The 57,671-nt window shown below is 40.0% G+C and carries 54 protein-coding genes and 3 pseudogenes; 28 read left to right on the top strand and 29 right to left on the bottom strand.

All coding sequences use genetic code 11. The annotated features are described in order from the left end of the window. Positions 1-9: 9 nt before the first annotated feature. Both QMA00_RS08445 and QMA00_RS08440 read left to right on the top strand, forming a co-directional pair. Positions 10-603 carry a tRNA-uridine aminocarboxypropyltransferase gene (locus QMA00_RS08445; protein ID WP_076922248.1) on the top strand — a complete coding sequence of 198 codons (594 nt, stop codon included), beginning with the start codon at positions 10-12 and terminating at the stop codon, positions 601-603. Between the two features lie 25 nt (positions 604-628). After that, on the top strand, positions 629-1,414 hold the full coding sequence (locus tag QMA00_RS08440; protein WP_076922249.1) for a CLCA_X family protein: 786 nt from the start codon (positions 629-631) through the stop codon (positions 1,412-1,414). A 17-nt stretch (positions 1,415-1,431) separates the two neighbouring features. On the opposite strand, the gene dcd is transcribed toward QMA00_RS08440, so the two are convergent. Beyond that, a complete protein-coding gene (gene dcd / locus QMA00_RS08435) occupies positions 1,432-2,016 on the bottom strand; it encodes a dCTP deaminase (protein ID WP_013465052.1) in 585 nt (194 codons plus the stop codon). 2 nt (positions 2,017-2,018) lie between these two features. Then, positions 2,019-3,095, bottom strand: a complete 1,077-nt coding sequence (gene apbC / locus QMA00_RS08430; protein WP_076922250.1) for an iron-sulfur cluster carrier protein ApbC — start codon at positions 3,093-3,095, stop codon at positions 2,019-2,021. 177 nt (positions 3,096-3,272) lie between these two features. Here apbC and metG point away from each other — a divergent pair, with 177 nt between their 5' ends. Then, positions 3,273-5,297: a methionine--tRNA ligase gene (gene metG, locus QMA00_RS08425; RefSeq protein WP_076922303.1), complete on the top strand. Its 2,025-nt coding sequence runs from the start codon at positions 3,273-3,275 to the stop codon at positions 5,295-5,297. A gap of 111 nt (positions 5,298-5,408) precedes the next feature. Here metG and QMA00_RS08420 read toward each other — a convergent pair whose 3' ends face one another. Together QMA00_RS08420 and QMA00_RS08415 are read right to left on the bottom strand one after the other, a co-directional pair. Beyond that, a complete protein-coding gene (locus tag QMA00_RS08420) occupies positions 5,409-6,050 on the bottom strand; it encodes a hypothetical protein (RefSeq protein WP_249928671.1) in 642 nt (213 codons plus the stop codon). Positions 6,051-6,274: 224 nt separating this feature from the next. Beyond that, on the bottom strand, positions 6,275-6,448 hold the full coding sequence (locus QMA00_RS08415) for a hypothetical protein (RefSeq protein ID WP_171036814.1): 174 nt from the start codon (positions 6,446-6,448) through the stop codon (positions 6,275-6,277). Positions 6,449-6,583: 135 nt separating this feature from the next. Between QMA00_RS08415 and QMA00_RS08410 the strand changes: the two genes are divergently transcribed. Then, entirely contained in the window at positions 6,584-7,126 is a 543-nt protein-coding gene (locus QMA00_RS08410; protein ID WP_076922251.1) for a DUF3365 domain-containing protein, read from the top strand. 14 nt (positions 7,127-7,140) lie between these two features. Here QMA00_RS08410 and QMA00_RS08405 read toward each other — a convergent pair whose 3' ends face one another. The 3 genes from QMA00_RS08405 to QMA00_RS08395 form a co-directional block, all read right to left on the bottom strand. Continuing rightward, on the bottom strand, positions 7,141-7,662 hold the full coding sequence (locus QMA00_RS08405; protein ID WP_076922252.1) for a DUF2937 family protein: 522 nt from the start codon (positions 7,660-7,662) through the stop codon (positions 7,141-7,143). Positions 7,663-7,753: 91 nt separating this feature from the next. After that, positions 7,754-8,230, bottom strand: a complete 477-nt coding sequence (locus QMA00_RS08400; RefSeq protein WP_076922253.1) for a nucleoside deaminase — start codon at positions 8,228-8,230, stop codon at positions 7,754-7,756. Positions 8,231-8,340: 110 nt separating this feature from the next. Further along, positions 8,341-8,796: a heme-binding protein gene (locus QMA00_RS08395; protein ID WP_254843666.1), complete on the bottom strand. Its 456-nt coding sequence runs from the start codon at positions 8,794-8,796 to the stop codon at positions 8,341-8,343. 241 nt (positions 8,797-9,037) lie between these two features. Here QMA00_RS08395 and QMA00_RS08390 point away from each other — a divergent pair, with 241 nt between their 5' ends. Both QMA00_RS08390 and QMA00_RS08385 read left to right on the top strand, forming a co-directional pair. Further along, entirely contained in the window at positions 9,038-9,538 is a 501-nt protein-coding gene (locus tag QMA00_RS08390) for a fasciclin domain-containing protein (RefSeq protein ID WP_076922254.1), read from the top strand. 155 nt (positions 9,539-9,693) lie between these two features. Next, positions 9,694-10,407: a flagellar brake protein gene (locus QMA00_RS08385; protein WP_076922255.1), complete on the top strand. Its 714-nt coding sequence runs from the start codon at positions 9,694-9,696 to the stop codon at positions 10,405-10,407. 74 nt (positions 10,408-10,481) lie between these two features. Here the strand turns inward: QMA00_RS08385 and lepB are convergent. From lepB to aceK, 4 genes and pseudogenes are all read right to left on the bottom strand, one after another. After that, a pseudogene (lepB, locus tag QMA00_RS08380) lies at positions 10,482-11,090 on the bottom strand (signal peptidase I). A 430-nt stretch (positions 11,091-11,520) separates the two neighbouring features. Continuing rightward, entirely contained in the window at positions 11,521-11,775 is a 255-nt protein-coding gene (locus QMA00_RS08375; protein WP_008113615.1) for a DUF2999 family protein, read from the bottom strand. Between the two features lie 86 nt (positions 11,776-11,861). Then, positions 11,862-12,824: a zinc-binding dehydrogenase gene (locus tag QMA00_RS08370; protein ID WP_028835153.1), complete on the bottom strand. Its 963-nt coding sequence runs from the start codon at positions 12,822-12,824 to the stop codon at positions 11,862-11,864. Positions 12,825-13,219: 395 nt separating this feature from the next. Continuing rightward, on the bottom strand, positions 13,220-15,001 hold the full coding sequence (gene aceK, locus QMA00_RS08365) for a bifunctional isocitrate dehydrogenase kinase/phosphatase (RefSeq protein WP_290156794.1): 1,782 nt from the start codon (positions 14,999-15,001) through the stop codon (positions 13,220-13,222). Between the two features lie 117 nt (positions 15,002-15,118). On the opposite strand from aceK, the gene QMA00_RS08360 reads away from it, so the two are divergent. Next, positions 15,119-16,066 (top strand): LysR family transcriptional regulator, encoded by a 948-nt coding sequence (locus tag QMA00_RS08360; RefSeq protein WP_290156792.1) that lies wholly within the window; start codon positions 15,119-15,121, stop codon positions 16,064-16,066. Between the two features lie 109 nt (positions 16,067-16,175). Beyond that, positions 16,176-16,622, top strand: a complete 447-nt coding sequence (locus QMA00_RS08355; RefSeq protein WP_013465068.1) for a hypothetical protein — start codon at positions 16,176-16,178, stop codon at positions 16,620-16,622. Positions 16,623-16,633: 11 nt separating this feature from the next. On the opposite strand, the gene icd is transcribed toward QMA00_RS08355, so the two are convergent. From icd to QMA00_RS08330, 5 genes and pseudogenes are all read right to left on the bottom strand, one after another. Next, positions 16,634-17,884, bottom strand: a complete 1,251-nt coding sequence (icd, locus tag QMA00_RS08350) for an NADP-dependent isocitrate dehydrogenase (RefSeq protein WP_076922258.1) — start codon at positions 17,882-17,884, stop codon at positions 16,634-16,636. 278 nt (positions 17,885-18,162) lie between these two features. Then, entirely contained in the window at positions 18,163-18,903 is a 741-nt protein-coding gene (locus QMA00_RS08345; protein WP_076922259.1) for a glycosyltransferase family 2 protein, read from the bottom strand. 97 nt (positions 18,904-19,000) lie between these two features. Continuing rightward, positions 19,001-21,684: pseudogene (locus QMA00_RS08340) on the bottom strand (7TM diverse intracellular signaling domain-containing protein). A gap of 15 nt (positions 21,685-21,699) precedes the next feature. Next, a pseudogene (locus QMA00_RS08335) lies at positions 21,700-23,541 on the bottom strand (TonB-dependent receptor). Further along, positions 23,462-24,436 carry an acetoacetate decarboxylase gene (locus QMA00_RS08330; RefSeq protein WP_076922260.1) on the bottom strand — a complete coding sequence of 325 codons (975 nt, stop codon included), beginning with the start codon at positions 24,434-24,436 and terminating at the stop codon, positions 23,462-23,464. Before QMA00_RS08330 ends, QMA00_RS08335 begins: the two are co-directional and overlap by 80 nt. A gap of 472 nt (positions 24,437-24,908) precedes the next feature. Between QMA00_RS08330 and QMA00_RS08325 the strand changes: the two genes are divergently transcribed. Further along, the gene (locus QMA00_RS08325) at positions 24,909-25,076 is read left to right on the top strand and encodes a hypothetical protein (protein ID WP_175610048.1); all 168 of its coding nucleotides are present in this window, start codon (positions 24,909-24,911) and stop codon (positions 25,074-25,076) included. A 122-nt stretch (positions 25,077-25,198) separates the two neighbouring features. Continuing rightward, positions 25,199-26,032, top strand: coding sequence for a transporter substrate-binding domain-containing protein (locus QMA00_RS08320; RefSeq protein ID WP_076922261.1), 834 nt, complete (start codon positions 25,199-25,201; stop codon positions 26,030-26,032). A gap of 52 nt (positions 26,033-26,084) precedes the next feature. Here QMA00_RS08320 and QMA00_RS08315 read toward each other — a convergent pair whose 3' ends face one another. From QMA00_RS08315 to QMA00_RS08295, 5 genes are all read right to left on the bottom strand, one after another. Continuing rightward, complete coding sequence (locus tag QMA00_RS08315; protein ID WP_013465075.1) at positions 26,085-26,666, bottom strand: YceI family protein; 582 nt, start codon at positions 26,664-26,666, stop codon at positions 26,085-26,087. A 1-nt stretch (position 26,667) separates the two neighbouring features. Beyond that, complete coding sequence (locus tag QMA00_RS08310) at positions 26,668-27,219, bottom strand: cytochrome b (RefSeq protein WP_076922262.1); 552 nt, start codon at positions 27,217-27,219, stop codon at positions 26,668-26,670. A gap of 147 nt (positions 27,220-27,366) precedes the next feature. Then, entirely contained in the window at positions 27,367-28,203 is an 837-nt protein-coding gene (locus tag QMA00_RS08305) for a ScpA family protein (RefSeq protein ID WP_076922263.1), read from the bottom strand. A gap of 2 nt (positions 28,204-28,205) precedes the next feature. Then, positions 28,206-28,826 (bottom strand): L-threonylcarbamoyladenylate synthase, encoded by a 621-nt coding sequence (locus tag QMA00_RS08300; protein ID WP_013465078.1) that lies wholly within the window; start codon positions 28,824-28,826, stop codon positions 28,206-28,208. Then, complete coding sequence (locus tag QMA00_RS08295) at positions 28,823-29,677, bottom strand: PHP domain-containing protein (RefSeq protein ID WP_290156782.1); 855 nt, start codon at positions 29,675-29,677, stop codon at positions 28,823-28,825. The genes QMA00_RS08300 and QMA00_RS08295 overlap by 4 nt, the downstream gene beginning before the upstream one ends. Positions 29,678-30,122: 445 nt before the next feature. On the opposite strand from QMA00_RS08295, the gene QMA00_RS08290 reads away from it, so the two are divergent. The 6 genes from QMA00_RS08290 to trpA are packed head-to-tail and all read left to right on the top strand — an operon-like array spanning position 30,123 to position 36,710. After that, positions 30,123-31,691, top strand: a complete 1,569-nt coding sequence (locus QMA00_RS08290; protein WP_290156780.1) for an anthranilate synthase component 1 — start codon at positions 30,123-30,125, stop codon at positions 31,689-31,691. Position 31,692: 1 nt separating this feature from the next. Next, entirely contained in the window at positions 31,693-32,295 is a 603-nt protein-coding gene (locus QMA00_RS08285; RefSeq protein WP_013465081.1) for an aminodeoxychorismate/anthranilate synthase component II, read from the top strand. A 10-nt stretch (positions 32,296-32,305) separates the two neighbouring features. Beyond that, the gene (gene trpD, locus QMA00_RS08280; protein WP_290156777.1) at positions 32,306-33,343 is read left to right on the top strand and encodes an anthranilate phosphoribosyltransferase; all 1,038 of its coding nucleotides are present in this window, start codon (positions 32,306-32,308) and stop codon (positions 33,341-33,343) included. Continuing rightward, complete coding sequence (trpCF, locus tag QMA00_RS08275) at positions 33,336-34,700, top strand: bifunctional indole-3-glycerol-phosphate synthase TrpC/phosphoribosylanthranilate isomerase TrpF (protein ID WP_290156776.1); 1,365 nt, start codon at positions 33,336-33,338, stop codon at positions 34,698-34,700. Before trpD ends, trpCF begins: the two co-directional genes overlap by 8 nt. A gap of 7 nt (positions 34,701-34,707) precedes the next feature. Next, a complete protein-coding gene (trpB, locus tag QMA00_RS08270) occupies positions 34,708-35,892 on the top strand; it encodes a tryptophan synthase subunit beta (protein WP_290156808.1) in 1,185 nt (394 codons plus the stop codon). Continuing rightward, a complete protein-coding gene (gene trpA, locus QMA00_RS08265; protein WP_290156773.1) occupies positions 35,889-36,710 on the top strand; it encodes a tryptophan synthase subunit alpha in 822 nt (273 codons plus the stop codon). Before trpB ends, trpA begins: the two co-directional genes overlap by 4 nt. Before the next feature lie 73 nt (positions 36,711-36,783). On the opposite strand, the gene QMA00_RS08260 is transcribed toward trpA, so the two are convergent. Both QMA00_RS08260 and QMA00_RS08255 read right to left on the bottom strand, forming a co-directional pair. After that, the gene (locus tag QMA00_RS08260) at positions 36,784-37,362 is read right to left on the bottom strand and encodes a type 1 glutamine amidotransferase domain-containing protein (RefSeq protein WP_290156771.1); all 579 of its coding nucleotides are present in this window, start codon (positions 37,360-37,362) and stop codon (positions 36,784-36,786) included. Between the two features lie 222 nt (positions 37,363-37,584). Beyond that, a complete protein-coding gene (locus QMA00_RS08255; RefSeq protein WP_262975865.1) occupies positions 37,585-37,854 on the bottom strand; it encodes an HU family DNA-binding protein in 270 nt (89 codons plus the stop codon). Positions 37,855-38,085: 231 nt separating this feature from the next. Between QMA00_RS08255 and QMA00_RS08250 the strand changes: the two genes are divergently transcribed. Then, positions 38,086-38,727 (top strand): CPBP family intramembrane glutamic endopeptidase, encoded by a 642-nt coding sequence (locus tag QMA00_RS08250; protein WP_262975864.1) that lies wholly within the window; start codon positions 38,086-38,088, stop codon positions 38,725-38,727. A 54-nt stretch (positions 38,728-38,781) separates the two neighbouring features. Here the strand turns inward: QMA00_RS08250 and QMA00_RS08245 are convergent, their stop codons facing one another. Beyond that, a complete protein-coding gene (locus QMA00_RS08245) occupies positions 38,782-40,206 on the bottom strand; it encodes a sodium-dependent transporter (protein WP_290156769.1) in 1,425 nt (474 codons plus the stop codon). Positions 40,207-40,394: 188 nt separating this feature from the next. Between QMA00_RS08245 and QMA00_RS08240 the strand changes: the two genes are divergently transcribed. The 5 genes from QMA00_RS08240 (at position 40,395) to QMA00_RS08220 (ending at position 43,530) form a co-directional block, all read left to right on the top strand. After that, positions 40,395-40,697: a YciI family protein gene (locus QMA00_RS08240; protein WP_016900387.1), complete on the top strand. Its 303-nt coding sequence runs from the start codon at positions 40,395-40,397 to the stop codon at positions 40,695-40,697. A 163-nt stretch (positions 40,698-40,860) separates the two neighbouring features. After that, on the top strand, positions 40,861-41,121 hold the full coding sequence (locus QMA00_RS08235) for a PepSY domain-containing protein (RefSeq protein WP_016900388.1): 261 nt from the start codon (positions 40,861-40,863) through the stop codon (positions 41,119-41,121). A 3-nt stretch (positions 41,122-41,124) separates the two neighbouring features. After that, positions 41,125-41,799: a response regulator transcription factor gene (locus QMA00_RS08230; protein WP_008109187.1), complete on the top strand. Its 675-nt coding sequence runs from the start codon at positions 41,125-41,127 to the stop codon at positions 41,797-41,799. Further along, the gene (locus QMA00_RS08225) at positions 41,793-43,130 is read left to right on the top strand and encodes an ATP-binding protein (protein WP_290156767.1); all 1,338 of its coding nucleotides are present in this window, start codon (positions 41,793-41,795) and stop codon (positions 43,128-43,130) included. The genes QMA00_RS08230 and QMA00_RS08225 overlap by 7 nt, the downstream gene beginning before the upstream one ends. Further along, positions 43,117-43,530, top strand: coding sequence for a hypothetical protein (locus tag QMA00_RS08220; protein ID WP_262975860.1), 414 nt, complete (start codon positions 43,117-43,119; stop codon positions 43,528-43,530). The genes QMA00_RS08225 and QMA00_RS08220 overlap by 14 nt, the downstream gene beginning before the upstream one ends. 119 nt (positions 43,531-43,649) lie before the next feature. Here the strand turns inward: QMA00_RS08220 and QMA00_RS08215 are convergent, their stop codons facing one another. Further along, positions 43,650-44,000 carry a VOC family protein gene (locus QMA00_RS08215; RefSeq protein ID WP_262975859.1) on the bottom strand — a complete coding sequence of 117 codons (351 nt, stop codon included), beginning with the start codon at positions 43,998-44,000 and terminating at the stop codon, positions 43,650-43,652. 310 nt (positions 44,001-44,310) lie between these two features. Between QMA00_RS08215 and QMA00_RS08210 the strand changes: the two genes are divergently transcribed. After that, the gene (locus tag QMA00_RS08210; protein ID WP_262975858.1) at positions 44,311-45,393 is read left to right on the top strand and encodes an FAD-dependent oxidoreductase; all 1,083 of its coding nucleotides are present in this window, start codon (positions 44,311-44,313) and stop codon (positions 45,391-45,393) included. Positions 45,394-45,432: 39 nt separating this feature from the next. On the opposite strand, the gene QMA00_RS08205 is transcribed toward QMA00_RS08210, so the two are convergent. After that, positions 45,433-46,476, bottom strand: a complete 1,044-nt coding sequence (locus QMA00_RS08205) for an AI-2E family transporter (protein WP_262975857.1) — start codon at positions 46,474-46,476, stop codon at positions 45,433-45,435. 433 nt (positions 46,477-46,909) lie between these two features. Here QMA00_RS08205 and QMA00_RS08200 point away from each other — a divergent pair, with 433 nt between their 5' ends. Together QMA00_RS08200 and QMA00_RS08195 are read left to right on the top strand one after the other, a co-directional pair. Further along, entirely contained in the window at positions 46,910-47,800 is an 891-nt protein-coding gene (locus QMA00_RS08200; RefSeq protein WP_290156763.1) for a TIGR01777 family oxidoreductase, read from the top strand. A 135-nt stretch (positions 47,801-47,935) separates the two neighbouring features. Continuing rightward, on the top strand, positions 47,936-49,114 hold the full coding sequence (locus QMA00_RS08195) for a GGDEF domain-containing protein (protein ID WP_262975855.1): 1,179 nt from the start codon (positions 47,936-47,938) through the stop codon (positions 49,112-49,114). Positions 49,115-49,176: 62 nt separating this feature from the next. Here the strand turns inward: QMA00_RS08195 and QMA00_RS08190 are convergent, their stop codons facing one another. Both QMA00_RS08190 and QMA00_RS08185 read right to left on the bottom strand, forming a co-directional pair. Then, positions 49,177-49,836: a DUF2987 domain-containing protein gene (locus QMA00_RS08190; RefSeq protein ID WP_262975854.1), complete on the bottom strand. Its 660-nt coding sequence runs from the start codon at positions 49,834-49,836 to the stop codon at positions 49,177-49,179. Next, on the bottom strand, positions 49,829-50,638 hold the full coding sequence (locus QMA00_RS08185) for a glucosaminidase domain-containing protein (protein ID WP_290156760.1): 810 nt from the start codon (positions 50,636-50,638) through the stop codon (positions 49,829-49,831). The genes QMA00_RS08190 and QMA00_RS08185 overlap by 8 nt, the downstream gene beginning before the upstream one ends. 181 nt (positions 50,639-50,819) lie before the next feature. On the opposite strand from QMA00_RS08185, the gene QMA00_RS08180 reads away from it, so the two are divergent. Continuing rightward, positions 50,820-52,112: an anti-phage deoxyguanosine triphosphatase gene (locus QMA00_RS08180; RefSeq protein WP_138561180.1), complete on the top strand. Its 1,293-nt coding sequence runs from the start codon at positions 50,820-50,822 to the stop codon at positions 52,110-52,112. A 67-nt stretch (positions 52,113-52,179) separates the two neighbouring features. Here QMA00_RS08180 and QMA00_RS08175 read toward each other — a convergent pair whose 3' ends face one another. Continuing rightward, positions 52,180-54,336, bottom strand: coding sequence for a prolyl oligopeptidase family serine peptidase (locus QMA00_RS08175; protein ID WP_076922278.1), 2,157 nt, complete (start codon positions 54,334-54,336; stop codon positions 52,180-52,182). 157 nt (positions 54,337-54,493) lie between these two features. Here QMA00_RS08175 and QMA00_RS08170 point away from each other — a divergent pair, with 157 nt between their 5' ends. Both QMA00_RS08170 and QMA00_RS08165 read left to right on the top strand, forming a co-directional pair. Continuing rightward, positions 54,494-54,805, top strand: coding sequence for a DUF962 domain-containing protein (locus QMA00_RS08170; RefSeq protein WP_076922279.1), 312 nt, complete (start codon positions 54,494-54,496; stop codon positions 54,803-54,805). A 177-nt stretch (positions 54,806-54,982) separates the two neighbouring features. Continuing rightward, on the top strand, positions 54,983-57,538 hold the full coding sequence (locus QMA00_RS08165) for a TonB-dependent receptor (protein ID WP_076922280.1): 2,556 nt from the start codon (positions 54,983-54,985) through the stop codon (positions 57,536-57,538). Positions 57,539-57,671 lie beyond the last annotated feature (133 nt).

Raw genomic sequence — 57,671 nt, 5'->3', positions numbered from 1 at the left:
GTGTATTCAATGGCACGTCCTCATTGTAAACAGTGTAACTTTTCGCTAAGCACTTGTATTTGCAGCGCAATTACCCGTGTTACTAACCAAACTCAGGTTATTATTTTGCAGCACCCCAATGAAGCAAAAGTTAGCAAAAATACGGCGCAGCTATTAGCTTTGGGTTTAACCCACTGTAAAATTATTAGAGGCGAAAATAATCAAGACTTCGCCTGTTTACAGAACCTGCCTATTGAATCGAGCGTATTACTCTACCCAAGCGAGAGCGCCGTAAAATTAGACCGACCGAATAGTAAAGAAAACCTTCAAGAGATTACGCATTTAATTGTGATTGATGGTACATGGAATAAAGCCTTTAAAATTTTGCAATTAACCCCGTTATTACAACAGTTTAAAACGGTAAGCTTTAGCAATATTCCCACCAACCGTTATGCTATTCGTAAAGCCCCTAGAGCAGATAGTTTATCGACACTAGAAGCAGTAGCACATAGTTTATGGCTCATAGAAGCACTAAACCCTGCGCCCTTGTATGGTTTATTAGAGGAATTAATAAAAAAACAAACCCAACACATGCCCGCTCACGTAAAAGCACGTTACTTGTAATGTATGAGCTGAAATAAAATAACCGATGCGTAATACCACATCTCGATTAAAACGCGGATTTTCTCGCCAAGGCCCCGACTATCGTTTTGACGATCAAGTCGATTTTAATGATATAAGAACCACTTTTGGTTTTCGTTCTATGGTGGTTGGTAAATGGGTTACTAAAGAAGAGCGCTTTATTAGTGCCAACTTAATTTATGATGCGCTGGCTGATTTAGCGCAGATTTTGCATTTACCACCCACTGCCATTGGCCTGCGTGGCAAACTTAATTTCGCTTTTGGTCACGGTGGACAAAAAGGCGTGCAAGCACATTATAATGCGTATGACCAAACCTTAGCACTGGCTAAAAATGCAGGCGGTGGCGCTTTAGCCCATGAATGGTTTCATGCTTTTGATCATCATATTAGTGAGCATTTGTTTAAATCAAAAACCCGCTTTGGTTTCGCTTCTAAGTTATGGTTATCACACTCTCCCGACTTAAGCCATCCACTTAATGATGCACTTAATGAATTTTATAAACAGGTGTTTTTAGAGCAAAGCGGTGAACATGCCAATGAATTTGTAAATAAATGCATTGCGTTTGATAAAGCGCATAATCAGCAGTATATGAGTATGCCAGAGGAGCTTGCTGCTCGGTGTTTTGAAGCCTGTATCAACGAGCATCAAACAATCAAAAACAGTTTCTTAGTCGGCGGTTTGAGTAATAATAACTTAATTTATCCTGAGCTAAAGCACACGTTACACGCCAATGAAGCGCTTAACCATTATTTTCAACTATTAGGTTATGCGCTTCATCAACTAGAAAAATAAGCTATTGTTTAGCTTAGTTATTTATCGTCACTGATACGGCTTGCTACCGCACTATTCTGATCTTTATATTTTGCATCAATGCGGGTGTTATAAGGGCTTTCACACGGACCGGTAAGTGTTTCAAAACTCATTGCGCCAATTTTCATCATAGGTCTGAGCGCAAGCGGCAGCTTACCAGAGTTATAAAACTCTAAAACAATATTACCACTCCAACCAGGATCGATTCTGTGTGCTGTAACATGCACCATTAAACCCAAACGTGCCAGCGATGAACGCCCGTCTAACCAACCAACAATGTCTGCAGGTAGGGTTACTTTTTCATAGGTTATTGCCAACGCAAGCTCGCCAGGATGTAGAAAAAACGCTTCGCCTTCAGCTAATACAATTTCGTCGCTCATGATTGATTCTAACGCTTTATTAAGCTGATCTTTTGGACCACTTAAATCAACATAAGCGGCATTATGGGCATGAAATGTTCTAAACTTATTACCTAAACGAAGATCAGCGGTAACCCCTGAAATCATTTCACTCGTTGGCGCGGGCTCGATAACAATGCGCCCATCGTTTAAGTATTCTTTAATATGTGTATCTGAAAGTCTCATTTTTAATCTTCCGTAATCACAACGTCAATCGCGTTGTGATGTTGTTGATAGTAAAGCGTGCTGGCAATCAATCGTGCGGCCGCGCTGTAAGTTTTGCTAATAGCCGCATCTGTATCATCGGCAATCAACTTACCTTGCTCAGAGGATTCTCTGATATCAATCGCAAGCGGAATATGCGAAAGCACAGGCACACCATGCTTAAGGGCTAATTTTTGTGCACCGTCTTTACCAAATACATGGTTGGCCTCGCCGCAATGCCCACAAATGTAATGGCTCATATTTTCAATCAAACCGAGCACTGGCACATTTACTTTATTAAACATAGCAATACCCTTTTGCGCATCAGCAAGCGCTAAGTCTTGTGGCGTCGTGACAATCACGGTGCCACTGGCTGGCACTTTTTGGCTCATGGTTAATTGAATATCACCGGTACCTGGCGGCATATCTACAATTAAATAATCAAGTTCACCCCAATCGGTTTCATTTAAAAGCTGACTAAGCGCGCCTGAGGCCATTGGGCCGCGCCATACGGTGGCATCATCGCTGGGGACTAAAAAACCGATAGATTGCGCTTTAATCCCATTGGCATCAAACGGTTGTAATTGTTTATTGTCTTTTGTGACCGGCTCACTGCCAACTAATCCTAACAACATAGGAATTGACGGACCATAAATGTCGGCATCCAGTATCCCTACTTTTGCGCCTTCATTTTTAAGCGAGCCCGCCAGATTAACGGCCGTAGTAGATTTACCCACCCCACCTTTGCCTGAGGCAACTAACACAATATGTTTAATGGCTTTAAATTTTGCAGCCTCTTTAAGATGAACACTGGCTGTTACGCTCACATCAACCTTTAAACGCTCTGTCAAAAATTGAGCCACGTGCGGCATTTCAGATTGCGCCGCAAAAGGGAGAATGAGTTTAACCGTAATTGATTTATCGGTGTTTTGAGTGATATCAGCAATGAAATCTTGCTCAATACCCACAGCGAAAGCGGCACTGCGATAGGCCGCTAGAGCAGAAATAATCGGTTGTTTTTGCACCGATTTTGCAGAGAATAGTTTCGACAGTCCAAACATAGCAATAAAATAGCGTTTCTTTGATGAAAAGTGCCACGGAATTATGTAACATTCAGGGCATTAACACCAGTCAATTAGTAAATATCGATAAGCAGTGTGCTCTGTTATCACTTTGCTTATCGATAATGTAATAATTTTCATCTGTTCCTGACTAGGAACGCTTAATTCGGAATGATTATGGCACAGCGAAAGATCCTGATTACTAGCGCATTACCTTATGCCAATGGTCCTACACATTTAGGGCATTTATTAGAGTATATTCAAACTGATATTTGGTCGCGTTTTCAAAAACTACAAGGCCACGAAGCGTACTATGTGTGCGCCGATGATGCTCATGGCACACCTATTATGCTTAATGCGCAAAAGCAAGGGATCACGCCTGAGGAAATGGTAAAAAACGTTAGTATCGAGCGCCAACGCGACTTTGCTGATTTTAATATCAACTTTGATAATTACCACAGTACCCATAGCCAAGAGAATAAAGAATTTAGTGAGCTTATTTATAACCGCCTTAACGATGCAGGTCATATTAAAAAGCACACTATTTCACAGTTATTCGATCCAGAAAAAGGCATTTTTCTGCCAGATCGCTTTGTTACTGGCACGTGTCCTACATGTAAATCAGAAGATCAGAACGGGGATAGCTGTGATGCCTGTGGCGCAACCTACAGCCCAACCGAGCTAATCAACCCACGCTCTGTTATGTCGGGTGCTGAGCCTATCTTAAAAGATTCTGAGCATTACTTTTTTGACTTACCCGCCTTTGAAGACATGCTTAAAGAGTGGCTACACTCAGGCACAATTCAACAAGAAATGGCCAACAAGTTAGATGAGTGGTTTGCCGATGGTCTCCAACAATGGGACATTAGCCGTGATGCACCTTATTTTGGTTTTGAAATTCCAAACGCACCGGGTAAATACTTTTACGTATGGCTAGATGCGCCTATTGGTTATATGGCGAGCTTTAAAAACTTATGTGATAAACAGGGCATCGACTTTGATGCATTTTGGCAAGAGGGTTCAGACGCTGAGCTTTATCACTTTATTGGTAAAGACATCATCTATTTCCACAGCCTATTTTGGCCTGCTATGTTAGAAGGCGCTCAATTTAGAAAGCCAACTAATGTATTCGCCCACGGTTTTGTTACGGTCAATGGCGCAAAAATGTCTAAATCAAAAGGCACGTTTATTAAAGCGCGTACTTATTTAGATAACCTAGACCCAGAATTTTTACGTTACTACTACGCAGCTAAACTTAATAGTGGCATTACCGATTTAGATTTAAACCTTGAAGATTTTGCACAACGTGTAAACTCAGACTTAGTGGGTAAAGTAGTGAATATTGCCAGTCGTTGTGCTGGTTTTATTACTAAAAAGTTCGACGGTAAGCTGAGCAATACAGTTATGCAACCTCAATTGCTTGCAGAATTCCAGAACGCATCAGCGACAATCACCGAATATTACGAAAACCGTGAATACAGCCGCGCAATTCGTGAAATCATGGCACTTGCTGATAAAGCAAACCAGTTTATTGATAATGCCGCGCCTTGGGTGCTTATTAAAGATGAGTCAAAGCAAGAAGAAGCGCATCAGGTTTGTTCACTAGGACTTAACCTATTTCGCGTGTTGATCACTTACTTAAAACCAGTGCTACCAGACATGGCAAGTAATGTTGAAGCCTTTTTAAATGATGAATTATCTTGGCAGGGTGCGCAAACAGCGTTAGTAAGCCACCCTATCAATAAATTTAAGCCGTTAATGCAACGTGTAGAAATGGATAAAGTGAATAAAATGGTTGAAGAATCAAAAGAAAGCTTAGTTGCTGAAAAAGACAAAATCGATCCTAATAGCCCACTTGCAAAAGAGCCTATTAGCGAAGAGATTGAGTTTGATGACTTTGCAAAGGTAGACCTGCGTGTTGCTAAAATTGCCAAAGCAGAGCACGTAGAAGGCGCTGACAAGCTGCTTAAATTAACCCTTGATTTAGGCGGTGAAACTCGCCAAGTGTTTGCTGGAATTAAATCGGCTTACGCACCAGAAGACATTGAAGGTAAATTAACGGTAATGGTTGCTAACCTCAAACCACGTAAAATGCGTTTTGGAATGTCTGAAGGCATGGTACTTGCGGCAGGCCCTGGTGGTAAAGAAATTTACATTCTTAACCCAGACGACGGCTCTGAGCCGGGTATGCGCGTAATGTAATTATTATCGCTTAAAGCCGCTAATATTTAGCGGCTTTTTTTCATCTGTTATTTAGCTATTCTAATAAGAATTTTTAACGCCGCTATTCTCTGGTTTGCTCCCTGAAAATCATTAAGCATTATTGCGATTTGGTATTACTGCAACAACTTTTGCTAAGTGAATCACCAAGCTTTGCGAGCTAATATACACAAACCAGTTTATATAGCGCACTTGAGGGTAAAAACCTTGCCCCTGATTACCATAAATCCAAAAAGCACCAATAATGGCATCAGCCAATGCAGCAAGGAAAAGCCCTAAGCTCACCCACACTATTGGTTTGGGTGCGTTAATCCCACCATAGGCAACAACTAATACCAGACCCATAAGCCCAACAGCCGTTATCACTAAACTATAGACCCCAGTCATAGCTAAAATAGTATCTCCTACCCCCTCAAGATACATAGAAGAGAGCGACGCACTACTTAGCACCAACACAACAACAAAAAAAAGTGCACTTTTTATAAGCGACACCCGACGTTTTATATTAAAAGCTAACACACAGGCTATAAATAAAAGGCTGTAACCAGGTGCAAAAAATAAGATTGAATCCACTAAATAATCATGTTTTATCAAGGTACTATAGCGATAATAGTGTTGGGGTAAATTAAAATTAATCACATCACCCGCGATACACAACATAAAAGCGCCACTGCCTAAAAGAGCAATAAAGCGTAATTGTTGGTCTTTAAAACGTTTAAATATCCAAGCTGACATCGTTACACTATTAAACATAAGTAAGCAGAGCGAACTCAGTGACAACAGCATTAAAACACGTTTATTTTCAGGCGCAAGTAGCCCTATTAACATCACAGCTAAAGCGCACAACCAAGCTATAAAAGTAATAATTTGATGCGGATGTTTTATAGATAACGGATTAATTGCACTATCCAACCTTTAAAATTAATAACGTTAACTTAGCAAGTTTTTATCGTCCAAGGCTATTTTTTGTTTTGCATGTGCTGCATTTCTTTTTGTATTTTAAGCCGACATTGCGCTAACTGTTTGAGTCGAATTGCTTTAATAGCGGCTAATGGATCTTGTGCATTAAGTCCACCAGCATCATGGTTATTTTGTTGGTTTATTATTTTATTCTCATCGTGCTTATTGTGCATATCTTTTCTCTTGAAACTGTTTATCGATTTTAGGCGCGGTGCCTTAAGTAAAAAAGTGCTTAAACGCTAAACGATTTACTTGAAAAGCACCTGACACCCTGTATATTAGAGCCTTCTAATATTTAGAGGTGTATTATGCGCATTATTTTGCTTTTTTCCAGTTTATTTCTTTCATCCGCTGCTTTTGCTAGCAATACCGACGAGGCACGACAAACCATTAAGGCATTTTCAAGTGATTTAAAACAGATACTGGTTAGTACTATGAAACAAAGCGGCCCACTAGCGGCAATAAGTGTATGTAATACAGCTGCACCCGCTATCGCTTCACAACATAGCAATAGTCCTTGGCAAATTAGCCGCAGTGCTTTGAAAACTCGTAACTCAGATAATCAACCCGATACATGGCTCAAAAATGTTTTATTAAACTTTGAACAACGTAAGCTCAATGGCGAGCCGGTAGCAAGCATAGAATATCAAGAGCAAAGACCGGATGGCTGGTATTTTGTAAAAGCGATTCCTACTCAAAAAGCGTGTTTAGCGTGTCATGGCAGTCAGATTGACCCCACAGTTTCTAAAAAAATAGCGACTTTATACCCTAATGATCAGGCAACTGATTTTAAACTGGGTGACATTCGTGGCGCATTTGTTGTTAAAAGGGCCAGTGAAAATCACCAATGATAACTCATTGACGATCAGCTATTAAATTTTACTACATCGGATACAATACGCTTTTTACGCCTAACATATAAAGTATGTGGCAGCATAAGTAATTGATTTAATAGAATAGCTAATACCAATGCAAACAACACTGCACTCGCGGTTAAAGGAATACCTAACTTAAAGTTATCAAGTGTACTTTGTAATCTGTCAACGCGCTCAGGGGAGAACATATATAGCATTTTTTGAACTAAATTACCTTGTTCAAAAATAGCCATCCCTTTTTTTAAATCGGCAAATTGCAGTAATGTTTGCTGTTTTTGATTTGCATCGGCTCTGACACTCGGTTCAGTGTTTGCTAAATGGCGGCTTATCATCGCTTGCGTGCTAGAAAAGTTATATTGCTTGGCCGTTTTTGCATAGCCGTCGACTTGCCATTTTGTTGCATGGTATAAGCCCGCTAAATGTTGTTGGTAATGATCACTCAGCTGCGGTAGTTGCAATGAAACAATAAAAGCGCAAGCAAATATTAACTTATCGAACAGGTTAACGATCATAATAATCCCTTGTGCTGCGTTTAATAAAAGTGACTACCGTTGACTATAGCAGGTAGTCGCTTTAGTCTAAATACCATGCGCTGCTGTGCTGTTAATCTGCTTGGTGGAATTGACGATGTAGGGCGTGAACCTGCTCAACAAGTGCTGGTACGGGCCCATAAACAGCGACATTAGGAGCAACTGCTTCAATAGGTAACGGGTTAACGGGCGACTTAGTCATTTTGAGCTCGCTAAGCCAGCTAGTTAATTGCGCAGATGAACTGACATACATAATTCGACCTAAACCTACCCATGCGTGTGCTGCGGCGCACATAGGGCAATGTTCCCCAGAGGTGTACACAGTAGCCCCAGCGCGTTGCTCTGGGGTCATATTATTTGCTGCCCAACGAGCAATTTCAAACTCAGGATGACGTGTATGATCGCCACTCGCAACACGGTTGCGATCTTCCATACATACATTTCCTTCAGCATCAACAAGCACAGAGCCAAACGGTTCATCTCCTGCTTCTAACGCCTCTTTAGCTAGTGCTACGGTGCGTTTTAAGTGCGCTAAATCAGTCTCGTTCATAATCTGTAAACTCTTTTACTATCACTTTTGGGGATATTTAGTAACGTGATCTGTTTTTCTACTTCGCTAACCATAACGCTTTGATCCCTGCTTTTGCAACACGTACATCCTCACACAGCCCCCACCACAGTATCGTTAATATAAATAGGCACCCCGCTATCCAATATTAAAATGTTTTCATCTAAATAACGAAGGTCTGCTGGAATAGTGCCCTCTTTTATGCCTTTTGCTATAACTGCGGGTTCTCGCTTTTGCGAATTGGCGGTATAGGCTTTTTTATAACTGGCACGAAGAGTATGAACACCGGCACGATGATCGCGAAGTACCGCCAGCGTTTGTGCAGATGCATCCACAACGGTTATTGATACAGCTAAATTGTCCTTGAGCGCCGCTGCAGACGCTGCATTGACTATACGCTGTACCATTTCACCCGTTAGTTGCGCCACCATAGCCACATTTTCAAGCTGTTGATTATAAGTATTTATCTGCATTTCAGTTTGTTCAGCAACAGACGCTAATGAAGAAAGTGATGCAATGAGCGCTGTAAAAATAGCCCGTTTTTTCATGGTTTATTTCCTATTGTTAATTAATGACGTTATATCGCTGAACTGGATATAAAAAATTGAAAATAAACAGACCGTGTTTACTCATAAAAGCTTTCACTAGGAGGGTTAATAGCAGGATTTGCTTTTTATAAAATACTTTTATTGGGATAAGGTAATGTAACCCCCCTTTTTTAAAATGATCGTAAGCTAGCAACTCGGCGTAATATTTAACCGACAACTAATCAATTTAAAGGAAAGTAACATGTTTAAGAAAATAGCGTCTGTTCTGACTTTTGTATTAGCAAGTTTAACCCTATCTACAGCAGCTCATGCCGATCACCATGGTATGAAAAAAGATATCGTTGATGTAGCTGCTGCCAATGGTTCGTTTTCAACACTCGTTGCAGCTGTCAAAGCGGCAGGCCTCGTTGATACGTTAAAAGGAGATGGCCCTTTTACTGTATTTGCGCCAACTGATGAAGCATTTGCCAAGCTACCAGCAGGTACCGTTGAAAATCTTCTTAAGAGCGAAAATAAAGACAAGTTAACTGCAATTCTTACCTACCATGTGGTATCAGGTAAAGTAATGGCTGCAGACGTTGTAAAATTAGACAGTGCAACGACCGTGCAAGGCCAGTCTGTGAATGTAACCACCAATGATGGCTCTGTTATGATCAACAATGCAAGCGTAGTAATGGCAGATGTAAAAGCCAGCAACGGCGTGATTCATGTCATTGATACTGTTTTGTTGCCAAAAGAGTAACAATCTAATCTCCACAGCGGAGTAAAATACTAACTCCGCTCACTATTACAAGCACAAAGTATTATTTTCTTTTACTAAATGCCCTCTTTTATACTAGTGATTTTTACACTATATTAAAAGATAATTAAGCGTCTGTTAATATTGAGAAAGTGTTTGTGGAAACAAATAAAAATAATACTACTGTTGAAGATAAACCAACTGAAGATCAAAAGAAGTTTTTCCTCGATTTACTCCCGGGAAAGCTAATTGATATCCAATTTAACAATCCCATTCAGGTTCGCTTTAAACTCACTTTAATCGGCTACGACACCGGTAAATATTTAATATTAAAATACCCTGCTCAAGCAGGTAAAAATGATTACAGCGACATTTTAGTTGAAGGTAATGGGGCTATTGTACGTTATATCATTGAAGACGAACGGGGCGAATGTGTTGCTTTTTCAACCAGCATATTAGCGATTTCATTTCGCCCTGAACGATTAATTTATTTAGCTTACCCTAAAAAAATTGAAAGCCGACAATTACGTGAAACTAGCAGGTTGCCTACACACATTCCGGCTAAAATTAGTTTACATAAAGGCGATATTGATGCTGATAGTAAAAGCTTATTGCACGGTTTAATTATTGATATTTCTCCGAGTGGCTGTCGCTTTGCTATTCACGTAAGCTCTGGATTTGTTGCACTAAAAAAACGTCAAGTTTTTGTGCATATACTTTCTCCATTAGACAACGAGCCTGTAATTATTACGTCTTACATTAGGAATAACCAAATGAAAGGCAACCGCCTTAGCGTTGGTATAGAATTTGATGCTTCAGAGCAAGTTAAGCTTAACAAGCTGTTAGAAGCTTACTCGATTGATATTGATTAATGCCTTAAATAATCCTACCTGCAAAAGCAGCAATGGCTAACCAGTCTTGCTTAGCCATTGTAATAGTTAGTTTTTTATTCTAAACGCTTCAAAAACCGGTCACTTCTTGGCAAGTAGTAATCATCATAATCAAGCGAGACAATCACTCGCTCTGCCCGACCCAGCAACTCATCACGTGGAATTAATCCAATAACCCGTGAGTCCGCACTGTTATCGCGGTTATCACCCATAACAAGATAATGATCTGCTGCTATTGGTGTTGCCGGAAACTCTACTAAGCTTGCTACCGATTTGGTAAGCCGTATGGTATGAGCATGCCCCTTTAAGTGCTCAGTTTTATCTAGCCACCGAATACTCTCGTTTAAAGTGCTATAACTTACTTTCTCGCCATTAATAGTCAATTCGTTATTTTGCAACGAAACTATATCACCTGGTGTGCCAATAACGCGTTTTATTAAACGGTTCTCCGCCACTTTAGAATCAAATACAATAATATCGCCGGTTTATGGTTCTGTCAGTCTTAACAGGGATACATGCGTAAATGGTATACGTAAATCATACGCCATTTTATCGGTAAGGATTCGGTCGCCTTCTTCAATAGTCGGTTTCATTGAACCTGTTGGTACTTCGTACCAATCGGCGACGGCACTACGAAACACACTCATTAAGATAATAAAAACAATAGGGCCTGTTGACCTCTGCGGATTGGAATTTGTTCAAACAAGGGGCGATTTAATCGCGGCGCGAGGTTTGTAACCTAGTGGGCTAAGTAAAAACCGAGTAACAAAGAGTTAATCGCCCCTTGGAAGAACCCTTTGGGCAATACCTGTTTGGCATTGATGCTACGTTATCGCCTATTTATGGGGAATAACCACACCACATAGGCTCTGCCTTGCTTAAATACCAAACAGACTACTGCAAATTCAACCTTGAAAGGTTAACAGGCCCTTAAGAACGGTTATTTTTCCAAAATTTATAAAGTCGCTTCATGTTTTGTCTCTGCTATAGGTTAAGTATTTATTTGACTGTATAAATGCAGAGCCGTTCAAAGGAGTGTGTAACAAAACATGTTTAGAGATAGAGACATGCATAAAACATGTCTCTAAAGATAGTTTACTGCTGGTTTAACTTGTCTTTCGCTTCTTGTACTTTTGCAAAATCTAAACCTAACTCATCCGTTGCTTCTTTAATTAAATGAGGTTGGGTCATTACTACCGCCATCAATTGCTGAAGTTTTTCAGGTGGTATGCCCAGCTCTTGTACTAATGCCATAGCCATCATTGGGTTTTGGGTAAATGCTTCAAATAATGCCGCTACTTTTTCATCGCTGACATTGTGCTCTTTTAATATTGCAATAATTGGATTCATTATTAACCTTAAAATCGAAATAGTTTGTTAAAGTATATGGCCTCATACAGGGATTAACAATATTAATCCCTGTGGCATTACTTGTTTCACTCTACCAACAATACAACTTTACCTGAGTTTTCATTACCCTCTAAGATGGCATGTGCCTCACTAGCTTGTTGCCATGGCATGGTTTTATAAATATTAAAGTCATATTTTTGATTGGCAATATCATCATAAAAGCGCGCTACAAATGCATCTCTTAACGCGCGCTTAAACGCGATACTGCGATTACGTAATGTGGAGGCATGAAACGAAATGCGCTTTTGTAATAAGCGTGCAAAATCGACTTCGGCAAAGCGACTATCTAAAAATGCGAGCATCACAATCTGACAATCCATTGCGGCCACTTTGGCATTTTTATTCAAATAGCGGCCAGAAACCGGATCGACTATGGCGTTTGCACTTAAGTTATGTGCCTTCATATATTCAACAAAATCAGTGGTTTTATAATTAATCACATGGTCAGCACCCAAGCTTTTAGCGTGTTCACATTTTTCATCAGACCCTGCTGTTATTACCACCTGTGCACCGGCACTTTTTGCCATTTGAATAGCCGCTCCGCCTACGCCACTGGCACCGGCATGAATAAGCGCCGTTTGCCCTGATTGTAGTTTTCCTAACTCAAAGAGTGCGCCAAAGGCAGTTAAATACACTTCACTAATAGCAGCACCTTGTGCCATAGAAATATTATCTGGCAATTCCATTAATTGCTGCGCATCTACCGCGACATATTCACTGTACGCACCACCGGCACATAGAGTAAAAATACGCTTATCTTGCCATTTAGGGTCTACCTCACTGCCAAGCTCACACACGGTACCTGCACATTCGAGTCCTAGAATAGGGCTATCCCCTTCAGGAGCAGGATACTTACCTTGGCGCTGCATACAATCGGCGCGGTTAACGCCAATCGCTGCTACTTTTACCAATACTTCATTACTGCTAATCTGCGGCTTATCGGTTTGTTCAAACGTTAATTGCTGATCTTGATGTGAAATGTACTGCATAAATCTCCTCGTATTTTATTCTATTTGATTTTCGCCATACTTCGGCTTCAACTAACTCGTTATTTTCTGTGTAATATATTTAAAGTGTGTAGTGGTTAGTAATTTTATTGATGTAACCTCGGGGTTTTAGCACTGGCAAACACAAAGCCTGACAAAAAAGCTAAGCCAACTAATTTAAACTCATAATACTCCTTTTGGAGTTAACAGCGCCTTAAGCACAAAAATTCAGTGCTGATTTAATCAGTTTATTGGCCTTTGTGGACTAACCTTTGTTCAATTTAGGCCGAACTCGTTGGGCAGTACATGTTCTGCATTTATGCTGCGTTATCAGCAATTGCAGGGGAAGCCTTGCCTAAAAACACAACTTCAAATTTAACCTTGAAAGATAAACAAAACTATAAATTATTAAAGCGCCAGCTTTGTTTATAAGGATATACATCAGGAAGCTGACCTTGCTCAATACCTTGCTGAGTCATTTGCCAGTACTTTGCCGTAAATAAATCACTATGATAATGATTAAAATGGCTAAAGGCACTGCTGCTGGCACTAAAAAACACCTTAAATTGACTCGGGAATATATCATTTTGGTCTATATCAAAATAAGAATGTGAGCTTATTTCTTCTAACGCGTTGTCAGTATTTGGCACTTCTCTAAAATTACAATCAGTAAGAGGGCAAATTTCATCGTAATCATAAAATACCACTCGCCCCCAACGTGTCACGCCAAAGTTTTTCATTAGCATGTCACCGGCAAAAATATTAGCACTGGCAAGCTCTTTAATCGCTTTACCATAATCAACCATCACCTGCTGCAGTGATTTACTGGTACATTGACCGATATATAAATTAAGCGGTGTCATTTTTCGCTCAACATAGACATGTTTGAGTATTAACGCTTTACCCGAAATAATTAAGCTATTACCAATGTGTTTTTTCATTTGTGTAAGCAGTTCATCACTAAAACGACTTAAATCAAAGGCTAGGTATCTAAATTCATGAGTATCAACTAATCGCCCTACTCTATCAGCCTGTTTTACAAAGTTATATTTATCTTTTACCTGCTGTTTTGTCGCCGTTTTTGGTGCACTAAATTTATCTTTTATTACTTTGTACACATAGTCTAGGCCATCAATTGTAAAAACAAGCATCACCATACCTGGTGTACCTGGCGCTAAATGATATTTATATTGCTCGGGGCTACTTTTAGTCGTGTCCACCTTATAGCGATAAAATTCTGTTTTCGCATGTTTAATAAAACCTATCGCATTAAACAATTCAAACCGTTGTTTGTGAGGCATTAACACACTTAAGTAATCTACATACCTTGCAGGTTGGTCGGTATATACCATAAAGTACGTGCGCGCAAAGCCAAATAACAAGCTCAGCTGATCAGCGCCCATCATCACAGCATCAATTGTAAGCCCGTCAGGGGTATTTAAAATGGCTATTGCAAAGGGCATATTATCGCCATTTTTAGCAATACAACGTCCTATTACATAACACGCTTTATTGCGGTAAAAGTGTGAATTGGCGTACTCAATATAGCCGTCATTTAAACTTATTAGCTCATACACTTGTCTGCATTGTTGCTGCGCCCCTTGGGTTAACGTTGCTTGTAGTTTAGCTAAGTCCTCGTTTAAATTTTTAAATGGCACTCTAAACACTTGTTCATTGACTAAAGTTTTAACTGCGCTATCAAAGCCTTCTTTTAAGGAAATACGACTCACAAGCCCTTCATAAGAACGTGGTTGCCCCCGGTACTTTGCTTTTAAGACAAATAAATGCACCGTACGAATTTTTTTATCATCCCAAATAGCGCCAAAAGTAGAATTAAAAAACGTATGTGCAATTGGCTGGTTTTCATGCTCTTTAACCATTTCGCCATAAATATTTTTTGCACGTTGCCATGTTTGTGGACAGTTTAGTTCATCATAGGCAATCACTTTAACGGCCTCACTCACCTGCTTTACTTGACGCTCATACACTTGCAAGCGCGCTCGCATTGCCGCTTGCACCTCATGATATTGGCGTTGTTCAAAGCGACTTTGTGCCCCTAAGGTAATATTTAAGAACTGTGCAAACATAGCTTCAAAGCCAGCAAATACAGCGCGTGCTAACTTAGTGGCTATGAGTTCTTGTATAGGATTGTGGGTAGACGTTAACGACGTGCTAGGCATAGTATAGGCGCTTCTATTTTTAGTAATTATGCTGATTATTTTTTATTAGAGGTTTACACCTTAGCAAGCACGCTTTAATTTAGATAATTAATACAGCAAATAAATAAAATTGATCATATGAATATAAGAAATGTCGATCTCAACCTACTCGTCTATTTAAATGTATTAATAGATGAAAAAAGTGTGTCTAAAGCGGCCAATAAACTCGCATTAACACAACCGGCTATGAGCAATGCGTTAAAACGCCTAAGAGATTTATTTGACGATCCTTTGCTGGTACGAGCTGCGGGCTCCATGACCCCAACAGCTAAAGCCCTTGCCCTTAAGCCCGAAATTGAATCGCTGTTAAAAATGGCAGAAGAGATCACGCAGCCCAGTGAGCAATTTAATCCGGCTACCGCCAACGTGACGTTTCGTATTATGGCAAACGATTATTTAGAATCGACGCTAATTGCCCCCTTTATTTGCAAGCAGCTAGCTAAAAACCCGGGCATTGACTTCGATGTACTTAGCCCCAGCGACGTTAACCTACAGGATATGGAAAAAGGCACTATCGATTTGGCAATAAACCGTTTTAATGGTCTGCCGCGCTCTTTTCATCAAGCTACTGTATGGCGAGATAACTACTGTTGTTTAACCCATCCACATAATCCATTTTTAAACGATGCAAACTTAGACCAATACTTAAAAAGTGAACATATTTGGGTTAATCGAGCCGGCTGGGGCCCCGAACCCGCTGTGACCAGTAAATCAGGTAAACAAAAATTAGGCTGGGTCGATGAGGCATTATGGCAATTAGAACAAACACGTAAAATACGCGTATTTACTCGTCATTACATGATTGCCAGTTTACTGTGTCAATCTGAGCAACTCATTGCAACCCTTCCGCGTCGTCAAGCAAAGCTTTTAACTAGCCATACTAATTTAGTGATTAGCCCTGTGCCATTTCAAATAGTCCCCATAGAAGTAAAAATGATATGGAGCCCGTTGTTACACCATACACCAGCGCACCAATGGCTTAGGCGCGAGTTGTTGGCGTTTGCAAATACAGTGATTGATAGGTAAAGAATTAAAATATTGATCAAATCAATATCAGTTATTGAAAACAATAATTTCATTAATATTACACTTAGCGCTACAGTGAAGTTAAGCCAACAAACTAAGAGTAATAATTATGCAAACATCAGCAAGCTTCACACAACAAGACGGATTATTCATTGATGCAAATTTACATCAATTCATTGAACAACAATTGTGTCGTAAAACAACACTTCAAACGCAACACGTTTACCAAGCGTTAGCCACGTTAGTTGATGAGTTTGGGTGTGCATGTCGTAAAACAAAACACCAAGAAAACGACATTCTCGACGTGAATACTTTATTAAATGCATATCAACGTAAAAGTCATCCACATTGTCATGTAGATGCACAAACAACCGCAGCCGTTCTAGATGAATACTGTTGCCAAGTGCCTGCAATTATTGTGGTTGCTTTAATGGATACGCTTAGTGGCACACTCTGTGATGAGCCAAGCGCCCATAAACTTTACCACAGAGCTGCAGAGCTGACAGAGCGTCCATGCGTTCATCGCGAGCAAACAGCTAACGCCTCTGCAGCGTAAAATGCTGCCCTTTAAAAGTGCTCGATAACCTTGTTGGCAAATTGTTTGCAACTTAAGGTTGTCGAGTTATGATTTGATTGAGCTAAATCAAATGTAACCTGTCCACTGGCAAATGTGCTTTCAAGCGCGTTTTCAATTAAGTAAGCAGCCTCACTCCATCCCATAAATTTAAGCATTAACACCGCACTCAATAAGCTACTGCTCGGATTTGCTTTATCTTGTCCTGCTATGCGCTCAAATGTACCATGTGTGGGTTCAAAAAACGCAACTTCGGTATTTAAGTTTGCCGCCGGCATAATCCCTACTCCACCGACTTGTGCACTGAGCATATCGGCTAAAAAGTCTCCGTTTTGATTAGTGGTGGCCACCACATCAAATTGAGCAGGATCCATTAAACACTGCTGAAGCATATTATCGGCAATTACTTCTTTAATAACCAACGGCGGTAAATCAGCACGTTGTATTTCAAGCCAGCGCCCGTTTTGATGCTCAACGGCAGCGTATTCACGTTTGGCCAGCGCAAATCCCCAGCGCTTAAATGCGCCATCGGTAAACTTAAGTACATTGCCTTTGTGGACTAAAGTGAGTGATTCACTATTATTTTTTAGGGCATAATTAATTGCATAGCGTATTAATCGCTCTGATCCCTCTTTAGAGATATTTTTAATACCTAAACCACACTCTTGGGTAAAACGAAGCCGAGTTACGCCCATTTCTTCACATAAAAAATCGAGCATTTTTTCATTTTCAACACTGCCCGCTTGCCACTCAATTCCTGAGTACACATCTTCACTGCTATCACGCAGCACGGTAATATGCGTGGTAAATGGGTTTTTTAAGGGTGACGGTAATGCACTAAATCCTTTAATGGTTCGCATATTTACATACAAATCCATTTCATGGCGAAGCGCGACATTGAGCGAGCGAAACCCGCCTCCAAGCGGTGTGGTTAAAGGGCCTTTAATCGCAATTTTACACTCTCGTACTGCATTAATCGTTTCTTGAGGAAACCAATCACCGTCATAAAGCTTGGCAGCTTGCTCACCATTGTAAACTTGCATCCAATGAATTTTGCGTCTTGGGCCATAACTATGCTCTATGGCGGCATCCACTACTTTTCGCATCACTGGCATCACCTCGAGCCCGACGCCATCACCATCAATATAAGCAATAATAGGGTGTTCGGGTATATGCCACTGTCCTTGTTCATCAATGAGTATATTTTCACCATTTTCTGGCACAGTAATATGTTGATATTGCATTGTTAACACCTAGAAAAACATCCTCTTTTCATTAAAGCATGTTAGTTAATAAGTGTCTGTAATTGCATTTTTATAATTGATATCACCGCAGCGAATAACTGCACGGTATTCACTATTAGTAAAAATAAGGGAACGATTTTTTAATAAAGGTGGCATCAGGCATTTTATCTAACACCTGACCAAATAGAACATTACTGAGTAGAGCATTACTGAGTAGAACATAAGTGCAGATTAATTTTAACCACCGGATGATTATAAAATTAACCTGCTAAATGAGATTATTTGTAATAGGCAAATAAGTATTTATTAAAACTATATTGGCTTTGTATAACCGCAATAACAAATTCTGCTTTACCATCTAAAAAGCCACGTCTTAAAAAATAATGGCGGATAAAAGCAAAAAAAGCGGAACAACTCGCCTTCAAGAGTGATAGTTTTTTACCCTTTTTTACCATTTGCTCTGCACCTATGTGCGCATAATGGTTTCTTTTATTCATGTAACCAAAAATATCTTCATGCTGAAAATGTAATATATTTTCTTTCAACTCAATTGGTTTACAATCAAGCATTACAACAGACTCATGCACTAAGTTTTGGTTATAACCTGTTATTTTTTTATTGTAAATACGCGCAATACGATCAGGATACCAGCCGCTGTGTCGAATAAATTTGCCACATAAATACGTTAAACGGTTAAGCTTTAAAATATTTTTCTCATTGCATTTTGCCAATGTCGTTATTATTTCTTCCTTTAAACGCTCACTGACAACTTCATCACAGTCAATTGCAAAAATCCAATCGTTAGTTGCTAATGCTTCTGCTCTACGTCTTTGCTCACCAAACCCTTGCCAGTCATCACGCACAAATACTTTATCTGTGTATTTATTTGCAATAGCACGTGTTTCATCAGTGCTACCTGAATCAAGTACAATGATTTCATCTGCCCACTTTACTGATTCTAAACAACGCTCAATTTTATCCTTTTCATTTTTACATATAATACAAACAGATAGCTTCACAAAATTTCCTTTTTAATAACGCTGTATTTTAAAAATTATCTTCCTATTATAAACAGATCATAACAACACAGGAAACAAGGCTTTAAAAAGTATGGTTTTAAGCTTCTAAAATAACGTCAATTGTATTGAGTAAAGCCTCTACTTGATATCTATCAAGCACGGCGTTAGCGGATTTTAATCGTTTTTCAAACTCAACAGCTTGTTGATACAGTGCTTGGCATTCAAACATCCCTGCTGTTCCTTTGATCATATGTACGCTGCGCGCAAAACCGGTTATATCACCCTGCTTAAATTGCGTTTGTAATGTGTGTTTTTGCTTTTTTAATCCTTTAATGTATTCTTGCTTGAGTAGTGCAAACTCATCATCAGGCAGCTTAATATTTTCGCATATATCAATATCAAGGTAACTTGCGATTTTACTGCTAAAACACCGTCTATCGATAGGTTTGGCAATATGGTCGGTAAAACCTTGTCTTAAATAACGATCGACTTCATGCTTCATCATGTTCGCAGTAAGCGCAACAATCGGTGTTGTTACTCCTGTTGCTTGCATAATACTAATTGCTTGTTCACCATCCATAATTGGCATTTGAATATCTAATAAAATTAAATCAAATTGTTCATCAAGTGTCGCTTGCGCGGCATCTCGGCCATTTTCTACTGCCACCACAGTTAAACCCATTCGTTCTAAAATCCGCTTAATCAGCTGTCGGTTTTCTGGGTGATCTTCAGCCACGAGTACCCTACCAATCAAATTTCGCTGGTTACTATTTAAAGGGAGCTCTTTGTTTTGTGACTTACAGATATCGTCAAATGCGTAAACCCATTTTGTATGAGCCGTTGTATGCAGTGCCATAGTAAAACAAAACTCACTGCCGCTTCCGAGCACAGAATAAACCGTAATATCGCCATCTAGTTTAGTTGCTAGGCTTTTTGATATATTTAACCCAAGTCCAGTGCCACCGTATTTGCGAGAAATCGACGAGTCAGCTTGATGAAAGGGAGTAAACAAGTCTTTTTGCTCACTGTCGGTCATACCAATTCCCGTATCTTTCACTTTAATAATTAGTTGTTTTTTATTACAGCTAACCGTTAGCTTTATATAACCTTGGCTGGTAAATTTAAGCGCATTGGTTGCTAAATTTAATAATATTTGTCTCAATCGAGTTGGATCTGAGACTACCCAATCAGGTAGCGGAAATTGATAATCAACTTTAAATTTTAAGCCTTTATCACGAATTTGTTTTCCTAATAACGATTCGATTTCAGCAATAGTGGCAAACAAGTCTGTTTCAACTAGCTCTATCTCTAGACGGTTAGCCTCAATTTTGACATATCCAAAATGTCATTAATTAAGCCAAGAACATGACGACTATTTTGCAAAATCACCCGAATGCCATGGTTTCTCTCATCAGGCTGTATATCACCTAAAATAATACCATCAGCATAACCAATAATTGATGTCATTGGGGTGCGAATTTCGTGGCTCATATTGGCTAAAAATCGACTTTTAGCTTCACTTGCATCACGAAGCTCTTCAGCTAATTGTTGTAACTCTTGAGTACGCAAGTGTACTTTGTGTTCTAAATTTTTAGTCAATTCAACATTCTCATGGTGTAAAATGCTAAATTTATTTGCCACGGCAAAAGCAAGTAGCACTGCATCGAGTGCGGTACCAATAAGCCCAAGTAAATAGAGATCCATTTTTATTGGCTCAATAATTCCTAAATTAGTTAAATTGCCGACCATATTAGGAATGGCCATCGCCAAATACGCTAAAACAAAATAGCGAGCGGGCTTAAAGCCACTTAACCAACTTCGTATACCAACAATCATACCCAGGCACAAAGTAGCCCCCGTTACTAAAGTAGCCCATATAAAGCCAAAACCTGGCCAAATGATTACAAATGGAGTACCTGCGGTAGCAATAATGCCCAAGTAAATTGAAAACCGTGATAATTGAGGGGACGTTTCTTTTAATTTAAGTAAGCTGTTAAAAAATAAGATATTTGTGATGGGAATTAAGGTAAAACCTAGCCAATGAAAATGGGCGTTATAAAAACCACAAATTTAATCTGGTATATGAAAAAACTGACTCCAAGCTAATACCCAGCACGCGGTAAACAGGGCGTAATATAAATGGGTTTTATCTCTATCACCCAAGTAAATAAGAAAATTATATAAACCTAATGCAATGCCAACCCCGAAGCACAGTAGCATAATCATGTTATATGATGTTTTTTTCACAAAAAAATCATCATAAGGTGAAAGCACTAATTTAGGTGGGGTATAAAAGTATTCACTTTGAAATTTTGCAATTAATATGTAGGGCCGATTAGGCGTCAGCTCGATTCTATTACCATAATGAAATGCAAACTCATTAGGGTAAATGCCACCCGTTGTATAACGATTTATTGGCTCATCAAAATTCGACATATCATAAATACGCGTCTCAATTTTTGAAAGCAGCGTGTTATAGGAATATAACACAAGTTCATTTAAATCAGTTTTGTTTTCCAGCTTAATCACAAACCAAAAACTACCACCAAAAAACGATGTTCTCGATTGTGGTTGCTTTTTTTCAAAAAGCGTTTCTATATCGCTATGATCTCGGGGAAAAGCGCCATCAGTGACTTGAAATACACTGCCTTGATTAAGCAAATCAGTATCTTGTTGTTTCAAAGTATAAGCAAAAGGCTCAAGTGCATTTGCCACTGCTAAATTGCTAAAGCATATAAATACACAATATATAAATAGCTTTAGAGCTGCCTTTATTGGCATACTTTGCACCTTAAATTAAAACTGATAACTAATATCCAAGCCAAAACGCCGGCCTTCACCCTTAAAATCTTCAAGCATGCCAAGAAAAGAACTTAAATCAAATTTTAAGTGACTGTATTGAGTACCAAACAGGTTTTTACCCCAAATGGCAACCGCCCAGTTATCGTGTTGATAGTGTATATTGGCGTTAAAAATACTATAGTTGTCTTGCATCGCATAGGGGTTTTGATTCTGATCAAAATAGTAATCGGATTGATAATTAACTAATAATTGAGTAGTTAGTGGGTGATTAGCCACCTTAAGAGTGTATTCAATACCCGCACTGAGATTTCATTTTGAGGTAAATGGTAAGCGATTATCAGTTAACGCATTCCCTAGTGGATCAACATATTCTTCAAACTCTGCATGAGGTATATAACCCATAGCAAACTTAACATTCAAATTATCGGTCAGCCAATACTCAAGATCAGCTTCTAAGCCGTAAATAATGGAGTCGGCCACATTTTCTAATAATTGAATTGGCGGGCTCTGCTCAGATGCTGAAGGCTGATTCATAAAGACTTGTTGATCATTATAATCATAATAAAATGCAGCCCAGTTAAATCGAATACCCCGCTGTGGCCACCATGACTTTGATCCGATTTCATGTGAGTTTAACCGCTCTTTTTGATAGTCAGCGAGTTGGGCCTGTTCTACCGATGATAAAAATCCACCGTTATAGCCTCCGCTTTTGGCGCCATTAGCAAAACGATAATAGGCGTAAGTTGAATCATCGACTTTAAAGTTCACTCCTAACTGCCCTGAAATGCCATTATCTGACTGCTCTCCCTGAACACGATAAAATGGAACCTTAACCCCCGTTAAATCGTTAGCATCTAAAATAACATTAAGCTGTGACACTGAGTCGTAGTCTAACGATTCATAAGAGTAACGAAGCCCTGCAGTGATCAGTCAATCTTGGTTTAATTGATAATCGAGTTGCGTAAACGCAGCCATACTCTTTGTGTTTATTTTATTATTATAAAAAAAGGTAGCGGTTAAATCTGTCGATAAAATTCCCCGATAGTCGCGTAAAATATCATTTACATTATCTTGAACAATAGACTCATCAGCATAATATATTCCCGTCGTTAAAAAATGCTCACCCAACTGAGATTGCAATCGCAATTCTTGCGTCATCAAATCAGTATTTAACCCTAAGTTGCCCTCACATAACTTTGCAGGAGAGCCATCACAATTAAAAGCATGGTCCCATTTTAATTTGTTATAACTGCTTAAAAAAACAAGCTCATTGTGTGTGTCTAATTGCCAATTAGCATAAGACTGATCACGAGATTTTTTTGTGCTCAAATTTATATTTTTATTGGCTTTTTTTGCGGCTAATTGTAAATCCAGTATCCACTTTTTTAGCCAAGCTAGGGTCATTTTAATAAAGTCCCATGGCGTAATATCCAAACTACCCTCCGCAGGATTTCCAGGTAATAAGGGGAAATCTATTGGCCATGTTTGCCATTGATCATTAATATATTCTTCTAGTGCTATAAAACTATGCGGCTTTAATGCTTGCCGCCATGTAGATAAAGGTGAATCGACTGGGCGTTGTAACTTAGTGTAAACCGTTTCTATTGTTTTAAAGCTATTTACATAAGCACCAAACCATACATGCAAGCCATGCTCTTCAATACGCTGCCCACGAGCCGCATTACGGCCACTTGCGCCTTTACCACCTAAACGCCAACCTTGTTGGTATACAGTAATAGTTCGATGCTGTTGACAATCACGCTGCTCGGTTAAATACAGTGCAGCAGTCATAGCCGATACACCACCACCAATTATCACAATTTTTTCTTGGCCCATGATAAATCCTTCTAAGTAATTTAAATTTTAGTGCGGCTAACTGGTCAAAATCCATTTGAACATAAAATGGTAAGTGCAGCGCTTGACTACCTAACTTCAGACCAAACATAACGGCAAGGGGGAAACTATCTAATTTATTAAGATGTAACGTAAACTCAGGCTTCAGAAATTTAAAGCGATGTATTTTTTTAATCATAGAGGGTGAGTGCATTACGCTTTGGTATACCGCTGAATCACTACTGCCATCGGAAAATTGCTTAAACAATATTTGATCCATTTGTGGATTAACAAACCCACTCAATAGCTGCTTTAATAATGACAAATCAATGCCTAAATGTTTACGAGAAAACAAATTTGCTACTTGCTCGCCAAAATCATCTAGGACAGAGAAAAAGTCATTTTCGTGCCCCTGAGAGTTTATTGTAATTGTAAATAACTCATACATTTGCAGCTTTGATTCAGGCGAAAAATGATCAAAGCATTCTAAAGATAGTGAAAAATTCGAAAGCTCAGTTACACACTCGGGCATAATGTAATCACATAAATATTTATTATAGCCCCACGTTTCGCGACCATTTATGAGTGCATAAATGTTATTAACGCAGATAAATGCAGGATACCAATATAAGTAGCTTATATCCTCATTTTCAACTTTAGCGACAGGCAACCAAATTATAATATCTGTTTGTTGCATCCAACCATGCTGATCGAAAGGCGGTGTCATTGAGGCTATTTTTTCAATATCTGTAAATGTAATAAATGCAAACTCGCCAAGTATTTTAAAACGAATATTCCCTTTAACGCCTACGTTTAGCGTTGAATCAATATATCTTTGTGATTTAGCTAATTCTATCTCAGCAAAAAACCATACATATTCGCATTGTGTATACGACAAGGCGGCTTTGCTATTGGATTAGATAAAAAATGTTGATATGGCGTAGATAGTGAGCTCATTTGACCCCCTCAGTTAAAAACTGAGTATAGTCAGATATATTCGGGTCTGTTGACCTTTGCGAATTAATATTTATGGCTATATGTGAATTCCACTCGATTCAAAGTATTTTAATAAATTGCTTGCAAAGTAAAATGTTGTGAAGTAGTATCGCTGCTTGGCTATAAAAAGCCCTAGCGGTTAACCTCTTTACCCTGATCCAGTAAGCCCCGCAAAACGTATATTCAAAAGCTAAGTTATTGTACGGCGAGACCCCCTATTAATACCTTGATGATTTATTTTTAATATCATCGTAAAAGTGTCATAAAGATCGTCAACACTGTAATGAAGCTAAACACAATTAGATTATTTATCATCTGTAATGTGCTTTAAGAAAAAGCCCAGAATAAATAACAAAAATAAAGTGAGTTTTATTATGTCATACCAATATAACGGATCTATGATCCAAATAGCACATCCAGTGCAATCAATTTCGGTTAACAAACATCGTGTAATCTTTAGCGATACACAAGGTTTGAAAAATGCGTTGTTTCAAAAAGCAAGTGATGCACGTCAATTTGTAAAGTGGCTCAAAGCCAGCTAATTATTATTGATAAGTTAAACACTTATAAATAAATCTAAATGCCAGCGTGAAGCTGGCATTTTACTTTTTGGTGTATTATTGACTACACTTAAATCCTTGTTTATTTATTCGTTGTAGTGCCAATGCGGTTTTCGTGGTTAATACTGTTAGTCTGTGTATTTTTAAGCACAAAGTGTAATGCCAGAACAATAAAATGGTTAACACATGATTTTGCGCCCTACTACATTATAAGCGGGCCGAACAAATCCCAAGGTCGTGACGAAAGTATTATTTCGCTTTTAGAACAGCAGCTGCCGCATATTACCTTTGAAAGAGTGATCATCCCCTCAGGCAAAGTGATTCAGGAACTCGCAAACCTGCAGTCTAATGCCTGTGCTTTGTCGCTCTATAGGAATAAATACCGCGAAGAGCGTGTTTATTTCACACATCAAAGCTCTACAGCAGGGCTTTCGCCATCAATTGCCATGCATACCAAGCTAAGTAGTGCGCTTGATATTGAAGACGCTAAACCGGTGTCATTAAACAATTTATTAGTTAATAAAAAGCTTACCTTAGGTGTATCTATGAATCGCTCCTATGGCAGTGAAATTGATAAAATAATCAACACCACACCCGGTATAAATCTGGTCATTCGACCAACCCGCGATACCCTCAGTACGTTAACATATATGCTTAACCTTAAAAGAATTGATATTTTATTAGGTTACCCAAGTGAACATTATTATTTAGCAAAAACAATGGGGTTTACTGATGATTTAACCCAGCGGATGCTCACTGAAGCACCAGAAATAAGTTACGGTTACATTGGCTGTACTAAAAACGAGCAAGGTGCAGAAGATATTGCTACGCTTAATCAACAACTCAAACTGATTAAGCAGACTGAAGACTATAAACAGATATTAACTCGGTGGTTGCCAAATCATTTAAAACCCAAATTAGAAGCACATTTACAATAATAAAAAAAGCTAAGCGTGTTACTAATTAGCGCTTAGCTTTTTTAAAATAGTCTTACTGGCGAATACCTTCAATAAATAAACCAATATCAACATGGGTAGATGCTGGGCCTAAGTTATAGTCAATACCGTAGTCGGCCAGTTTTAAGCTAGTTTCTCCTTCAAAACCAACACGGTAACCACCCCATGGATCTTTACCTTCACCAATTTTATCTATTTCAAAGGTAATTGTCTTCGTAACACCGTGTAGAGTAAAGTCACCGGTTACTGTGGCTTCTTCACCGTCTTCGTCAAACTTAATCGCTGTACTCTTAAAGCTTGCCTGTGGGTATTTGCTTACGTTTAAAAAGTCACTTCCACGTAAGTGTTTATCACGTTCTGCGTGATTTGAATCTAGGCTTGCCGTATCAATATTTACACTAATTTGAGACGCATTTGGATTTTTAGCATCGTAGTTAAATTTGCCATCAAAGGTATTAAAACGACCGTGCAGCCAGCTGTAGCCTAAATGTTTAATCTTAAAGTTTACAAAAGCATGCGCACCTTTTGTGTCAATAACATAATCTGCGGCATTCGCAGTGGTCGCTGTCATAAACATCGCTGCTGATAACGCTGAAGTTAAAAATAATTTTTTCATTTTAATCATCCTTTTGTAATGTGATCATTCTAATTAATGTTTTATCTTTATCGATAAAGTGATGTTTTAGCGCACCTAACACGTGCAATACTACAAATCCAATTAATAAGCATGCGCTATAGAAATGGATTTGCCCGGCTATATCAGCCTGAGAATCAAACGCAAAGTCGATAGCTTTTACATAAAAAAAGCCAAATACTTCTATGGGTCGTCCATCAGCCGTCGAAATTAAATACCCTGACACTATAATGATCAGTAAAAACAGATACATTAAAATATGTGCTGTTTGGGCTAATTGATTTAACTGCTTGTTACTGCCAATCGGACTTGGTTTAACACTAAAGTGTCGCCATAACAGCCTAAAAACAAAAACCGCTGCTAAGCTAAGGCCAATGCTTTTATGTAGGTCTAATGATCCTTTATACCAACTATCATAATAAGTCAGCTCAACCATATATAAACCTAAACCAAACAGACCAAACACGGTCAGCGCCATCAGCCAGTGTAAAAATATAGCCACCACGCCATAGCTGGTTTTTGAGTTTTTAAACATTCCCTACTGCCAATCTCTTATTTAGTAATAACACTACGATATAATGATTAAGTGGTGATTAAAATAGCATATGCAAACACTCATCGTGCGTATACGCACAGTAAAATGTATAAGATTAGTATAATTGCAAATAACGTTTAGAAGGAATTAGCTAGCAGCTGACTCGTTAAGAGACACGTATATTTGGCTATCAGGTTCAACCTGTAAGCAGGCAATCAGGCCCTCTTTTATTAGTTCTAACATGGCGATAAAACTAACAACAACCCCACTGCGTCCCTCTTCAAAGGTAAATAATTGAGTAAACGCAACAGGCGTTTTTGATTGGGATAAGGTATTTAAAATCAAGCTCATGCGCTCACGCGTTGAAAGGGTTTCAGCGCTAATTAAATGATGCTCTAATGTTTTTGCACGCGCCATGACATCGCTTAGCGCTAACAATAAATCTTTGATTGCCAGTTCAGGTAATGGCTGGTTTTTTTCTGCTAGTTCTGGCACGCTTGCCTGCGCTATAAAGATATCGCGGCCAACTCGAGGTAGGCTGTCTATATTTTCGGCCGCTTTTTTAAATTGTTCGTACTCTTGTAGACGTTTTATAAGTTCGGCACGAGGATCGTCTTCTTCTTCTAACTCTTCATGAACAGGCAGTAACAGCCTAGATTTAATTTGTGCCAGCAATGCCGCCATTACTAAATATTCACCAGCGAGTTCTAGCTGGAACTCGCTCATCATTTCTACATATTTAACATACTGCTCAGTAATGCTAAAAATTGACAACTCAAGAACATCTAACTTATGTTTTTTAATTAAATAAAGCAGCAGATCCAAAGGCCCTTCAAAGGTTTCTAAAATAACTTCAAGGGCATCAGGCGGGATATATAAATCTTCGGGTTTATCAACAACGGCTTTACCATGTAAAAATGCCAGAGGCAGCTTTTGCTGCACTGGCATATCAGGTGTTGATGATAGCGTCTCAGACTGTTTCATTGTTATTCAAATGGCGTTGTATCACCGCAACCAACACGAAGAATTTGAATATCATCTTCTGATAAATCAATCACTGTGGTCGCCTGCTCAGGTAAATACCCACCATGAATAATTAAATCCACATGTTTATCAAGGCGCTCTAAAATGTCATCGGGATCAGCTTGGGTAAACTCTTCCCCCGGTAAAATAAGTGAGCATGACATTAATGGCTCACCCAGCTCGGCTAATAAAGCACACGCTATTGGGTGCTCTATAACACGTATGCCTATGGTTTTTTTCTTGTCGTTTAATAACCGCTTAGGCACTTCTTTCGTACCTTTAAAAATAAACGTGTAAGGCCCTGGGGTATTATTTTTAATAAGCCTAAACATTTGGTTATCAACACGCGCATAAGTAGACAGCTCAGATAAATCACGGCATACCAAAGTAAAATTGTGATGTTTTTCAATACCACGAATACGTTCAATGCGCTCTTTAGCTTGCTTATTACCTAAATTACAGCCTATCGCGTATCCTGAATCTGTAGGGTACACAACTACGCCGCCTTGTTTAATAATATCAACAGCTTGAGAAATTAATCTAGGCTGTGGATTATCTGGATGTATATGAAATAATTGACTCATAATGCAACTCCTTCGTGCTTTTCCCATGTTTGCCAAACCCCTTGGCAATCTTTAGGTAAGTATAAATTTTTTCCAAGTTCTAAATAGCTAGTCGGAAAATGAAAATCAGAGCCTTGTGAGCAAAGTAGCTGGTATTCTTGGCTCAATAGCCCTAAAAACTGACGTTCACTTGGCGCCTGCTGCGGCTGCGCAACTTCCATTGCATCTCCGCCTACTGATTTAAATTCCACTAACAATTTACGTAGCCACTTGTTCGACATTTTATAGCTACTTGGGTGCGCTAAAACGGCCACCCCACCTGCGGCATGAATCGCCGCAATAGCTGTTTGCATATCACACCAATTACTTGGCACGTAACCGGTTTTACCTCGCCCTAAATACTTTTTAAATACCCCAGGAAAGTTTTTAGCTACACCACGCTCAATCAATGCTCTGGCAAAGTGAGCGCGAGTAATTTGTGCATTTTCGGCCAGCTCGCGAGCTTGTTGGTAAATACCATCGAATCCGTTTTTATTTAGTCGATGGCCAATCTCTATTGCGCGAGTTTCACGTTTTTGCTGCTGCTCGCTCAGTAGTGTATGCAAGGTACTATCGTTGGTATCAATATTTAGTCCAACAATATGAATTTCAAAACTTTCCCACTTGGTTGATATTTCAACCCCATTAATAAGTCTAAGCGGCAAGTTTTCACGTTTGATAAAAGCCTGTGCAGGTTCGATAGCAGCCACCGTATCGTGATCGGTGATAGCAAATACATCAATATTTTTATCGACTGCTCGCGCTAATAATTCCTCAACGGTTAAGTGGCCGTCTGAGTGCGTGGTGTGACTATGTAGGTCGTATTTTATCAAATGAAAACTACTTAAATTTAGGGTTTAACGGTGTTTCACCCAGTATAACAAGTTTTTTAACTAAATTGTTTTAAATAAACACTTGACACAAAAGCAGTTGATACGTTTTACTGTAGCCACTTTTAGACATTAAAGAATTAACAACAATGAAAAATACAATTCACAACATCATTTGGTGGTGGCACTCTTAAAATCAAGGGTGATGAATTGTCGTGTCTAAACAAAAAATTCTAACCCGCTACCATGCGGGTTTTTTTATCACTAAATTTTGCAATACAAGATTAACAGGAATTAAAAACATGAATAACGTAAACACTCTTACACATCATTGGTGGTGGCGCCTGGCATAGCGGGACGGTAATGGTCTATCTATAATTTAGACATCGTTATTCAACCCCCGCACTGCTTAGCATTGCGGGGTTTTATTTTTTTTAGGGGATGAGGTTTGATTTTTAGTCATATAACAACAACACCAGGTGAAGTGACCAGCATAATGCAAGTACGAGACTACATAAGTAGCCCACTTGCATTGTATGCGGCACTTGATAAACCTAACTCACTATTACTTGAATCTGCAGAGATAGATTCTAAAGATAGTGTAAAAAGCTTAATACTCGTTGATTGTGCACTGCGTATTGTCTGCCAAGGCAACCAAGTGAGCGTAACAGCACAATCAAATAACGGTCAGCAGTTACTCAACTATTTACAAGCTAATGTAAAAAACTGCGCATCACAGTTATCCGATACCACACTAACACTGGAGTATCACCCAGCAGATGACACAATTGACCAAGCCAGTAAGCTGATTGCAGATAACGCTTTTAGCGCATTACGCACCTGTTTAAATAGCATTAAAAGTACCACCAACAATCCATTCTCGGTGTTTTTAGGCGGCGTATTTGCCTACGACATGGTGGCTAATTTTGAACAGCTAAGCGATGTACCTGACGGAGAAAACACCTGTCCAGACTATGTTTTTTATTTAGCAGAAACACTGGTTGTTATTGATCATCAAAAACAAACAACCGAGTTAATTGGTAATGTGTTTAATGGCCCTGATGTTCACGCTAATTGTTTTGAAGTGGGCAAACAATTAGAGCGCCTTAATACATTGTGCGACCACGCCGCAGACTTTAGTGCCCCAAGCCAAACAGGTGACTGCCCTGTAAATGTTGATATTAGTGATGAGCAATATTGCCAGCAAGTAATTAAGCTCAAGCGACACATAGTCGATGGCGATATTTTTCAAGTGGTGCCTTCTCGTACCTTCTCACTACCCTGCCCTGACTCTTTACATGCCTACAGCCAGCTAAAAAAACAAAACCCTAGTCCGTATATGTTTTACATGCGCGATGAAGATTTCTCATTATTTGGCGCATCTCCTGAGTCCGCGCTTAAATACGAAGTTAAATCTCAACAGGTCGAGGTTTATCCGATTGCCGGCACACGCCCTCGCGGCAAATTTGCTAATGGACAAATCAACCCTGATTTAGATAGCCGTATTGAGCTTGAACTTAGAAACGATCAAAAAGAACGTGCAGAGCATTTAATGCTGGTTGATTTAGCGCGTAATGATGTGGCCCGCATTAGCGTGCCGGGTACGCGCCATGCCAAAGAGCTATTAAAAGTAGACCGTTACTCACAAGTAATGCACTTAGTGTCGCGCGTGGTGGGGAAATTAAAACCCGAACTAGATGCCCTACATGCTTATCAAGCCTGTATGAACATGGGCACATTAGTGGGCGCGCCAAAGGTAAGAGCTGCAGAGCTTGTGCGCCAAACCGAAGGAAGACGCCGCGGCAGTTATGGCGGCGCAGTTGGCTATTTAACTGGTGATGGTGCAATGGACAGCTGTATTGTTATTCGTGCAGCCTTTGTTAAAAATAATATTGCTTATGTGCAAGCTGGCGCTGGGGTTGTGTTTGATTCAGACCCAATGTCAGAGGCTAACGAAACCCGCGCTAAAGCACAGGCGGTGATCACCGCGATTAAATCGACATATGAGGCTGTATAAAATGAGTGAAGCACACCCTATTAAAATTTACTTTTTAGATAACTTTGACTCATTTAGCTATAACCTTGTTGATGAACTAACAATGCTAGGTGCTGAGTTAGTTGTTTACAGAAATAACATTAGCGCTGAAGTAATATTCAACAAAATGCAGGCAGAGCATAAGCAGGTATTACTGGTTTTATCGCCAGGCCCAGGGGCACCCAGTGATGCGGGTTGCCTAATGGAGTTGATTAGCTTGTGCAAAGGTAAATTTCCAATGCTGGGCATTTGTTTAGGCCAACAAGCACTAACACAAAGTTACGGCGGAGTAATCGGTCATGCTGGTGAAACCGTACATGGTAAGTCATCAATTATTGAGTTAGACGATCACCCGGTATTTAACGGAATGGGTAGCACTATGCCAGTGGCGCGTTATCACTCATTAATGGCCACAAAAGTACCTGATAACTTAGCGGTTATTGCAAAGTATCAAGATATTCCAATGGCTATTTATCATCATCAAGACACTGCGCTGGGTTATCAATTCCACCCAGAATCTATTTTAACGCCCAATGGCGCTATGCTGCTGCAGCAAAGCGTTGCCTATTTAACGCGTGCCAAATAAAGGGAACATTATGACTACACAATTACAAAACTCGCTTAATGTTCAACAGGCTATTGAGCACGTTATTGCCAAGCAATCATTGAGCTATGCACAAGCAAAAACACTTTTTGATCAAATTATGCAAGGGAATATGAGCGATATTGAGCTCTCTGCACTGTTAATTAGCCTTAAAATAAAAGGTGAAATAAGCGATGAAATCGCCGGTGCTGCAGCCTCAATGCGTGAAAACGCCGTGGCATTTACAACCAATAAAACTCAACTTGCCGATAGCTGCGGTACCGGTGGCGATGGTTCGAACACTATTAATATCAGTACAACCGCGGCAATTGTGGCAGCCGCTGCCGGTGTTAATATGGTAAAACATGGCAATCGCAGTGTATCGAGTAACTCAGGGTCTGCTGATTTACTCAAAGCCTTGGGGATCAATATTTATATGACTCCCACACAAGCGGCTAAATGCCTTGAACATACAAATTTTACCTTTTTATTTGCACCGCACTATCACAGCGGCGTGCGCCATGCGATGAACGTACGAACCACTTTAAAAACCCGTACTATTTTTAATATTCTTGGGCCGCTAGCTAATCCCGCTGCTCCAGATGTTCAATTACTCGGGGTATACGATGAATCTTTGTGCCTACCTATGGCGCAAACTCTTCATACTCTGGGCACTAAACGCGCTATGATAGTTCACGGCTCTGGCACCGACGAAATAGCCTTACATGGCCCAACACAGGTTGTTGAGCTGGATAACGGCAAAATCACCCAATACACGCTCAACCCTAGTGATTTTGACCTTGCAAACTATTCACTTGAACAATTAGCCGGTGAAGGCCCACAATACAATGCAAACGCCAGCCTTGCCATTTTACAGGGCAAAGGTAGCGAGGCACATAACGCCGCTATTATTGTTAACGTTGCTGCATTGCTGTACTTAACTGGTCAAGCACAATCGTTAAAACAAGGTGCACAAATTACACACTCTTTATTACGTTCAGGCAAGGCCATGGACACACTAAATGCAATTATTGAGGTAAGTCATGGCTAATGTATTAGACAAAATTATTGCCGATAAAAAAATAGAACTCATTGAACGCAAAGCAGCACGCCCACTTGAGAGCTTTAAGCATCAAGCTAAACCCACCACGCGTAGCTTTTATCAAACGTTAGCGGCACCTGGCACGCAGTTTATTTTAGAGTGCAAAAAGGCATCGCCTTCTAAAGGGTTAATTCGTCAGCCGTTTGATTTAACAGAAATCACGCAAGCTTATAAACAGTTTGCCAGCTGTATGAGTGTATTAACTGACGAAAAGTACTTTCAGGGTAGCTTTGATTACCTTGAGTTTGTGCGCAGCCAAGTAGAGCAACCACTTATTTGTAAAGACTTTTTTATTGATGAGTACCAAGTTTATATGGCACGTATTTATGGCGGCGACGCTATTTTACTGATGCTATCAGTGCTTGACGATGAGCAGTATAAAGCGCTGCATGCAGTCGCCGATTCGTTAAATATGTCGGTACTAACTGAGGTGAGTAACGAAGAAGAAGTGCATCGTGCACTGGCACACAATGCACAAATAATTGGGATTAATAATCGTGACTTGCGCGATTTAAGCACCGACTTAGCCACAACCGAACGACTACGTAAGCTTATTCCTAACGATAAAGTGGTTATTTCAGAGTCAGGTATTTATACCCATCAAGATGTAAAGCGTTTAGCGCCTTTATGTAATGGTTTCTTAATTGGCAGCTCATTAATGGCTGAGGCTGATTTATTACAAGCGTGTCGCCGCGTAATCCTAGGCGAAAACAAGGTTTGTGGATTAACCCGTAATCAAGATGCCATTGCGGCTTACGACAACGGTGCCCTTTATGGCGGATTAATTTTTTATCCAAAATCGCCGCGCTTTGTCGATTTAGATTGCGCCAAAGAAATCAGCCAAAGTGCTCCTCTAAAATTTGTTGGGGTGTTTGTTAATGCCGCCATTGCAGAGGTTACTGAGCATGCTAAACAACTGAAACTGTCAGCTGTTCAATTACATGGACAAGAAGATGAACATTACATTACGTCGTTACGTAATGAACTACCACGTAATTGTGAAATATGGAAAGCACAGGCAATCAAAGATGCTTTACCTCAACCTATTACAGGAGCCGATCGCCATTTATACGACACTCACAGTGATTCACAGGCTGGCGGCACAGGCAAAACATTTGATTGGTCGGTGCTTCGCGATGCCACGACCCCATTTATGCTTGCTGGCGGCTTAAACCCAGACAATATTAGCGATGCACTTTTTCAAGGTGCTCTTGGGCTTGATTTAAATTCAGGTGTTGAAGAGTCTCCAGGTAAAAAGTGTGCAAACAAACTACATCATGCTTTTACAAGTATCAGAAATTATTGAGGTTAAAATGCAAAATCCAGCTTATTTTGGCGAGTTTGGCGGTATGTTTGTACCCGAACTGCTTGTCCCTGCGCTTAAGCAGTTAGAAAACGAATTTAATAAAGCACAGAAAGATCCTGAATTTCAGGCAGAACTAAGTAAATTACTTAACGAGTATGCTGGTCGTCCTACCCCGCTTACTTTAACGCGTAACTTAGTTAAAAACCCAAAAGTAAAACTGTACTTAAAGCGTGAAGATTTACTCCATGGTGGTGCGCACAAAACAAACCAAGTTTTAGGCCAAGCACTGCTTACCAAACGTATGGGTAAAAAGGAAGTGATTGCTGAAACAGGCGCCGGCCAACATGGCGTTGCAACGGCACTTGCCTGTGCGTTACTTGGACTAAAATGCCGCATTTATATGGGTGCAAAAGATGTTGAACGCCAACAACCAAATGTATTTAGAATGAAGCTAATGGGCGCTGAAGTTATTCCAGTAACTGCAGGCTCGGGCACATTAAAAGATGCGGTTAACGAGGCATTGCGTGATTGGTCAGCCAATTATCAAGAGGCTCATTACCTTTTAGGTACTGCAGCAGGTCCTCACCCATTCCCGACTATTGTACGTGAATATCAAAAAATAATTGGTGAAGAAGCAAAACAACAAGTACTTAAAGCCGAAGGCCGTTTGCCTGATGCGGTTATTGCGTGTGTAGGCGGTGGGTCTAACGCAATTGGTATGTTTACCGATTTTATTGATGAGCCAAGCGTTAAACTCATTGGCGTTGAACCTGCAGGTAAAGGGTTAGACACGCACGAGCATGGCGCAACCATCTGTAAAGGAACAAAAGGTATTTTGCACGGTACTTACACTTATATTATGCAAAATACAGATGGCCAAATTGAAGAGTCTTACTCTGTATCGGCGGGACTAGATTACCCCGCAGTTGGCCCTCAACATGCCTTTTTACACGAAACTGGCCGTGCTCAATATGTCGGTATTACCGACACCGAAGCACTTGATGCCTTTCAAGCATTAGCTAAACACGAAGGGATTATTCCTGCGCTTGAATCAAGTCATGCGCTAGCCTATGCCCTCGAATATGCAGAAGAGCAAACGCAAGACAGTATCATTGTTATTAATTTAAGTGGTCGTGGCGACAAAGACTTAGCCCACGTACACAAGGTATTATCAGAGGAAGGTCAACTATGAACCACGTAAAAACTGACCGTTATGGACAAATGTTTGCCGCGCTTAAAGAGCAAAACCAAGGTGCTTTTGTGCCGTTTGTAACCATTGGCGATCCAGGTAAAGCGCAAAGCATCGAAATTATTAAAAGCTTAATTGATGGCGGCGCAGATGGACTAGAGCTAGGTATTCCGTTTTCAGATCCGATTGCCGACGGCCCTGTTATTCAAAAGGCCAATATTCGTGCTTTAGATGAGCACATTAATACACAAGATTGTTTTGATATTATTAAAGAAATACGCCAGTACAATGCCGACATCCCAATTGGTTTGTTATTGTATTCAAACTTAATATTTAAACGTGGCTTAGAAAAGTTTTACACCGATGCAAAAGCAGTGGGTGTTGACTCTATTTTAGTGGCTGATGTGCCATTGCATGAGTCTAAAATGTTTAGAAAAGCAGCCATGGCCAATGGTATAGACCCGATTTTTATCGCTACACCGAACGCCAGTGACGATACCCTGCGTGAATGTGCCTCATACGGCCGTGGCTACACCTACTTGCTTTCTCGCGCAGGGGTAACAGGTACAGACACGAAAGCACAAATGCCAGCAACGCATGTGGTTACGCGTTTGCAAGAGTACCACAGTGCGCCTGCGTTATTAGGCTTTGGTATTTCAACGCCTGAAGATGTAAAAGCGGCACTTAAAGCCGGTGCTGCGGGGGCTATTTCGGGCTCTGCTGTGGTAAAAATCATTGAAGCAAACTTAGATGATATAGACGCGATGACCTCGCAGCTAAAAACATTTGTAAGCGATATGAAAGCCGCTACTGCGCTTTAATAGCGAGCTGTGTTTTATCATTATCAATAAAAAAGGGCATATAACATGCCCTTTTCTATTTAAAAGCCCACAGCTAGTGCGCTTGGTGCTTACCTTCGAGTATTTCTTCAATAAATTTTGCATTAAATGCATCTAAATCTGCAGGGCTGCGGCTAGTGACTAAGCCGTTATCAACACACACTTCTTGATCTACCCAATGAGCTCCGGCGTTAATTAAATCGCTTTTAATACTAGGGAAGGAAGTCACTTTTTTATCTCTGAGCTTATTAATTTCAGCTAATAACCACGGCGCGTGGCAAATAGCGGCCACGGGTTTGTTTTTCTTAGCTCCAAAAAAGCCATCAACAAACGCTTTGGCATCTGTATTTTGACGTAAGCTATCGGGATTAAACAAACCACCCGGCAGTAAAAGCGCATCGTAGTCAGCGGCATTGGTATCTGCAGCTAATTTATCAACGGTTACTTTTTCACCCCAATTATCTATATTCCAACCTGTGATCTGCCCTTCTTTAATAGACACCACCTCTATATCGGCGCCCGCCTCTAGTAATGCGCTTTGCGGTGAAAGTAGCTCGCTTTGTTCAAATCCATCGGTGGCTAAAATGGCAATTTTTTTACCTTGTAAACGGGTGCTGTTATGTAAATTACTCATTAAATACTCCTTATCTTATTTTTTGATACACAGAGGTTACTGCATATCACACACCAAAGATAACACGCTGATAATATTGGCGTTTTATAAAAAGAGATGAGAGCGCTATGTAAATTATTTACAGTGGTTGCAGATACTACACAGCCATTTTTCAAAAATGGAAATAGCCTGCAAGGTACATGCTTTGTTTAAATAACAAAACTCCCTTACAGGCACTGTCTATTAAAGGCTGTCTTTTAACGCTTTGGCTGGCTTAAAGACTGCTTTATTAGCCCCTTCTATTTCTATTGCTTCGCCGGTTTGTGGATTACGACCCTTACGGGCTGGGTAATAACTTAATGCAAAAGTGCCAAAACCAGATATTTGTACCTGATCGCCTTCAGACAATGATTTAGTAATCACCTTTTGTAAGCTGGTTAACGCTGCTTGTGCGTCTTTTTTTGTTAACTCGCTCGTGTGTGCCATGGCTGTAACAAGTTCTGCCTTATTCATTTTTTGCTCCTAAATACACGCGCTGGCTTTAGCCAACTTGCGTGGCAATACAATGATGTAAAAATAAAAGCAGGCAGGCTAAGGGTTACAAGGAGGTAAGTCAACCTTAACCAAGCCCAAAGTGCATAGGGGGTAATGAGTGGCGTTAAATATAATCAGCTTGGCTGTTTTATAGTCATAAAGATGACTTAATCGCTTGCTAAGGTGAAATAAAAATCACCGGGAGCAAACGTGAACGCTAATCAATACCGCTGGTTTGAATTTACCTTTATTTTTATCATCCTGCCTTTAATTGGCTTTAATATTCGCCAGTATTTATCTAACTGGCTTATTCCAGCACTGATCATTTTAATGAGTGTGTGCTGTATGCTGCTACTAAACGACATTCACTTTAAGCGATTTAGATTAACCAGTATGGGGCAGTTTTCTGCTGTGAAGCGCCGTATGTTTAGCTTTTTCTTTATTGGCGCATTATTTTCAGGGGTGTTTTACAACCTACTCTACCAAGGACACTGGTTTACTTTACCGCGTGAAAACCTCACCGATTGGCTGATGCTATTGCTGCTCTACCCTTTATTGTCGGTGATCCCGCAAGAGTTAATATTTAGAACGTATTTTTTTCATCGCTATAAGCGCATTATGCCCAGTAAATGGTTGCGCATTATTATTAGCGCCAGTGTATTTGCATTGGCACATATTATTTACGCCAATTGGATAGCTGTTAGTTTAGCGTTTGTCGGTGGCTTAATGTTTGCCTATACCTACGCGCAAAGCCGCTCAACTTTTGCCTGTGTTATTGAGCACAGCTTATGGGGCATTTGGATGTTTACCCTAGGGATTGGTGACTACTTAGATTCGGGTGCACTGAATTAACTAACCGCAATAAAAAAGCCGCGACAAGCGCGGCTTTATTAAATTAGTTTTTAATTAAAAACCAAAAATACTGATATTAAAAAACTTGGTCGCAACGGTATTTACAAAAATGATTAATAATATCGCTGGAATAAAGGTTTGCAGTGAAAAGTTAACGTACTTTTCCATAAAGCTATTCGCATAATTAGGCGAACCTTGTCTTAGCTCTTCACTTAAACGAACCTTCTTCCATTTATACATTACAAACAAACACACCATTAAACCATTTAAAGGCAATATTGTGTCGTAAAATACGTCATAAACAACATCAAAAAAGCTCTTATTACCACTGCCGTAGCTAGTAAAGGTAGTTAGGCTGTCAATCATACCAAACGACATAATACACATAATGGTTAACACACCGGTTGATAAGGTAAGTATGCCTAGCGCTTTTTTACGGCTAATGCCTTTACGGTCACTTAGTGTGGCAGTCGGCACTTCAACAATAGATACCAGTGATGTAATTGCAGCAAAAAATACCAGCAAAAAGAAAATAAACGCCACGGCTGATGCGCCAAAATAGCCAATATCGTGTTGTAACGCTAATAAGATTTTTGGTAAGTACACAAAAATCATTGAAACTGACGAGTCAGATAACTTTGTTGGATCGGTATTTGGGTCAAAGCTAAAAATAGCCGGTAACACCATTAAGCCTGCAACAAAGGCAACTAATGAGTCGGTAATGGCAACCATTTTCGCACTGCCCACAATGTCATCTTTTTTAGAAATGTAAGAGGCATACGTAATTAAAATACCCATACCTAACGACAATGAGAAAAACGCTTGGCTCAATGCGCCATTAAGAACACTGGCATTCATTTTACTAAAATCAGGAATAATATAGTACTTCACACCCGCCATTGCGTTATCAAGAGTGAGTACATAACCCACTAATATAATAAGCATGACAAATAACGCCGGCATCAAAAATTTAGCCGCTTTTTCTATGCCATCTTTTACGCCACCGACCAATATTAAGTTAACAATCACCACAACCAGTGCCATGTAGCCAAACACCGTGTAGCTGTTAATAAACTCATCAAAGTGCCCAGGGTTTGCCAACTTATCCAAATTACCAAATGCTGTTTGGCTTAAGTAACCAAAAATCCACACCGTGATCACCATGTAAAAAACGGCAATCATAAATGGCGTTAACACGGCTAAAAAGCCAGCAAACTTCCATTTCTTATCGTTATTGGCTAACGCTTTGTATGCACCAAGAGGATCTTTTTGTGCGTGGCGACCCATAGCCATTTCGGCCATCATGACGGGTAAACAAATGAATGCGACGAACAAAGCATAGACGAGCAAAAATGCACCACCGCCATTCTTAGTCGCAGAAACTGGAAAGCCTACTAAGTTACCAATGCCCACAGCAGAACCCGCCGCTGCTAATATAAATCCTAAGCGGGAGCTAAAGTGCTCTCTATTTTCACTCATGTAATAACCTTGTTATTATTTATCTTATCCAAGGGACTCTACCAGTGTTACACAACGCTTTTCAAGCAATTACCGCGTAAAAAAACATTCTTGCTGTAAACATCGCCATAAACACTTTTAATTCACCATTTATCAACGCTATGCTAGTATGCAGTTAATTAAATTTAACAAGTTTTGAGAGTATTTTTATGTTGTATATGATTTATTCAACGGACGTCCAGAACAGCTTAGAGCACAGAAAAGCTGCTCGCCCTGCTCATTTAGCACGTTTACAAACGCTAGAAAACGAAGGTCGACTATTAACAGCCGGACCCCTTCCAGCGGTTGATAGTGAAGACCCTCAAGATGCGGGCTTTACTGGCTCTTTAGTGATTGCTGAATTTAACTCTTTAGAAGATGCCAGAGAATGGGCCGCAGATGATCCTTATGTTGCGGGTGGCGTATATGAAAACTCAATTGTTAAACCATTCAAAAAAGTGTTCCCTGCTTAACATTAACGTGAGTTCCCTTGTTTAACTGCAACCAGTAATTCAGGGTTTGTTCACTCATTTTTAATTAGACTTTGTCTTATAAAAATTTAAATACTCAATAGAGTAATTAAATTTTAGTGGCTTAGTTTTTTAGGCTAAGCAGGTATGTTCTAGGAGTTTCGTAATGCGTGTATTATTAACACTCAATTTAATTGCTGTTTTTTGTTTGGCTAATGTTGCCCATGCAAATAATACTAACAGCACACCCGATAAAATTGAGATAAGCAAAAAGAAAGCAGTAATACTTGCAAAACAAACCACAGACGGTACAACATTAAAAATTTCAGAAGAAACACAATTTTATACAGTACGAATTTTAAAAGCTGACGGCCACGTCGTCGATTTGAAGATAAACAAAAAAACTGGCGAAGTGAAAAAGGATTAACCAATGCGAATTTTAGTAATAGAAGATGATTTACATTTGGCAGATAATCTGCGCAATGCATTAGAAAAAGAGCGTTACAGTGTTGATTTATGTCACGATGGCGAAGCGGGCCTTTTTCATATAACAGAATACCCTTTAGACATGGCAGTGGTTGATTTAGGCCTGCCTAAAATAGATGGCATAGAGCTTATAAACAAAGCCCGCGCCCAAGGGATCACTATCCCTATTTTAATTTTAACAGCACGCGATCGCTGGCAAGACAAAGTTGAAGGCCTCGATGCGGGCGCTGACGACTACCTAACTAAGCCATTTCATGTTGAAGAACTCATTGCTCGCTGTAATGCGCTTATTCGTCGAAGTGCAGGTAAAGCAAACCCAGAAATGACGGCCGGCCCTATTAAAATTCATACGCGTTCACAACAAGTATGGGTAAACGACAAAGAGCTAAGCTTAACTGCATACGAATATAAAGTGCTTGAATACTTAATGGTTAACCCGCAAAAAGTAATTTCAAAATCTGAGTTAACAGAACATATTTATGACCAAGATTTCGATCTTGATTCAAACGTCATTGAAGTATTTGTATTGCGTTTACGTAAAAAGCTCGACCCTGACGGTGTGCTTAACCCAGTAGAAACACTACGTGGGCGTGGTTACAGGCTTAAAAGCCAGTGGTAGCACCGCAAATTTCGTTAAAAATAAGGCAAGGATTTATCCTTGTCTTTGTTTTATTAGTCGCCTTACCTATTTTGTTTTACTCCATAGGTAAGGCGTATTACGCGTCACTTGTTGATGCCACCGAAAAAAACCTCGAAGCGCACCTGTATTCACTCATCTCCGAAGTTGATTTTACCGAGCGCGGTATTATCATGCCCAGCTCTATCTTAACGCCCGAACTCAACAACCTAAACTCAGACACCTACGCCATGATTTACCGTGACGATGTGCCTATTTGGCATTCTGAGTCGGCGGTTAACGTTAACTTTGTTCCCCAATATATAGAGCCCAAAGCCGGTGCCGCAGACTTTAGACGCGTGGTTTATAACAACACCGCCTATTGGCAGTTAAGCTTAACGGTCATTCTTAATAATATTGACCAATCAGAACAAGCACGATTTATTTTACTAAAACGCAACGATGCCCTACTGCGTTTAATGGACGGGTTTAAACAAACCTTAGTCGATTGGATGTTTATAATGGGGATTGCCATTGCAGGGTTAATGGCTATTGGTTTTATTTGGAGTGCAAGGCCGCTGCAGCGCCTAGATAAAGAAATAAAAGCCATTGAATCGGGTGATATTCAAGAAATTAAAGGCTTATACCCAGTTGAGCTACAAACAATAAAAGCCGACCTCAACCTATTGTTAGAATCGCAGCAACGCCAAAAAGAACGCTACCGCGCCTCACTCAGCGATTTAGCACATGCACTTAAAACGCCGTTGGCGGTATTAAAATCAAGCCCACTGGCCAACGATGCCGACGCACAAGAACAACTCGACAGAATTAATGTGATGATCGAGCACCAATTAAAACGTGCTGCTACTGGGGCTTCCGATACATGGAAAAAGCAAACCCCCATCAAACCGGTTATCGACTCTATCTTAAGTGCAATGGGTAAGGTTTATCGCGATAAAGACATCATATTTAATTGCAAAGTGAGTGATAAAGATTACTTTTTAGGTGATAAAACCGATTTAATGGAGTTATTAGGCAACTTAATAGATAATGCCTGTAAAGCCTGTCGCTCCCAAGTCAGTATTAATGTTTCACAAGCTAAAACGCTCAGTATAAGCATTTGTGATGACGGCCCGGGCATTAAGCCAGATAAACGCGAATCGTTATTACAACGCGGTACGCGCCTAGATACCTACGAAAGCGGCCACGGTGTTGGTATGGCTATTGTATCTGACTTGGTTAAGTCGTATCACGGGCTGTTAACTATATCTCAGTCGCAACGTTTAGGCGGTGCAAAATTTATTCTCGAGTTTAATTACCATGAAAAAAAGTAACTACATCTTTTGTTTTAGCTTAAGCCTTTTATTTTTATGGGCGCAGCAAAGTATGGCTGCAGTGCAAGAGTGTACATTGCAAAACAATGCCCTACCCGAGCAAATTAAAGATTACACACAATGTTTAGACGCCAAATTAAATAAAGTGCAACAGCAAGAAGATAGCTGGATCCAAAAGCGTACCTTTGAACTGGCCGAATTAGAAAGTGAAACTGGTAACACCTACATTTTATCATTGTTTAAGCAAAGCCTTAACGCCAAAGACAAGTACATTCAAAAAAGTTGCCAGTGGCGTTATATGTTAAAACAGCCTAATTCACCAGAAGCTGTAGTAACTTATAAAGAGTGTGAAATAGCAATGATAGAGCAATTTATTCAGCAGCTTAAAATGGGACTTTAACCTGCTCTTAATTGAACATTATGTGTTGTTTCTTGCTAATTTAGTGGTTAGTTTATTGGTATTTTAGGAAGTGCAGCCTTAAAGTCTGCATTTTTGTATTTATATAGTTTGCAGTGTGACTACTGTGACCATACCGCAAATTCATTTCCATTTGGGTCGCTAAAGTGAAATCGTCTACCACCTGGAAATGAAAATGTAGGCTTAATTATTTTGCCTCCAGCTTGCTCAATTTTATTTTGAGTCGCTTCAAGGTCATTACTGTATAACACAATTAACGGGCTTCCGTTTTTAGTAGCAACAACCAAGTCAGATTTAAAGAAACCACCATCAACCCCTTGTGCGAAAAAGCTACAGTATTCTGGGCCATAATCTACAAATGACCAGCCAAACACGTCACTAAAAAAGGCCTTAGTAGCTGCAATATTTTGTGCAGGAATCTCAATATAGTTAATTTTATTATTTTGAGTCATTTTAGTTTTTTGCCCTTATTCTTGTTTATATTATTTGCGATTTGAACTGGTAATAAATAAAGATAGCAGCAATGCTCAATAATCATAAGCAAACATCAGGTATTTGAAATAAGCGATACATAAACACTGTTGGTTGTCATTCTTAAACAGCTTATTATCTGGATTTTTATATATCTAAGTTGATTTGCTCTGTAGTTAATATACGACTTTTTAAGCGATCAAGAATTTGTTGATTAAAACATTTTGACAAAACCACGCAAAAACCACAAACTACCTACCAATAGATTGACTTGACTAAAGTGATTTTAAAATGCGTAAACCTGTGGTTATTATTGGTGGTGGCTTAGCGGGCTTATATGCTGCTTACAACCTTAAAAAACGAAATATTCCGTTTTTATTATTAGAGGCCAAAGCCAGTTTAGGTGGCAGAATTGCGTCTCATTATTTACCGACCAGTAACACCATTAGCCACGATTTAGGCCCTACCTGGATATTTCCGCACCAGCTTAATATTCAACAGTTAGTTACTAATTTAAACATCCCTGTTTTTGAGCAATACACCCAAGGCGATGTGTTGTATCAAGCATCGCATACTGCCCCTGCTCAGCAAATTGCAGGCGCAGGTGAGATGCAGCTATTTAGAATTCAAAACGGTATGAACGAGCTCATTAGTGCGCTTTATCAGCAGCTTGACCCAAACACCGTTAAATTAGAGCGCGCTGTTAGTGAAGTTAAAAAGCTTTCCGATTGCTGGCGTATAAGCGCTAATTATCAAGAGAGTAGGCAGCACTATACTTGCGATCAGTTACTGTTGGCATTACCGCCTAGAATGATCAGTCAACATTTAACCCCGCATTTATGGGCCGATAATGTTTTAACACAGCGTTTAGCGTCGGTGCCGACGTGGATGGCAGGCCAAGCAAAGTTTGTTGCCACTTTTGAGCACGCTTTTTGGCGTGATAAAAACTTATCGGGGCAATGTTTTAGCCGTGTTGGCCCGTTAGTAGAAATTCATGATGCCTCAGCAAGTGATCATGCTCACCCTGCTCTATTTGGCTTTATTGGTGTGCCTTACTTGCAGCGCAGTCAAGTAACTCGCGAGCAATTAACCCAAGCTTGCCTTGATCAGCTTGGCTATTTTTATGGTGAGCAGGCTTATACTGCCACTCATTGCACATTAAAAGATTGGGCTGAGGATGAATTTGTGGCCAACAAGGATGACCAACTAGGTGTATCGCAGCATCCTGAATTTAATTTTTCAGGGCTTGGCGAGCAGCTTAAACAGTTAAAAGTGCATTTTGTGGGCAGTGAGTTTGCAAAGCAGGAGGCTGGCTATTTAGAGGGGGCTATAAACGCCGTAGATAGCGCCTTAGCTAATTTAATAAATACTTAATAATGTTAAAGGCGTGCTTAGCCACGCCTTTGTAAGGTATTAGTCTTCTGATTTAATGACGATTTCTTCACCTGTGCCAAGCATGGTTGCTAACCAACGCCCTTCGTCACTGGCTTCTAGCGCTATTTTTACAATCATGGTTAACGGCACCGATAACAACATACCCACAGAGCCTAATAGCCAGCCCCAAAATATTAACGATAAAAACACCACTAACGTAGAAAGCCCTAAACCTTTACCCATGTATTTAGGCTCAACAATATTACCCATTACGGTGTTTATAGTTAAATAACCCGCGCCAACAAGCCCTGCCACTAAGGGGCCTTGAGTAATAAGCGCCAGTAACAGTGCTGGAACAGCCGCTATGATTGAACCAATGTTAGGAATGTAATTAAGCATAAATGCCAATACGCCCCAAAGTACAAAGTAATCAACATCGAGTATCCACAAGTAAAAACCAGCAATTACACCGGTGGCTAAACTTACTAGGGTTTTAATGGCCAAATAAGAGTTAATAGAGTCTAAAAAGCGGTCAATTTGCTTAATTTTGCTGTCGGGGTCGTCTAGTGCTAAATGTATCTTTTTGCCAAGTATGGGCCCTTCAAACAGCATAAAAACAACCGTTAAAATAATTAAAAACATATTGGCCATTACGCTACCTAAGCCGGTTAGCATATTGGTGGCAACATCAACCATTTTACCGGGGTCGAACATAGACAAAATTTGTTCTTTATTAATTAAAATATTGTATTGCGAGGCCATATCAACCAGCCATACAAATTCTTCTTTTAACTGTGCTTTGTATTCAGGTAACTGCTTTGAAAAATCGTTAACCGACTGCCCCACTAAACCGCCTAAGCTAACACCTAAGCCCATAATAATAAGCACTACAAGCACCACCGCTATGCCTTTTGGAATACGGTAGCGAGCAAAAAAATTAATGAGTGGGCTACAAATAATGGCGATGAATGCGGCCAAAATAAACGGAATAACAATAGCACTTGCGGCTTTAATGCCCGCTAATACAATGACCAACGCTGCAAAAATAATTAAGCTTTTATTTACCCCAGTTAAACTTGCCAATACTCTTATCCTATTGCTGTTATTTGGCTTCAGTGTAAGGCAAAACCCAATAGAATGAAATGTTAAAGGGTCTGTTGGCCTTTCAAGATTAGATTTGCAGCCGTCTTTTTGGTTTTAAGGCAAGGCAGAGCCTATGTGGTGTGGTTGTTCCCCATAAATAGGCGATAACGCAGCATTAATGCCAAACAGGCGCTGCCCTTCGGGTTCTGTCTAGGGGCAATTTACTCTTTGTTGCTCGGTTTTGACTTAGCCCACTAGGTTACAAACCTCGCGCCGCGATTAAATCGCCCCTAGTTTGAACAAATATTAATCCGCAAAGACCAACAGACCCTAGGTGATCATAATAATGATTAGTACGTATAAATTTGCAAATCGTTGAGCTGGGGAGTATAAATTTTAAACATCCCGCTTTATTTATAATTTTGGAGTTGCAATGCATATATTTTTTACAGGCGCCACGGGCTTAATTGGTAGGCACCTTTGCCCTTTCTTATTGCACCACCACGACATTACGGTACTAAGTAGAAACCCAACCAAAGCTAAAGTGTTGTTAGGCCACAGAGTAAATGCTATTAGCAGCTTAGACGATGTCGATTTTAATACGGTCGATATTGTCATTAATTTAGCCGGCGAACCTATCGTTAATAAACGCTGGAGTGATAAACAAAAAGCAAAAATACGCGATAGCCGAATTATTATTACCCAAGCCATAAGTGATGCAATTAGTCAATGTCATACACCGCCACATACGTTTATTTCAGGCAGTGCAATAGGCTATTATGGTCGCCAAGGTAAAACCCAAGTTGATGAAAACAACACAGAACCCCACGATGAATTTAGTCACCAACTTTGTAAAGATTGGGAACTCGCTGCATTAAAAGCTGAGTCTGACGATACTCGTGTTTGCTTACTTCGCACAGGTATTGTACTGGCTAAAAAAGGCGGTGCACTTGGAAAAATGTTGCCTGCATTTAAGCTTTGTTTAGGCGGGCCAATTGGCAATGGCGAGCAAGGTATGTCATGGATCCACATTGATGACATGGTGCAGCTCATTTTATTTTTGATTCGTAATCAAGGTATCTCTGGTGCTGTAAATGCCACTGCCCCGCATCCGGTGAGCAATAAACAATTTAGCCAATCATTGGGTAAAGCACTGTCACGTCCTGCCTTTATGCCCATGCCTGCAGCTGTGCTCAATGTTCTAATGGGAGAAATGGCAGATCTACTCACAACCGGCCAATTTGTGGTGCCTAAAAAAGCATTAGAAAATAATTACCGTTTTCACTTTTCTGAAATCGATGCCGCATTAAAAAGTTTAGTTTAACGACTGACCTTAAAGGGTTAAGTTTGTAGCAAGGGAGTATAAAGTTAATACTTTTTACCCCCTTGCTATTTTAGTGTTACTACCTAATAATTAGTTAAGCGTTATTTCTTATTCAGCTAAAAGAGCAACTAAAACATGCTTCATTTACCCACATTAATTAGCCTCTGTTTTATTCTTAACTTGTTTATTGCAGTGTTCTTTTTTTCAGTGTATTCATATAAAAAACAACCTAGCTTTTTATTTTTTGCTACTGCCTGCTGCTCGTTTATAACCGCTATTGCCCTGATTGGTTTGAGAGGAGTGATTGACTATCCACTTTTAACTTACTTTTTTGCTTACCTATTTATTATTTTAACCCCACTCCTGCTTATTTTAGGGTTAATACCACAAAGTACGGTGCTTGCAGTAAAGCTAACGCCTTTATATTATGCCTGTGCTATATGTTGCACATTGCTACTTGCTGTGTATCTCATTGATGCTGGGCAAATTATTACCAGTATCATTACTGCCGTACTATTTAGCTACGCGGCTTATTTAATGATTAAAACCCCCAGTGTTGCTAAAGTACAGCAACGACTACTAATTGCCTGCTTTTCACTACACAGTCTAGTAATGCTGTTGCAAGTTGTACTCCTTGTTTTACCCTACTTTAGCCAAATTAGTCAGGCGACCTTAGCCGCGGGGTTACAACTATTATTGGTCTCGCATTTATTTTTAACCACAGCCAGTGCATTAATTCTGCCGTTTATTGCTTTTGCCAATGAAGAATCAAAACTAATAAACTTAGCGAATCACGATCCGCTTACACAATTATTAAACAGACGAGGCTTTTTCCGCCTGTGTAAAAAAATAACCCACACTGCACCACTTAACAGCAGAGTGTCGTTAATTATGCTCGATATCGATCTTTTTAAACAAGTGAACGACCGATATGGTCATGAAACTGGCGACGAAGCAATAAAGTGGATTGCACAACATATTAACGAATTGTTTTTTGAAGCAGGCATTACCGCTCGAATTGGCGGAGAAGAGTTTGCTATTTTCCTTAACCAAAAAAATCTTACTCAAGCAAGGCAGTTAGCCCAAAAGCTATGCAGAAGTATTGATCAATATCCCTTTTATTTTAACGGTAATAGTATTGCACTGTCTGTTAGTGCTGGAGTAAGTAGCGCACTTATTCGCGATTTAAATATGCAAGAGCTGCTATTACAAGCTGATAAACGCCTTTACCTTGCTAAAGAAACGGGCCGAAATAAAGTTGTTACTCATGATGAAAAAAGCTTATTAACCAAAGCTCCCACTGCCATCATTTAATTTAGCTATAAAAAAGCGGGGGCAAACATGACCCCGCTTTATAATCAAACCAATTAATTTTATTACTTACTGATCCAAGGCGTTACTTTAACTACCTCGTTTATATCAGCCAATACTTTGGTGTCGTTTTGCCAGCTGTCTGTTACTTCAAAATAACATACTGATTCTTCGCATGTTATGCGCTCATCATCAAATTGTTTAGGCGCATTAAAAGTAACAACCACCCCTTTTTGCTCAGGCAGTAAAAACCACATTAGTTTGCTAACAAAAAAGCCCGACAAGTCTGTTAAAAGCGCTTCAAGCTCATTATTAATGGTTAATAATGATTGCTTTGAAAAGGTTAGCCCTTCTAGCTCGTTGGCCTCTATTTGAAGCTTTAACTGACAATCATGAACCGGATTTTTAGGCTGAACCACAATCACCGCTTTGTCGGTATCTAGCTGTTTATCGAACGGTAATAGCAATTGCGCTTTGTCGGTATAATTAAGCGGGTACTCATTTTTTTCAGTTAAAATAGTACCGTTTTTAATACTACAAACTTCGTTAGTACCAATATCGCTAATATAAAAGTTTACGCGGGCGTACTGAAAATCGCCTTTGTTTACTACTTTTAAACGGTCGTAAAAACCGTCATACGACATCACAAATTCTTTAGCAACGGCACTACTAGCTGCTACTGCTAAAAAGCTGGCTGTAACTAATTTTAATAACGGCTTATTCATCAAAGTACGCTCGGTTTTGATTGATCATCGTATTTAGCTCTTCAATATACGCTTCACCACGTTCAGAGTAAGACATTAAACCATACGTTAATTTAGTCGCTAAAATTGGTTTTTGTTGTGCGCGTAAGTCTTCGCGGATAGTACGTAGCTCTTTGTAAGCATTGTGGGTATTAATATTTTTAAAATAAGAGCTTACTGCTGCACGTACCGATTTGAATGCAGCCACTTCATGCTCGGCTTCACTATTACGTCTTCTTGGTACCATGCCACAGCCTTTTTTGTAGCACCATTGGCCAAAAAAGTTTAAGCCGATTCGTGCAAAACGTGAAGTGCCCCATGCAGACTCATTGGCTGCCTGCATTAAGGCAAGTTCTTTAGGAATAATATCTACTCGGCGCAGTGCTTGGTTTAAGGTGATGGTATCTAACGTTTCAGGTAATCCGTACGACTTAAGTATTTTTTTTATGTCGCCCGCTTGTTTTTTACTAAGCGGTTCACTGTGTTCTAGCATCATGCGCGCAATTTCAATGTTTGCACGTTGCTGTAAAATCTTTTTGTTTTCGGCTTCTACATGAGGCTTAATGAAGTTAAAAAACGCATGTTTTTTCTCTTTCACATCAGTGAATTCTGAGAACTTTGGCAACTTAACGTTGTGCAATGGTTTTTCTTTTTTCTTCTCTTTTTTAATGTTGTTAGAGCTGGTTTGCTCGTCTGATACTAGTTCATCAGCATCAATAAACGGAAGGGTCAACGCCCAAATAACAATGGCGGCTAACAACAACTGAAAAATAGTTTTTAACATGTATTATCTCAATTTAACTCTAAGTTATGTATGGTGTAGTCACATACATACGAAACATCATTATACCTAAGCCACTTTATAAACGCGAATACTGAACAACCGAATAAAATTCATACACCTATTGCTTACAATTTATAATATACTAAGTGCTAAAGCCGAAGACGAATTGATAGGTTGAGACATGGATAAACAGTGGCAAAATAGAATTATTGAACAATATAAGCACCGCCCAAACGATAACCGCTCTCCTTGGCAAATAGACCGCTCACGAATCATTCATGCTGCTGCATTTAGGCGTCTTCAAGCTAAAACCCAAATAATGGGTATTGGCTTAAACGACTTTTACCGTACACGCCTTACCCATTCATTAGAAGTCTCGCAAATAGGCACCGGCATATTACGTCACTTAAAAGCCCAGCACCCTCGTTTTGAACATTTTCCATCAACAGGATTACTCGAAACCTTATGTTTAGCCCACGATATAGGCCATCCACCGTTTGGGCATGGTGGCGAAATTGCACTTAACTATATGATGCGTGATCATGGTGGTTTTGAGGGTAACGCACAAACACTGCGCATTGTGGCAAAGCTAGAGCCCTATAGTAACGGCTACGGCATGAACTTAACTAGACGCACCTTGTTAGGATTTATTAAGTACCCAGCTTTTATTGATAACCTTTGGCATAACATCCCACAAGAAAATAAACAGCGTGCGTTTATAAAAGCCGATGACTGGCGACCAGCCAAAGGTATTTACAATGACGATGCCGCGATATTTAATTGGATTATTGAGCCTCTTAGCGCAAGTGATAAAGCGTTATTATCTAGCCAAGAACACGCAGATGCTTACCGCGCTAAAACCCGTTATAAATCACTCGACAGTGCCATTATGGAACTGGCTGATGACATTGCTTATGCCGTTCACGATCTTGAAGATGCAATTGCTACCGATGTTCTTAGTTTAGACGATTGGCTAACCCATGCATTGCCGCATTTACAAGCTCTTGACTATGACTGGTTAAACACTTTGCTGGAGTCACTCTCCAAGCGGTTATTTTCAAAGTATGAACATGAGCGAAAAGACGCCATAGGCGAACTGGTGAATACCTTTATTATTCATATTCATTTAGATACCCAAAACAATGAATTTGAGTGCCCTATTTTAAAGCACACAGCAAAATTAGATCAGCAATACGAAAATGTGCTACAGATCCTCAAACACTTTGTATTTCAGCGTTTAATACGCGACCCACAAATGCAGCAAATAGAATTTAAAGGGCAAAACCTACTCATAGAATTATTTACTGCGTTTGCCAGCGATCCGCTGCGCTTATTACCCGAAACCACGCAGGCACTATACCTTGAAGCTGAAAAACACAATCAAGGTATGCGTATTATTTGTGACTATTTAAGCGGTATGAGCGACGAATACGCTTATAAAACTTATCAACGGTTGTTCTCTCCCATACAATAAAGTAGTGAGCCTAAAAAAAGCCGAGTCATTTAAGTAACTCGGCTTTTCGTTAGCTTATAAAGTCACATTAAAGTGATTTAATGCCCATGTTGTAAAGCGTAAAACCGTACATGTCGGCATAAAGGTCAATAATTTTACTTGTTGGCGTACCCGCACCGTGGCCTGCATTGGTTTCAATACGAATAAGCGTTGGATTAGTGCCCGCTTGGTTCGCTTGAAGCTCTGCTGCAAATTTAAATGAATGCGACGGTACAACGCGGTCATCATGATCGCCTGTAGTGATCATCGTCGCCGGATATTCAACCCCTGCTTTTACATTATGAATTGGCGAGTAGCCTTTTAAGTAATCAAACATTTCTTTACTTTGGTCGCTAGTACCGTAATCGTATGCCCAGCCAGCACCCGCTGTAAAAGTATGATAACGAAGCATATCCAGTACGCCTACCGCAGGTAACGCCACTTGAAATAAGTCAGGTCGCTGGGTCATTACGGCACCGACTAATAACCCGCCGTTTGAACCACCTCGCAGTGCTAGGCGCTTTTTAGAGGTGTATTTTTTATCCTGTAAGTATTGTGCAGCAGCAATAAAGTCGTCAAATACGTTTTGCTTTTGCAATTGCGTACCCGCTTTATGCCACTCTTTACCATACTCACCGCCACCACGAATGTTTGCCACTGCGTATACGCCGCCTTGCTCAAGCCAAGCCGCTGTTGTAGAGCTAAAGCGAGGTGTTAAGCTTATATTAAAGCCACCATAGCCATATAAAATAGTTGGGTTGCTACCGTCTAATTTAATATCACTTTTGTAAGTAATAATCATCGGTACTTTAGTGCCATCTTTAGAGGTATAAAATACTTGCTCAGAGGTGTAGTTGTCGCTATTAAAATCAATCCCTGACTTACGATATACTTTAGACTCACCACTTTGTACGTCAAAACTGTAAGTCGTGCCAGGTGTTTTGTAGTTAGTAAATGAGTAATAAAGCGTAGTTTGCTCTTTTTTACCGCCAAAACCACTCGCCGTACCAACGCCTGGTAAACTAATATCGCGGATCAATTCGCCCTGCTTGTTGTACTGCTTCACTTTAGAGATAGCATCAACCATGTAGTTGGCAAAGAATGTGTTACCGCCAAGCGTTACATTAAGTACGTTTTCGGTTTCTGGAATAAAGTCTTGCCAGTTTTCAGGTTGCGGGTTGCTTGCATCAACCGTCACTACTTTTTTATTCGGAGCATTTAAGTTAGTAACCAAAAATAGCTTGCTGCCTTCGTTATCAATCACACTGGTATCAGAGTCGGTATTACCCACTACGGTAACAAACTCGCTATCTGGCTTAGTTAAATCTTTAATAAATAACTTATTGCCTGAGGTCGATACGCTAGCACTAATAAACAAATAACGGCCATCTTTGGTCGCTTTAGCGCCTACATAACGGTGCTTTTGCTCAGCGGTATCGCCAAATACTAGCGTATCCTCGCTTTGGGCTTGGCCTAATTTATGGTAGTACACTTTATGTTGATCAGTTTTTGCAGAAAGCTCACTGCCTTCTGGTTTGTCGTAGCTTGAATAATAAAAACCATCATTTGCCAACCAACTCACGCCACTAAATTTAACATCAACCAGTGCTTGCTCTACTTGCTCTTTGGTCTCGGTGTCTATAACAATGATTTTACGCCAATCACTGCCACCTTCCGATATTTGGTATGCTAACAATGAGCCATCTTCTGAAAATGATAAGCCCGACATTGAAGTGGTACCATCTTCACTAAAGGTATTAGGATCTAAGAAAATCTCAGCCTCGCCCCCGTCTTTACTGCGGTATAAAACGTACTGATTTTGCAGGCCATCATTTTTGTAAAAATAGGTGTAATCACCTTCGGTGAACGGCGCGCTGATTTTTTCGTAGTTCATTAACTTTTCAAGGCGCTGCTTTAACGTATCTCTGTACGGTATTTGCTCTAAATATGAAAAGGTTAGGTTATTTTGTGTTTTAACCCATTGAGCCGTTTCATCACTCATATCATCTTCTAACCAACGATACGGATCAGCCACATTTTCACCAAAGTAAGTGTCAACCACTGTGCCTTTTTTAGTTTCAGGGTAATCTAGAGAGTTAACTGCTTTCATTGCTGTTTTTACTTCATTTTGAGAGGTGTTTTCTGCAGGTTGTGAACAACCCGCAAGTGCGATTACAACCGCACAGGTCAGTGTTTTTTTTAGCATTGTTATTTTATTCCCTTGTTGATAATCACTCTAAGTTATTAACTTTTCCTGCTTTTGTCTATTAAGATGCGGTAAACGTCATTTATCGCTGTTAACCTGCGCTTAGTTACGCTTAAATACATTAATGAACAACGTTTAAACACCAATAGGCTAAGTAATGACAGAAACCCAATCCTTTTCCAGCTTTAAACGCTTTTACCCTTATTACTTAAAAGAGCATCGTAATCAAACCTGTCGTAGATTGCATTTTATAGGCAGTAGTTTAGTACTGTTACTGACAGGCTATGCGTTTTTTAGCTCACAAATTATGTTGTTATGGTTATTACCAGTGATTGGTTATGGCTTTGCGTGGGTTGGGCATTTCTTTTTTGAAAAAAACCGCCCTGCTACATTTAAGCACCCGTTGTATAGTTTATGGGGCGATTGGGTAATGTTTAAAGATATGCTCACAGGTAAAATTAAATGGTAAATGGCGACTTACGCTACAGGCTACTCAAATAGTCCACCTGCCGCTGTAAATAAATTGTAGATTGAATGTAATTCAATTGACCTTGGTTATAAAAATGGTCTACCTTGACAACAGAAATTTCAATTAGTTCATTAATAATTGAATTACCTGTAGAGCATTGAATGAGGGAAACTAATCATGCAACTAAAACAGCTATTTACAGCAAAAAAAACCATTACACTCAGTGTTGCCGCTGCACTACTTGGCTCGTGGTCGGTAAATGCCGCACAGCAAGACACACAAGCAGAAGAAAATATTGAACAAATTAGTGTAATTGGCTCTCGCCGACTCGGCCGCACAGTTGAAGACAGCCCAGTTCCGATTGATATCATTAGCGGTGATGCCCTAAAAAGTTCAGGGCAAACTGAAACCAATGCACTACTGAGCACTTTATTACCAAGCTTTAATTTCCCTCAGCCATCAATCACCGATGGCAGCGACCATGTGCGCCCCGCTCAACTGCGTGGCTTAGCACCTGATCACACCTTAGTGCTCGTAAATGGTAAACGTCGCCATAGTAATGCACTACTTAATTTAAACGGTTCAACCGGTCGTGGATCATCATCGGTTGATTTAAACGCTATTCCAGCCAATGCCATTGAGCGAATAGAAGTATTGCGCGATGGTGCCGCAGCGCAATATGGCTCAGACGCCATTGCCGGTGTGATTAATATTGTCCTTAAAAGTAATAGCAGTGGCGGCAGCCTAGGTGCTGTATATGGAGCAAACATCACCGAAATGCAGGGTGTGCCTCAACTAGAATCCGTTTCTGAAGACGCCAATGGCAACTTAGCCTTTAATGAAGGCAGCGACCGCTCGCTTACCGACGGCCAAACGTTAACCTTACAAGGTAATATGGGTTTTGAATTAGGTGATAACGGCTTTTTAAGTATTTCTACTGAATATCGCGACCGTAGCTCAACGAATCGCTCTGATTATGACCAGCGCGAAAATTACGCCCGCCTACCTGATGGCTCTCTTGATCCGCGTGAGTTCACATGGGATCGTTACAATCATAACTTTGGCAATGGCACCGTTGAAGACTTCGCGCTGTTTTATAATGCCGGTTATCAATTAACTAACGATGCCGAGCTCTACTCGTTTGGCTCTTACAGCAAGCGTGAAGGCGAAGGCGGAGGTTTTTATCGTCGCGCACAAGACAGCCGTAACGTAACAGATATTTATCCTGATGGCTTTTTACCGGTGATCACCTCAGATATTGACGATTTTTCGTTAGCACTTGGCGTAAAAGGTTTTGCTAATGAATGGAATTACGACGCTTCTGCTGTATACGGCCAAGATGCCTTTAACTTTGGTGTTATTGATAGCTTAAACACCTCATATGGACCTAGCAGTCAAACCAGTTTTGATGCCGGTACACTTACCTACGATCAGCTGACTATTAACCTTGATTTTAGCCGCGAGATTGATGCAGAGTTTTTAGCTAGCGGAATCAACGTCGCAGTGGGCGCTGAGTATCGTCGTGAAGGCTACGAAATTCAGGCAGGCGAAGAAGCCTCATACGCACAGGGCACTTTTGGCCCTGGTGGCGCAGTAACCGACCCAGTTAATGGCCCATTTGGCTCTGCAGGTTCGCAAGTATTCCCCGGTTTCACACCTGAGTCTGCGGGTGATAACAGCCGCCATAATGTTAGCCTTTACATTGACTTAGAAGCGTTTATTACAGATAACTGGAACGTTGCCGTAGCAGCGCGTTATGAAGATTATTCAGACTTTGGTGATACCCTTAATGGTAAAATTGCCACCCGTTATACGCTAACAGAAGATTTAGCATTACGCGGCTCTGTATCAACCGGCTTTAGAGCGCCCTCTCTGCAACAGCAATATTTTACCTCAGTGGCGACCGTATTTGTTGATGGTATTCCAACACAAACAGGTACGTTTGCCCCAAGCAGTGATGTAGCCGTTGCATTGGGATCACCGGGCTTAGATGCAGAAGAAGCCACCAACTACGGGGTAGGTTTTACCTGGTCAACCGACTTTAATTTCAGCTTATCTGTTGATTACTACCAAATATTAATTGATGACCGTATTGTGTTATCAAATAACCTGTCGGGCGCAGGTGTAGCAAGCTTACTTGAGGGTACAGGGGCTAACCAAGGGCGGTTTTTCTTAAACGCGATTGATAGCAAAACCCGTGGCGTTGATGTGGTTGCCTCTTACAACCTAATGACCGATAACTACGGCGATGTAGCGTTTAATTTAGGCTATAACTACGGCAAAAACGAAGTAACTAATATTATTGACCCACCCGCTGAGCTACAAAGCGTAGGTGTTGAACAAGATAACTTGTTCTCGGGTAATGAACTGCGCCGTTTTGAAGTAAGCACCCCGCGTAATAAATACAACCTAAGCGCTACATGGACACTAAACGAATGGCGTACCACACTTCGCAGCACTCGCTATGGTGAAACACAAGACCCATCAGAAATTCCAGAGCGTAACGAAGTGCTCAAGCCAAAGTGGATCACCGACTTAGATGTTGCTTATGCACTTAATAACAACATTACTCTGAGCTTAGGCGCTAATAATGTGTTTGATGTATACCCAGATCCAACGCGTGATTTAGTGAGCGATGTAACTACCTTCTCTCGCTTGTTCTCGTATTCGGGCTTTTCGCCATTTGGCTTTAATGGCCGTTATGTGTACGGCAAAATTGAAATGAAATTTTAAGCTGCAGCTTAAACCAAAAAGCCACACTAAATAGTGTGGCTTTTTTAATAGATTAGGGTCTGTTGATCTTTCAAGGTCAAATTTGCAGCAGTCTGTTTGGTATTTAGGCAAGGCAGAGCCTATGTGGTGTGGT

The organism is Pseudoalteromonas sp. APC 3694 (assembly GCF_030407565.1).
In the GTDB taxonomy this organism is placed as follows: Bacteria; Pseudomonadota; Gammaproteobacteria; order Enterobacterales; family Alteromonadaceae; genus Pseudoalteromonas; species Pseudoalteromonas tetraodonis.
This window is presented reverse-complemented; position numbering and strand designations above follow the sequence as displayed.

Bases quoted from the DNA above. Each gene is read 5' to 3' on its own strand.
- QMA00_RS08320 (WP_076922261.1), top strand. From the start codon at position 25,199: ATGCGGTTTTCGTGGTTAATACTGTTAGTCTGTGTATTTTTAAGCACA.
- trpD (WP_290156777.1), top strand. From the start codon at position 32,306: ATGACTACACAATTACAAAACTCGCTTAATGTTCAACAGGCTATTGAG.
- QMA00_RS08370 (WP_028835153.1), bottom strand. From the start codon at position 12,824: ATGCAGTACATTTCACATCAAGATCAGCAATTAACGTTTGAACAAACC.
- QMA00_RS08400 (WP_076922253.1), bottom strand. From the start codon at position 8,230: ATGAACGAGACTGATTTAGCGCACTTAAAACGCACCGTAGCACTAGCT.
- QMA00_RS08325 (WP_175610048.1), top strand. From the start codon at position 24,909: ATGTCATACCAATATAACGGATCTATGATCCAAATAGCACATCCAGTG.
- QMA00_RS08445 (WP_076922248.1), top strand. From the start codon at position 10: ATGGCACGTCCTCATTGTAAACAGTGTAACTTTTCGCTAAGCACTTGT.
- QMA00_RS08390 (WP_076922254.1), top strand. From the start codon at position 9,038: ATGTTTAAGAAAATAGCGTCTGTTCTGACTTTTGTATTAGCAAGTTTA.
- QMA00_RS08415 (WP_171036814.1), bottom strand. From the start codon at position 6,448: ATGCACAATAAGCACGATGAGAATAAAATAATAAACCAACAAAATAAC.
- QMA00_RS08170 (WP_076922279.1), top strand. From the start codon at position 54,494: ATGACAGAAACCCAATCCTTTTCCAGCTTTAAACGCTTTTACCCTTAT.
- apbC (WP_076922250.1), bottom strand. From the start codon at position 3,095: ATGTTTGGACTGTCGAAACTATTCTCTGCAAAATCGGTGCAAAAACAA.
- QMA00_RS08175 (WP_076922278.1), bottom strand. From the start codon at position 54,336: ATGCTAAAAAAAACACTGACCTGTGCGGTTGTAATCGCACTTGCGGGT.
- QMA00_RS08220 (WP_262975860.1), top strand. From the start codon at position 43,117: ATGAAAAAAAGTAACTACATCTTTTGTTTTAGCTTAAGCCTTTTATTT.
- QMA00_RS08195 (WP_262975855.1), top strand. From the start codon at position 47,936: ATGCTTCATTTACCCACATTAATTAGCCTCTGTTTTATTCTTAACTTG.
- QMA00_RS08165 (WP_076922280.1), top strand. From the start codon at position 54,983: ATGCAACTAAAACAGCTATTTACAGCAAAAAAAACCATTACACTCAGT.
- dcd (WP_013465052.1), bottom strand. From the start codon at position 2,016: ATGAGACTTTCAGATACACATATTAAAGAATACTTAAACGATGGGCGC.
- QMA00_RS08190 (WP_262975854.1), bottom strand. From the start codon at position 49,836: ATGAATAAGCCGTTATTAAAATTAGTTACAGCCAGCTTTTTAGCAGTA.
- QMA00_RS08315 (WP_013465075.1), bottom strand. From the start codon at position 26,666: ATGAAAAAATTATTTTTAACTTCAGCGTTATCAGCAGCGATGTTTATG.
- QMA00_RS08305 (WP_076922263.1), bottom strand. From the start codon at position 28,203: ATGAAACAGTCTGAGACGCTATCATCAACACCTGATATGCCAGTGCAG.
- QMA00_RS08360 (WP_290156792.1), top strand. From the start codon at position 15,119: ATGAATATAAGAAATGTCGATCTCAACCTACTCGTCTATTTAAATGTA.
- QMA00_RS08395 (WP_254843666.1), bottom strand. From the start codon at position 8,796: ATGAAAAAACGGGCTATTTTTACAGCGCTCATTGCATCACTTTCTTCA.
- QMA00_RS08310 (WP_076922262.1), bottom strand. From the start codon at position 27,219: ATGTTTAAAAACTCAAAAACCAGCTATGGCGTGGTGGCTATATTTTTA.
- QMA00_RS08440 (WP_076922249.1), top strand. From the start codon at position 629: ATGCGTAATACCACATCTCGATTAAAACGCGGATTTTCTCGCCAAGGC.
- QMA00_RS08255 (WP_262975865.1), bottom strand. From the start codon at position 37,854: ATGAATAAGGCAGAACTTGTTACAGCCATGGCACACACGAGCGAGTTA.
- QMA00_RS08185 (WP_290156760.1), bottom strand. From the start codon at position 50,638: ATGTTAAAAACTATTTTTCAGTTGTTGTTAGCCGCCATTGTTATTTGG.
- QMA00_RS08355 (WP_013465068.1), top strand. From the start codon at position 16,176: ATGCAAACATCAGCAAGCTTCACACAACAAGACGGATTATTCATTGAT.
- QMA00_RS08420 (WP_249928671.1), bottom strand. From the start codon at position 6,050: ATGTCAGCTTGGATATTTAAACGTTTTAAAGACCAACAATTACGCTTT.
- QMA00_RS08285 (WP_013465081.1), top strand. From the start codon at position 31,693: ATGAGTGAAGCACACCCTATTAAAATTTACTTTTTAGATAACTTTGAC.
- trpCF (WP_290156776.1), top strand. From the start codon at position 33,336: ATGGCTAATGTATTAGACAAAATTATTGCCGATAAAAAAATAGAACTC.
- QMA00_RS08300 (WP_013465078.1), bottom strand. From the start codon at position 28,826: ATGAGTCAATTATTTCATATACATCCAGATAATCCACAGCCTAGATTA.
- aceK (WP_290156794.1), bottom strand. From the start codon at position 15,001: ATGCCTAGCACGTCGTTAACGTCTACCCACAATCCTATACAAGAACTC.
- QMA00_RS08410 (WP_076922251.1), top strand. From the start codon at position 6,584: ATGCGCATTATTTTGCTTTTTTCCAGTTTATTTCTTTCATCCGCTGCT.
- QMA00_RS08200 (WP_290156763.1), top strand. From the start codon at position 46,910: ATGCATATATTTTTTACAGGCGCCACGGGCTTAATTGGTAGGCACCTT.
- QMA00_RS08405 (WP_076922252.1), bottom strand. From the start codon at position 7,662: ATGATCGTTAACCTGTTCGATAAGTTAATATTTGCTTGCGCTTTTATT.
- QMA00_RS08240 (WP_016900387.1), top strand. From the start codon at position 40,395: ATGTTGTATATGATTTATTCAACGGACGTCCAGAACAGCTTAGAGCAC.
- QMA00_RS08260 (WP_290156771.1), bottom strand. From the start codon at position 37,362: ATGAGTAATTTACATAACAGCACCCGTTTACAAGGTAAAAAAATTGCC.
- trpA (WP_290156773.1), top strand. From the start codon at position 35,889: ATGAACCACGTAAAAACTGACCGTTATGGACAAATGTTTGCCGCGCTT.
- metG (WP_076922303.1), top strand. From the start codon at position 3,273: ATGGCACAGCGAAAGATCCTGATTACTAGCGCATTACCTTATGCCAAT.
- QMA00_RS08245 (WP_290156769.1), bottom strand. From the start codon at position 40,206: ATGAGTGAAAATAGAGAGCACTTTAGCTCCCGCTTAGGATTTATATTA.
- QMA00_RS08210 (WP_262975858.1), top strand. From the start codon at position 44,311: ATGCGTAAACCTGTGGTTATTATTGGTGGTGGCTTAGCGGGCTTATAT.
- QMA00_RS08230 (WP_008109187.1), top strand. From the start codon at position 41,125: ATGCGAATTTTAGTAATAGAAGATGATTTACATTTGGCAGATAATCTG.
- QMA00_RS08215 (WP_262975859.1), bottom strand. From the start codon at position 44,000: ATGACTCAAAATAATAAAATTAACTATATTGAGATTCCTGCACAAAAT.
- QMA00_RS08235 (WP_016900388.1), top strand. From the start codon at position 40,861: ATGCGTGTATTATTAACACTCAATTTAATTGCTGTTTTTTGTTTGGCT.
- QMA00_RS08375 (WP_008113615.1), bottom strand. From the start codon at position 11,775: ATGAATCCAATTATTGCAATATTAAAAGAGCACAATGTCAGCGATGAA.
- icd (WP_076922258.1), bottom strand. From the start codon at position 17,884: ATGCAATATCAACATATTACTGTGCCAGAAAATGGTGAAAATATACTC.
- trpB (WP_290156808.1), top strand. From the start codon at position 34,708: ATGCAAAATCCAGCTTATTTTGGCGAGTTTGGCGGTATGTTTGTACCC.
- QMA00_RS08180 (WP_138561180.1), top strand. From the start codon at position 50,820: ATGGATAAACAGTGGCAAAATAGAATTATTGAACAATATAAGCACCGC.